Here is a 56,252-nt window from a genome sequence, read left to right on the forward strand (position 1 = left end):
GGCACTGAGAAAATGGCGTCTTCAGCAATCGAAAAAATAGTCGGGATCACCGCAAAGCCCATTGCAATACCAACCACTAAGGCATTGCGCTGATCGAAAGAAACCCCAATATCGTTGGTTAACCACGTACGCATATCTCCGCCAAAAAAGGCACGTTCTATCGGCGCACTGAGCTCTACACATCCCAACACTACCGCCAGCACCACAGGAACAAGCAGCAGCGGATGCCAACCGTCTGGAATCCGGCGACGGAAGGATGACGGCAGTTGTGACCACGACCAGGCAAACACTAAAATACCGATAGGTAGAAAAACAAATAGCGAAAATATCGCCGGTAAATTTTTCTCAATAAACGGTGCAAGCCACAAACCTGCTAGAAAGCCCAAGATAACAGTCGGCAGGGCTTCCATTAATTCGATTAAGGGCTTGGTCTTACGGCGCAGCGCCGGCGCCATAAAGTAGGCTGTATAAATAGCACCACAGATTGCCAGTGGTGCGGCAATCAGCATCGCATAGAATGCGGCTTTTAGGGTGCCGAAGGCCAAGGGTGCAAAACTATATTTTGGTTCAAAATCATTATTGGATGCTGACGACTGCCAAACGTAGTCCGGCTCGGAATAGCTCTCATACCAAACTTTGCTCCACAAGGCAGTCCACGACAATTCAGGGTGTTCATTGTGCAAGGCAAAGCTTGCAAGTTCGCCTTCACTATTTTCCACTAAAATTTTGTCGGCACGCGGCGAAATTGCCATCGCGCGAATTGCTCCAACATCGAGATTCTCGCTCAATAATCGCCGATGCGAGGTGGTGTAAAACAAATCGAGCTTGCCTTGGTCGTCGACGCTGACAAAGCCTTTGCGGCGATGCTCAGTCACCAAGGCGGCACTGCCACCGTCGGGAATATCGAACTGTCGAACCGGCTGCAGTTTATAGCCAGACTCGCGTTCCTTATCTCTTACAACAAACCACTGGCCCACCGAGCCATGGTCGCTAGCAACCAATAAAGAAATACCACCTAATAAAAATCGCGCCTGACTCAGTTTGCCGTTATCAAAAAGATAGCCTCGATCCGTAATCGTCTGCTCTGGCAGATCGATTAAGCGAAAACCACCGTCAGCGGCCAATACATAAAGCCATTGCTGGCCAGGACCAATTAGCACCCGGCTGGGGATAATATCCAAAACAGGTAGTGACACATCTTGTTCACTTAAGGTGACTTCCTCGCTGAGAAAGTCTTCTTCTTTAACCCAACGGCGCCCCAATAATTGGCCATCCGTAACACCAATTATCATTAAAGCGTCATCGTTATCGCTGATGGCAACCTCCTCAAGCGGGCGCCCTTCAGACAATAGAAAGGCCTTATCACCATAAGGGAAACGCAGAATAGGAGTAATAAGACGCTCACCGCCTGGGTAACTTGTTCGGTAGTCATGCTTGGCAATGAGCACTTTGCCGTCGCTCAAACCCAGTGCAAAAATACGACTATCTTCTGACTCCAGTGCAAAACTGAGGATATCCGCCCCTTTCAAGGGCAACTTGGTTTCAGACAGTAAGTTACCATCGCTTAAGCGAAAAAATTCTGCGTCACCGTTACGCCCAAGCCGAAAACTAATTTCGGCTTGCTCTTCCATCGCAAGATACAAGGCAGAGGCGGTGCTATTGGTCTGGAACTGGGTTTCTGACTGAATCGATGCAGGCTGAAACAAGGGCATGATTTCGTAAAGAAGATAGAAAAAGATGAGCAATATTGCGAGCAATACACCGACACCGCCGGCAGTGATGGTTGCGGTAGCTATACCGTCCTTCAGTTGGCGCCACTTGCGGTAGGCGGAAGCGGTAGCTCGTACCTCAGATTGACTCATTTTTTCTAGCTCTCGGGAAACTCACAAACACAATATGGCCATTCTTTCTCATTTTAATGACAGCTGTCACATTCAAAATACGACATCTACACTGGCGGCACCTTAATTACCAACGCAGTTAAGCTATAGCGCGAGCTTAGCCCTAACTTTCTCAGCAACACTGGCTGGCAGGGGAATGTAGCCATCTTTAACAACAACTTCCTGTCCCTGCTTAGATAGCACAAGCTTTACAAATTCACGCTCTAACGGTGCTAGTGGCTGGTTGGGCACTTTGTTCACGTAGACATACAAGAAACGTGACAGCGGATACCTACCCGCCGTCGCATTATCTGCATTAGCTTCTACAAAACCGCTTTTATTATCCTTTGCGAGCGGAATAGCACGTACGCTGGAGGTCTTGTAACCGATGCCAGAATAACCAATACCATTAATTGATGTGGACACAGATTGCACCACAGATGCCGACCCCGGCTGTTCATTCACGCCATTCTTAAAATCACCTTTGCACAGTGCTTTTTCTTTAAAGTACCCGTAAGTACCAGACACCGAGTTACGACCAAACATTTGAATATCGCGCGCTGTCCATGCATCGCGCATTCCCAAACCACCCCAAGTTTCTACGTTATCGGCGTGACCACATTTATGGGTACTAGAAAACACCGCATCCACCTGCGCCATTGTCATTCCGCTAATAGGATTATCTTTATGTACAAAAATAGCCAAGGCATCGATCGCAACCGGTATAGCTGTTGGCTTGTAACCGTATCTAATTTCAAAGGACTCAATTTCCTTGTCTTTCATTTTACGGCTCATCGGCCCGATATTTGAGGTAGCTTCGGTCAAAGCTGGCGGCGCCGTTGACGAACCCGCGGCTTGAATTTGAACATTGACGTTGGGATAAAAGCGCTTGAAATCCTCGCCCCATAAAGTCATCAGGTTTGCCAGCGTATCAGAACCTGCACTAGACAAATTACCTGACACCCCCGAGGCGGCAACATAATCTGGCAGCGCGGCATCAACTTCTGTTAACGCCACTGCAGTCATCGACGTTAACACCACAACGCTGACGGCCAAATATTGTTTAATGTTCACAAACCCACTCCCAAACTAAACAATTACTTCCACGCCGCCACTCTATAGCCCAATTATGACAAGTTTGTGACGATTAAAAGGCAAAAATACACTTTTATTACAAGGAGACTGGCACCGCAGCCGACCTAGGGAAAACACAGCTAAATACACTACCTTTATCTGGTACGCTGCGAATACGTAATTCGGCGCGATGCCTAATTAATACGTGTTTAACAATCGCTAAACCAAGCCCCGTGCCGCCGGTATCTATAGAGCGGCTTTGATCAACACGATAAAAGCGCTCAGTAAGGCGCGGAATATATTGTGGCTCTATACCTATACCAGTGTCTTTCACTTCAAAATAGGCGTGGTCATCATCCTTATACCAACGCAGAGTGATCGTATCGTTTTCCGAGGTATAGCGGGCAGCGTTGACTGCCAAGTTTGAAAACGCACTACGTAATTCGTTAGCATTGCCACTGATTCCAATAGTGTCGTCACACTCAATAACAACTCGACGAGTGCCTTTTGCAGCTAACTCGCACTCCTCTTTAATCATTCCCATTAAAGAGCGGAGTCGAATAACCGTATCGTCACCCGCCTTCGGCAACGCCTCTAGACGCGACAGCAGTAAAAGATCCTGAATCAGCATATGCATGCGCCGAGACTGCTGCAACATCTGGCTTACCGCGCGATCCCAACGCGGGTTGTCGCCACCGTGGTCAGAAAAAGTTTCAAGATAACCGTTTATCACTGTAAGCGGAGTACGCAGTTCGTGGGAAACATTCGCAACAAAATCTTTGCGCATCTGTTCTAACCGCTGGGTTCTTGTCACATCACGGGCAAATAGCAAGCGGTTGCGCTGACCAAAGAAGCTCAAGCTAACGCTAATACTCAAATTACCATTCACCGGCGACGACATTTCTAAAGGCGCTTGATAGTGCTCACCCTCAAAATACCGTAAAAACTCCGGGCTTCTAATCAGATTAATCAGTTGGCGGCCAGTATCATCAGACTTCCGCAAGCCCAGCAGGTCATGGGCAGAATCATTGCACCACTCGATATTACCCAACGAGTCTAGCATCACGACGGCATCTGACATTGAAGCAAATGACGAGTGAAGGTAGTCAATCATCGACTGTAATTTTGCGGTGTTCTGCGTAGCGTCACGCTGCATATCATAAATAACATCAAGAACCTGCCCCCACATACCCATTGCCTCCGGAGGCTCTTTGTCTGCACCGTTGTAGAGCCAGTCTGACAGGTGCTGCAGATTCCTTAACAACCATGCACACGCCAGTAGCGCCGTGACAAATAACGGCCAAATTCCCAAACCATAGATTTCGCATACCCCAGCCACCGCCGTAATAGGTAGACTGATGCGCAATAATTCTGTTTTCCAGTTGTAGTAGCGCATTAATTATTTTCGCTAGGCGCGGACACCGGTGGTAGAAAAGCGGTAACCCGTGCCTCTCACTGTTTGGATCAACAAACCGCAATCGCGCCCATCTGTTTGCAAGGCTTTGCGAAGGCGACGGATGTGCACATCGACGGTACGCTCTTCAACGTAAACGTTGCTCCCCCAAACTTGATCGAGTAATTGCCCGCGGCTATAGGCACGCTCTTGGTGGGTCATAAAAAATTTCAATAATCTGAACTCTGTTGGCCCCATTTCCAACGGCTGAGTGTCGACAAAGACGCGGTGGCTGCTAGGATCCAATTTTAAGCCGCCGACTTCTATCGTCTCTTCCTCTTCACGGCTGGTCGAACGTCGCAATATTGCCTTAATTCTTGCCATCAGCTCCCGCGAGGAAAACGGTTTGGTGATGTAATCATCGGCACCAACATCTAAACCTTGTACCCGATTGTCTTCGTCATCTTTAGCGGTGAGCATAATGACTAATTGATCGCGGGTGAGCTGATCTCTGCGCAAACGGCGCAACAACTCCAAACCACTAGTAACAGGCATCATCCAATCTAGTAGCACTAGATCTGGGCGCTGATCAACGATAATACCGTGCGCATCCTGGGCATTACTTGCCTCCAGGCACTCATAGCCGGCTAGTTCAAGCCCAACACGGATCATTTCCCGAATTGCAGCCTCGTCGTCGACAATCAGTATGGTGGTTGCTGTCATCCGTCTACCCTTTTTTAAAAATATTTGTAAGCAGCATTAAAACGGCATTTAGTGACAATTTTATGACAAACAGCTTTTCTGTGGATTAATCAAACACGACGGTCTTATTACCGAGCACAAGCACACGGTCTTCCAGATGGTTTCTCAGGGCCCGTGCCAACACCGATTTCTCTACGTCTTTGCCCAGTCTAACTAGGTCGTCTTTGCTGTGCCTATGTGACACTCTTATGACATCCTGTTCAATAATCGGGCCTTCATCAAGCTGCTCCGTCACGTAATGACAGGTTGCACCGATGAGCTTCACACCTCGATCAAAAGCCTTCTGATAGGGATTTGCGCCAATGAATGACGGTAAAAAACTGTGATGGATGTTGATCATTCGACCAGTGTACTCACGGCAAAATTCAGGCTGAATGATTTGCATATAGCGCGCTAGTACAACGCAATCAGCCTTATACTCGCCGGTCAGCGCCATGATGCGAGCATGTCCGGGGGCTTTATTATCGGCATCTATGGCTACGTATTCGAAAGGAATGCCATGCCACTCCACCATGCTCCGCAGGTTTTCATGATTAGATATCACACAGGGAATATCGCAATCCAACTCTCCACTGTGCCAGCGGTGTAATATATCGGCAATACAATGAGAGGCATGACTGGCCAAGATCACCACTTTGCGCTTCACCGAAGAATCCACTAATTCCCATTGCATGCCATATTCTGCAGCGATTGGTGCGAAGGCTAAACGACAGGCGTCCACCCCCATACGCAGCGAATCGGCGCGAATCTCGTTACGCATAAAAAACCAGTTATTTTCCGCGTCCGCGTGGTAGTTTGCCTCGGTTAACCAACCATCTTGATCAGCGACAAACTGACTAACTCGTGCAACGATCCCAACCCGGTCTGGGCAGCTAATTACCAAACGATAAGTGTGATCCATGAAACCTGTCTAGTCCTTCTCGTCAAACATAAAAAAACGTTAAGTCGCTGTTATGCCTTGTTCAAAATACCACGCAAAGCCTGCGGTAAATCGGCGGGCAACACCACGGTTTTAGCATTCGTAGAGGTTGATAATTTCACCAGTGCATCCGCGTATTTTTCACCCAAAAGATACAGAACAGGCAAGTCTTTATCACCAACGGCCTCCGAGACCAGGGTTATCGCCGCGCTACTTGCTTTTGCCAATACCACTTGCGCTTGAGCATCGCGACGAGAGGCTTCTAAACGACCATCTGCCTCCAGAATTGCAGCTTGCTTTTCACCCTCGGCTTTAGTCACTGCCGCGCGACGCTGGCGCTCTGCAGCGGCCTGCTCTTCCATTGCAGACTGCATTGTCATGGACGGATTGATATCCTGAATTTCCACGGTTTTAAGGGTGATACCCCAGTCGGCAATATCATCAGAAATTGCCGCTTTTAATTTGGCCTTGATTTGGTCCCTAGATGACAGCGCCGAATCCAATGCCATTTCACCGATAATAGACCGCAAGGCTGTTTGAACCAAATTCTGAATAGCAAAAATATAGTCTTCTACGCCGTAGACCGCCTTCTCAGGGGACACAATATTGATATAAGCCACCGCGTTCGCGATGATGACCGCATTGTCTTCAGTGATCACTTCCTGCGAGGGGATATCAAGCACAATATCTTTGGTGGTGAGTTTGTAAGCGACGGTATCAACATAGGGAATAATAAAATTCAAACCCGGATTTAACGTCACATGGTATTTACCCAAGCGCTGCACAATATGTTTATAACCCTGCGGCACGGTGCACACACCTTTTGCCAAGGTCACCATCGTGAGTATTGCCAACGCCACTACAACTATCAAGCCTTCCATCGCCTATCTCCCCAAATGAAGTATTTTTTCAAACTGATTCTTTTAATGACTGCCCGCGACCACTAGCGAGTTTCACTATAAGCGAGTTACCAGACACATCTTCAACTGCCACCCGGTCACCGACTGAAATTGGATCGCGACAGATGAATTCCCACTCGTCGCTACCCAACATCGGAATAGAAAATCGCAGTGTACCGTGACCAAATTCTGAACCCAGCTTAATCACCATGGCCTCTTGGCCTACGACCTGCTCACGGGACATTCCAGCCAAGCTTTTATTTTTCATTTTCGGATGCACAAATTTGAACCAGATGGCCAAATCAATCACCGACATCACCACCCAAACAAGCAATTGAACACTGAATGGCATATCGATAGCCGCCATTATCAGCCCCACTGCGATAGCGCTGGCGCCAAACCAAATCATCACGAAACTGGGAACAAAAATCTCACTAGCCACCAGTAACATACCAAAAACCATCCAATGCCAGTACGCAATATTGGTATTTAACCACTCCATTTTGTGCCCCTTTGCAAAACGCCCATTAACATGACATCTATTTACCAACCATTTCTTAAATTATTCAAGCACTTACTTCGCGATTTTATATTTTCGTAGAAGACCATTGAAGCCAGCAGGAAGTCACATTATCACGTATAATGCCCACCCATTCAGAATTCTGTGTCAGCACCATGTCATCAGTTATGCAAACTCCAAAAGTCATATTTAGCCACCGCCCCTATTGGGCCGAATGTTTCGGCACCGCTAATTACCTGCCAACCTCTCGGAAAGAGATGGATGCCCTCGGCTGGGATAGTTGCGACATTATTATTGTGACCGGTGATGCCTATGTCGACCACCCCAGTTTCGGCATGGCGGTTATTGGCCGCGTGCTGGAGGCGCAGGGCTTCCGAGTCGGGATTATTTCCCAGCCAGACTGGCAGTCGGCGGAGCCGTTCAAACAACTCGGTGAGCCCAATCTATTTTTCGGCGTTGCGTCTGGCAATATGGACTCGATGATTAACCGCTACACAGCGGATCGGCGCCTGCGCCATGACGATGCCTATTCGCCAGATAACGAAGGTGGTAAAAGACCTGATCGTGCCGTTATCGTCTATTCCCAACGCTGCCGCGAAGCTTATAAAGACACCCCTATTGTTATCGGCTCCATTGAAGCCAGCCTTCGCCGCATAGCACATTACGATTATTGGAGTGATAAAGTACGGCGCTCAGTCCTCCTCGATTCCCGTGCAGACTTGCTGCTATACGGCAATGCTGAACGCGCCATTATCGACGTTGCCCACCGTCTTGGTCGCGGTGACACCATTGACTCTATTACCGACTTGCGCGGCACAGCGTATGTGATCGGCAATATCCCCGGCGGCTGGACGGTCATCGATTCAGCAAGCGTGGATCAGCTAGGTAAAATTGACTCCATCACCAGCCCCTACGTAGATACTAGTGCGACCGAAAGTTGTAAAAAGAATGAAGAAGAGCCCAAGGTTACCGAAGAGGTTCAAACGGTTCGTATTATAGACCCGTTACAAGCGCGCAAAATCGGTACCGACACGGCAAAGACCGTCATCCGTTTACCAGACTATGAGCTTGTTAAAAAAGATCCGGTAAACTATGCGCACGCCGCCCGAGTTCTTCATCTCGAAACTAATCCGGGCAACGCCCGCGCGCTCGTTCAGCGACACGGTGACCAAGAGGTATGGCTCAACCCACCACCTATTCCACTTACCACCGAAGAGCTAGACTGGGTATTTGAATTACCCTACCAGCGCAAGCCGCACCCCGTTTACGGCAAGGCGAAAATCCCTGCCTATGACATGATTCGATTTTCAGTCAATATTATGCGTGGCTGCTTTGGCGGATGTAGCTTCTGTTCAATTACCGAACATGAGGGCCGCATCATTCAAAGCCGCTCACACGAATCGATTGTTAAAGAAGTTGAAAAGATCCGCGATAAAACCCCAGAATTTACTGGCGTTATTTCCGACCTCGGTGGCCCAACGGCTAATATGTGGCGCTTAAATTGTAAAAGCACCGAAATTGAACAACGTTGCCGCAGACTATCTTGCGTCTATCCGGGTATTTGTAAAAGCCTGAACACCGATCAAACACCTTTGATTGATTTATATCGGGATGTGCGCTCTTTAGAGGGCGTCAAAAAAGTGCTAATTGCTTCAGGCCTGCGCTATGACCTAGCCATAGAAACCCCTGAGTACGTAAAAGAGTTAGTGACTCATCACGTAGGTGGCTACCTAAAAATAGCACCAGAACACTCTGAAGAAGGCCCGCTTTCAAAAATGATGAAGCCGGGTATGGGCAGCTACAACACTTTTAAAGCGATGTTCGATAAATATTCGAAACAAGCGGGGAAGGAGCAGTATTTAATTCCATACTTTATTGCAGCCCACCCAGGGACTACCGATAAAGATATGCTTAACCTCGCCATGTGGCTTAAAGGCAACGGTTTCAGGGCCGATCAAGTACAAGCGTTTTATCCCTCGCCAATGGCAAATGCCACCGCCATGTATTACTCCGGCAAAAATCCCCTTAAAAAGGTGTCTCGCAGCAGCGAAGATGTAGTTAGCGCGAAAGGCCTAAAACAGCGCCGTTTGCACAAGGCTTACCTGCGCTATCACGATCCTGAGGGATGGCCTTCGCTTAGAGAGTCACTACTTAGCATGGGTCGCAAAGACCTTATCGGCTACGGTAAAAAGCACTTGGTGCCACCGCGTCAACCAATGAACTGGACGCCGAAAAAAGCTAAGGGACGAAGAATCATGACCCAGCACACCGGCTTACCCCCGCGCACGACAAAATAAAAAAAATCTTTTTTATAAGTGCAGAAGTCTTTCTTTTGTACTTTTGGAGATGTATATAATAACCTTGCTGGCTTGGAATGCAGCTTGGTTTGATGTTTATAGCACTGCGACGTCTATTTTAGCACCTTGTTCTATTTCATAAGTCCCTGCCTATCTCAGCTCAAGCACCAAACAGGCAACTAGTAGGCGAGGAATACACGGCGCCCAGAAGCACCGGAAAAGTAAAATAGTTTAACGAAACTAAAGGCTTTGGCTTTATTGAACAAGACTCCTGCCCAGACGTTTTTGTTCACTTTAGCGCCATTGGCGGTTCAGGCATTAAAACTCCGGCCGAAAGCCAAGCCGTTGAGTTTGAAGTAACTACAGGCCCAAAAGCTCCTCAAGCAAGTGATATGACAATACCTTGACGTAGCCGCGGCGGCCTTCAGCCGCCGCTTTGTTTTTACTTCCCTCAAAGCCCTTATAAACGCCTTTAGGCTAAACACTCCTATCAATAGCCGATTCGCAGCTCAGACTACTGTTTATGCTCGATATACCAGCAATGATGAATAGGTTTCCCGCCCCGCGAAAAATCTTCATCGAGAGACCAGCGCGTTTTATCTTCAATTTTATAGTTCTGGTCCACCGTATCATCTAGGCTAAAGTCACGTTTGTTGGTAGAAAATATTAGCAGGCCATCGGGCGCCAAGCAGCGCATGGCGTCGTCAATTAATTCGCTGTGATCGCGTTGGGCATCCAATACATCGTCCATTCGTTTTGAATTCGAAAATGTGGGCGGGTCTAATAGAATCAGGTCATATTGGTCTTCACACGATTTCAACCATCTCCGACAGTCCGCATGCTCAGTTCTATGCCTATCCTCACTAAGGCCGTTTAATGACAGATTACGCCTTGCCCACTGCAGATAGGTCTTCGACATATCCACCGACGTGGTAAAACGTGCGCCGCCAACCCCAGCCTGCACAGACGCCACGCCGGTATAACTAAACAAATTTAAAAACCGTTTACCCTTTGCGCGAGCCGCAATATCTAAGCGCACTGGTCGGTGATCGAGAAATAAGCCGGTATCGAGATAATCAAAGAGATTGACCAAGACCTTGGCCTGACCTTCTTTTAACTCCATAAAAGAGTTGCGCGGCGACTGCCGCTGATACTGATCTTTGCCACGCTGACGTCTGCGCTCTTTGATGGCGATATTACCAGCAGATACTGAAAACACCTGACTCACTGCCTCAATGACTTCTCGCAACCTACGCTCTGCATCTTCTTCTGAAATAGTCACCGGCGCCATATATTCAGCTATATGAACAGCGCTGCCATAGCAATCCACTGCAACGGAGTACTCCGGCATGTCGGCGTCGTAGACGCGATAACATTCAATATCGTTCTTGTTTCTCCACTTACTCAGGCGCTTCATATTCTTGCGAAGGCGGTTGGCAAACATCTGCCCACCAGCCGTTAGTTGCACATCAGAAACCGCACTTTTATCCTGCTGTTTAGACGCCTGATCACGCTCTATTACCACTGCATCTGCATTGATGTTAAACAACAATAATTTTGCCGGAATGGTGCCATTGAGCAATTGGTATTGCTTATAACTTCTCACCCCCATGCGCTTGCCAAGATCGGGGTTGCCAGTAAAGATGGCCGCCTGCCAGCCCATGAAATGCGCTGTCATCGCCTGACCAAGGTGACGGTATAGATGCAATAACTCTGCCTGCTCACCCAAGCGCTCACCGTAAGGTGGATTGGTAATTAATAAGCCCTCAGGCAATGTTCTATGGGTCGGCATAGTAAGTTGCGCCAGCTCACGCCGCGACACTTTCACAAAGCGCCCCAAGCCGGCATTGTCAATATTCTCCTCGGCTTGGGCAACCACTTTACCGTTGGCATCATAACCGCGAATTTCAGGCCAATCACGGGCCGTAGAGTTAGCGCGCAAAGCCTGCGCCTCCTCTAAAAGCTGGTCCCAGGCATTTTGGTCGTGACCAAGCCAGCCTAAAAAGCCCCAGCGACTGCGGAGTAAACCAGGAGCAATCTGCATGGCCATCATAGCGGCCTCAATAAGCAAAGTTCCCGAGCCACACATGGGGTCAATAAGACCGCCGCCGCGACTTGCCATTCCAGGCCAATCTGCTCGCAGCAATAATGCCGCCGCCAAGTTTTCTTTCAGGGGTGCCATTGCACCACTGGTTCGATAGGCCCGGCGATGTAGACTTTCGCCTGACAAATCAACTGCAATGGTGATGTAGCCTTTACGAAGCCGAACATTGATCCGCACATCGGGGTTGTCTTTATCGATGCTGGGGCGCTGCTCACCCTTGGCCAGAAAATAATCAACTATTGCGTCTTTGCTTTTTAGCGCACCAAAGTGGGTATTGCGAATATCATCAGACTGGCCATTAAAATCAATGGTGATTTTGCTTGTCGCCGAGAAGTGCTCGCTCCACTCTATGGCTTTTACACCGTCATAGATTGCGTCCGCATTCTCGCCGCGATACTCGGTGAGCACGAGCAGAACTCGATTCGCCAAACGTGACCACAGGCAAACTCGATAAGCAGTGGCAACATCTGTCACAAAGCTGATCGAGCCCACCGTCTCGCGTCCAACCTCTGCACCAAGCGCGGCAATTTCTGAAGCCAAGAGTTGCTCTAAGCCCTTAGGGCAGGTGGCAATAAAAGGGTGCTTTTGACTCATAAATTCTCTACCGGGTACTAGTGATGAAAAATTTCAATATAGTTAACAACAAGTTAAATTCTTATACTGCTTACATCTAAAGCCCGCAAAGCTTATAAGTAATAGGTCTTCGACGAAGAGTATGAAAGTTTGCTTACATAAGAATCCTATCGCGGCACAATGCATCGCGATGGTGACAGAAAACCGATTGTTGCGCGAATAAGAGATACCGTAGTGACATGCTGACCTAAATACGTGGAGGCTAACGCCCTATGAGAAGACAGAAACGCGATATGACAGAAAGAGCATTTCAACGTGGCTACCAAGCCGGCATATCCGGCAGGCAAAAAGACAACTGTCCCCATAGTCAGGAGCAACTTAAACAGGAGTGGATGACAGGCTGGCGAGAAGGCCGCACCGATCATTGGGATGGTATCGATACGGCAACCGCTCTTGAGAAGCAGGCGATACACTAAGCAAGTAGTCGAGCATTAACACTACAACAAAAGGCCCTGAGGGCCTTTTCTTCGTTCTGGGCCAACAAGCCACCTCCGCTCACCTGTTTACCGAGTTCTACGACCTCGACCACCTGCGGGCGCATCAGAGACTGGCATTGGCAATCCTGCCATGCCATATACGTCGCCAATGTCTTTGTCATCAAGCTCTATCCACTGCCCCACTTTGACTTTTGACGGGATGAAAACCGTTCCGTAACGTACCCGCTTCAATCGGTTAACTTGGAGTTCCTGCGATTCCCACAGGCGCCGTACCTCGCGGTTGCGGCCTTCCATGATCACCACATAATACCAATGGTTAATGCCTTCGCCGCCGCCATCAACCACGTCGGTAAAACGCGCCAAACCATCTTCCAATTGCACACCTTCTTTTAACCGTTTTATCACATCCTCATTGGCATTACCCATTACGCGGCATAAATATTCACGCTCAATGGTGGTTGAGGGATGCATCAATTTATTTGCCAAATCACCATCGGTTGTGAACAACAACAAACCGGTGGTATTAAAATCTAAGCGTCCTACTGAAATCCAGCGTTCACCTTGCAAGCGCGGTAAACGGTCAAATACCGAACGTCGACCCTCAGGGTCTTTACGACTACATATTTCGCCTTCCGGTTTGTTGTATAGCAAAATACGCGGCTTGGCAGCACCCGCATCTAGGCGTAGAGGCTTGCCGTCAACTTGAATTCTAACCCCGCCAGTGACCCGGTCACCCAGCGTAGCTGCCCTGCCATCGACAAGAACACGCCCTTCGCTAATGACCTTTTCCATTTCTCTACGTGAACCCAAACCTGCACGAGCCAGCACTTTTTGTAACTTTTCATCAGTTTGTATCATTAAAAATTGGTCTCGGGTGGGTATTCTTTATCGTAAACTTCATCGTCAATTACGTCGCTATCAGCGTCGCTCGCTCTTTGAGCTTCAGAATCTGTTTCCGTTTTGATTTCTAAATCTGATTGATCAGTTTGGCTGCCCGCGTCTTCCGCAGTGAACTCACCTGTGTCTAACTCCAACTCGCCGTTAAGATTATCCAGATCAGTAATTTCAGCTAAGCTTGGCAGCTCATCCAAATTACGCAAATTGAAGTAATCTAAAAATTTCCGGGTTGTTGCATACATTGCCGGCCGCCCTGGCACGTCTTTGTGGCCGACAACACGCACCCATTCGCGCTCTAACATTGTTTTAATAATGTGCGAACTCACTGCAACGCCCCGAATATCTTCAATATCACCGCGAGTAATCGGTTGACGATAGGCAATAAGGGCAATAGTTTCTAGCATGGCGCGAGAATAGCGCTGAGGCTTTTCTTCCCATAATCGACCAACCCAAGGAGCCAGGTCTTCACAGACCTGCAAGCGGTAACCGCTGGCGACAACTTTGAGTTCAAAACCGCGGCCTTCGTAGTCTTGCCCTATGGTGTTGAGCGTATCCTGAATATCACCAGTCGTTGGACGCTCTTCAGCGCTAAATAACTCTGCTATGTGCTGCAGCGATAAGGGCCGTCCCACGGCCATCAGCGCAGCTTCGATAATTCGTTTTAATTGCTGTAAATCCGGAGTCATATAACTTTCGCTTTTACGTGAATTGGCGCGAAGGCCTCTGATTGGACAATTTCTACCAAAGACTCTTTAATCAATTCCATTATTGCGAGGAAGGTAACAACAACGCCTAAGCGCCCTTCCTCAGCTTTAAATAGGGTCACAAAAGGCACAAAGCTATCCGATCGCAATATCGCCAAAACCTGTGACATACGTTCACGTGTAGATAGTTTTTCACGCTGTATTTGATGACTTTCAAATAAGTCAGCCCGGCGCAGCACTTCACCTAGCACTAGTAGTAGCTCTTTTAAGTCTACATCAGGCTCGGGCCGCAGTTTGGTCAATGGCGGTGGTTCAATAACCACAGCGTAATTATCCCGGCCCATCCGCGGTAACTGATCGATATTTTCTGCGGCTTGTTTAAAGCGCTCGTATTCCTGTAGGCGACGAATTAACTGCGCGCGAGGATCTTCTTCATCGTCGAGCACGTCTGCGGAGCGTGGCAGCAACATCCGAGACTTTATTTCCGCCAACATGGCAGCCATAAGAAGATACTCTGATGCCAATTCAAACTGCATCGCACTCATCATGTTCACATATTGCATGTACTGCTCAGTGATCTGTGCGACGTTGATTTCGAGAATATCTAGGTTCTGGCGCTTAATAAGATATAAAAGCAGATCGAGGGGCCCTTCAAACGCCTCTAAAAATACTTCCAGAGCCTCTGGTGGGATGTACAAATCTTTAGGGATTTCGGTAAGGGGTTTACCCTGCACAACCGCAAACGGCATTTCGCCCTGCTGTGGTTGCAGACGAATGGCTTTAAGGCTAACAATCTCAATGGCTTGTAGCGCAGCTACCGGCACTGGCTCTAAACGACCCGCCATTATATCAGGCGAGGCCACACCCGGCTCAGCGTTCGGCGCTGTCCCAGGCTGTTCTGCAATGGGCTTTTCTGAAGGTTTATCTTGCACTGTTACTGAGATCTCACGATATCATCTACCAAGGGCGGGATTATACGTTGATCTTGGCGCCGGTCACAGCGAATCCTCAAATTGACTCACATCGCCCAAACCACGACGAATAATAACGGCAACATCGTCGACTAAATCCACAATGGATGTCGCCTCACTGCCGCAATATCCCCCATCAATCACAAGATCGATCAAATTACCGATGCTATCGCGAATGTCATAGGGGTCAGTCATCGGCAAGTCTTCACCGGGAAGAATCAAACTCACACTCATCAAGGGCTCGCCGAGCTCGGCCATGAGGTCCAAACAAATCTGATTTGCAGGCACCCGCAAGCCTACACTTTTCCGCTTTGGGTGGTGGAGGCGCTTGGGGACTTCTGGCGTGGCGCGCAAAATAAAAGTGTAGGGACCAGGGATATGCGCCTTCAACAGGCGAAACGCGCTGTTATCTACCTTGGCGTAGGTACCAAGCTCAGACAAATCGCTGCACATTAAAGTGAAATTATGTTTTTCATCAAGTCTACGTATCGTTCTAATACGCTCAAGCGCTGACTTGTCGCCTAAACGACAGCCCAGCGCGTACGCTGAGTCCGTTGGAAAGACCACCACGCCGCCGGCACGAATAATATCTGCTGCCTGCTTAATTAGTCGGACCTGCGGGTTTTCTGGATGTATTTGAAAAAATTGGCTCACTGCGTCTTCCCTAATAACTATACAAGTGGTTCTGTGCGCTGCCAACGCGCCCAAACTGGCTTACACGGCGCAACAATATTTGAGTTACAGCCAAGTTCAAGCCAGCTAGTAGCTTGGTGAAAGTCACTGCCTGCCGATGCCTCGAATTCATAATCCATACACAGCTGCCGAAGGTAGTTCAAATCACTCGGTGACGGACGACCATTGCAGACCTCCAGCCCCTCGCCGCCAGCCTCTTTAAAATCTGCCAGCATGCGTCGCAACTTTGAATTCGTTAGTTTGTAATGCAGCGGATGCGCCAACACCGCAACGCCACCTGCGGAGGTTATCCACGATACGACGGCGTCCAGTGACGGCCACATTGCCTTAACGTCGCCAACCTTGCCGGCGCCTAGATACTTATCAAAGGCCGCGGCCATGGTGTCAACATACCCCGCCTCAACCATAAAACGGGCAAAATCCGGGCGGCCTATCGCGCGCCCTTCAGCAAGCGCCGAGGCGCCGTCATAAGCGCCATCAAAGCCCAACTTCGCCAGTTTACTACCAATTATTTTCGCCCGCTCGCCGCGCGCCGCGCGCTGATCTGCTAGCTCTGATTTTAACTCGCTACTACTAACATCGATCCCCAGGCCAAGCACATGAATATTAACGCCTGACCAGATGCAAGATAATTCAATACCGGCGATGAGCTGCATGTCACCCGCCACCGCGTCACTGATCGATTGATAGCCATCGATGGTGTCGTGATCAGTCACCGCAAGCATTTTCACTCCGCATTCATGCGCCCGTAAAATCAACTCTTCTGGGCTTAATCTGCCATCGGAGGCAGTGGTATGGGTATGTAAATCGACAATCACGCCAAATCTCCTGTTACGGTCCGCCTACAACAATTTGAGCAGACTCTAGGCTAGTGGTAAAAAATTAAAATGGGTATAGTGGGCGGATTACGTCATCCACCCTTTACCGACAGGAAAACCAATGCCGGAGCAGGCAAATACACCTCGAGCTACGCCCCAACGACACAGTGTTGTCGTCAACCTATTGTTCAACATAATTATTCCAACCCTGATACTCACTAAACTTAGTGGCGAAGCCTATCTAGGGCCCCGCTATAGTATCGTGATTGCCCTCGCCTTCCCATTGGGTTTCGGTATTTATGATTTTGTAAAAACTCGTCGCGCCAATGCTTTTGCTATTCTTGGCTTCATCAGCGTCTTATTAACGGGTGGCATCAGCCTGCTAGAACTAGACGCGGAATATATCGCCATCAAAGAGGCCAGCATACCCGCTATTATTGGCCTTGCGACTTTGGTGTCACTCTACACCCCCTACCCACTGATCAAAACCTTTCTATTTAATGATGAAGTTATATACACCGAGAAGATAAGCGCTGCACTCAAGGAACACAACAACAGCTCCATGTTCGACAACGCACTTCGCAACGCGACCTATTTGGTCGCGTTTTCATTTTTTTTGTCGGCAACGCTCAACTATATATTGGCCAAGGTGCTGTTAGTCAGCCCACCGGGTAGCGCAGAGTACAGCGCAGAGTTAGGCAAAATGACGGGGCTAAGCTTTCCTGTGATTGCCCTACCTTGCACCTTAGTCATGCTCGGTGCGCTGTTCTATTTGGTCAAGCGAATTGAAAAATTGACCGAACTCAGCTTTGACGACATTTTCAGAATACGTTAGGAACCCCTATGTTATACGCAGTAATCAGTGAAGACGTTGCCGACAGTCTTAGTAAGCGCATGGGCGCTCGTGCCGCGCATATTGCTCGACTTGAAGAACTGAAACGTCAAGGCCGCTTGGTACTTGCAGGTCCACACCCAGCTATAGACAGTGAAGATCCGAGTGAAGCCGGCTTTACCGGCAGTTTGATTGTTGCCGAATTTGCCTCACTAAAAGAGGCCCAGCAATGGGCTGACATCGACCCCTATATTGACGCCGGGGTATACGCCAAAGTGACGGTTAAGCCCTTTAAAAAAGTACTGCCGTAACACAGTGAAAATTGAACTACTCTAGCAAGTGCTTTATCCTTGAACGTTAAATATTTAGCCCAGCTTATTAACGTGGAAAATCCAGTGAAGAAATCAATTATATTCGGCTTATCCGCTATTTTGTTTAGTCTGGCCAGTGCATCCATCGCAGAAACCCGTTACATCAGCGACAAAATTCACGTACCGCTTCGCGTGGGTGACGGCTCGAAGTACCGTATTATTCACCGCGGCCTCCCCAGCGGCGAAAAGCTCGAACTGATAAGCAGCAACGAAGACAGCGGTTATTCGAAGGTCCGCACCGACAAGGATGTTGAGGGTTGGCTTCCCAGTCATTATTTACAGTCATCGCCCGCCGCCCGCAGCCAGCTAGAAGCCAGCAACAAACAAATTGGCGAGCTGACGACTGCCACTAAAGATTTACGCGAACAACTGCAAAACACCACCCAAAACAGCCAGGAAACCAATAGCGTCGTTGAGGAACTTCAGCTAGAAAACACCTCGCTGGCTGATGAGTTAGACAATATTAAACGCATTTCAGCCAATAGCATTAAATTAGACGATGACAACCGGCGCCTGCTTGAGTCAAATCAAATGCTTAGCAGCGAAGTAGACGTACTGAAAACCGATAACGCCCGCCTTCGCGAAAACAAAGACAATGAATTCTTCTTAAACGGGGCATTTGCGGTACTTATCGGCGTAATGGTCGCCCTTATTGTGCCTCGCATGATGCCTAAACGACGCTCCGACTGGAATTGATAATGCGATTATTATCCGCACTAACGTTTATCGTATGCAGCCTATTTTCGATGTCGGCTTTCAGTGAAGAAAAGACTGCAAACCCTGTCGTTGTTCTGCAAACGACCAAGGGCGATATCACTATTGAGCTCTACATTGATAAATCGCCCATCACTGTTAATAATTTTTTAGGCTATGTAAAAAGCGGGTTTTATGATGGCACCATATTCCATCGTGTAATTCCCCGCTTTGCGGTTCAAGGCGGCGGGTTTACGGCAGACCTCATAGAAAAGCCCAATGGCGAGAGCATTGCTAACGAATCAAAGTCCAACAGACTTATCAATGATCGCTGGACCGTGGCCATGGCTAGAACCGACGATCCGAACAGCGCCCGCTCTCAGTTCTTTATAAACATGCGCATGAACCTTAATTTAGATGCACGCGCGGGTCGCGATGGCTACGCCGTGTTTGGTGAGGTGATTGACGGCCACAACGTCGTCCGCGACATTGCAATCAGTAAGACCCACTCTGCCGGCGGTATGAGAGACGTTCCCGTGGAAGCGATTGTAATTATTGGTGCAACACTTAAGTAAGCGAAAATATTGCGCCATGGCGCGAGGGGTTATTTTGACAGCGCTAAGTATCAATCTAAATAAAATTGCCTTAATTCGTAATTCTCGAGATACCGAATACCCAAGCGTTGCGCTGCATGCGGCGCGATGCATTGCTGCCGGCGCTAACGGCATCACCGTACACCCGAGGCCAGACCAGCGGCATATTCGCGCAGACGACTGCTACGAGCTCGCCGGCATGCTTAATGTCGAGTTTAATATTGAAGGCAATCCTTTTGCGCCGGCAACAAAAAGTGATCGCAATGGGGTAAGCGACTATCCGGGGTTTATGGAAATTGTCCGCCTTACTAAACCCGCACAATGCACACTAGTGCCCGACACTGATAGCCAACTTACCTCAGACCACGGTTTTGATCTGCGTAAAGACGGCGATCGCATTGCGCCAATCATCGCAGAACTACAGGGGCTAGGGGTTAGAGTTAGCTTATTTATGGACCCCGATCCAGCCCAAATACACCTAGCCAAATCCGTCGGCGCTGACCGAATAGAGCTCTACACAGGGCCCTATGCATCAAACTTTGGCACACCGGAGCAAGAAACTGCGCTAACCCAGTTTATTAGCGCCAGCGAAACTGCCGCCGAACTCGGCCTAGGCCTTAACGCCGGACACGACTTAAATCTGCATAATTTATTTTTGTTCAGGAATAGTGTCCGCAACTTACTTGAGGTATCTATCGGTCACGCATTTATCGTAGACGCCATTGAAATGGGCCTAGAGAACTCCATCAAAGCCTACCTAAAATGCCTGCGCTAAGGCACTCCTGATGACTACAGCTCTTAACTAAATCCGCTCAGCGTGGGACTAAGATCAACGCTGACTGCAATGAAAATCTCAGCTACTGATTGTCGCTAGCAGACGTAGCTCTGCCGACATGAAGCCAATATTAGCCACTAAGCAATATTATTTAATTAATAAACTGGACTATGATTGGCGCATTTACCAGAATTTTAGATCTAAAACGCCTAGAAAAATAAACTAACGCCGCTGATCAATGGCAATTTCGCAAAGAATGACGTGATAAGAGTAGGCTTCAATTCAGAACAAAAAATTCCGAATAAACTACTTATTTAGAAAGGCATCAAAAAATGGGGTGGCCGACGGGGCTTGAACCCGCGACAACAGGAATCACAATCCTGGACTCTACCAACTGAGCTACGGCCACCATTGAGCAATACTGTCCTGTAAGTGGTGCGCCCGACAGGATTCGAACCTGTGACCCACGGCTTAGAAGGCCGTTGCTCTATCCAACTGAGCTACGGGCGCAAAACCGTCCGAACGTCAGGTTACGAAAATGGTCGGGGTAGAGAGATTCGAACTCCCGACATCCTGCTCCCAAAGCAGGCGCGCTACCAGGCTGCGCTATACCCCGTTTTTCGTTTCCCTTATGCCCCGTTACAGGAGCTGCGCATGATACGCAGACCTTTTTATCTCGTCAACGGTTTTAGATAAAATTATTAGATTGATTTGTTGGCCAGTGCTTTATACCCATGCGACAATAACACTCTAATTTAAATCACCTTTTTTTGCGAGAAATACCTGCATGACGGCTTTGATTCTAGACGGCAAAACACTGGCGGCAAGCTGGGAAGAACAACTGGCAAGCCGCGTCACGGCTTTAAAAAATCGCTCAAATGGCCGCGCACCCATTCTAGCCACCATCTTGGTCGGTGACGACCCCGCCTCAGCCACCTACGTCAAAATGAAGGGCAACGCCTGTCGACGCGTAGGCATGGATTCAATGGCGGTAGAGATGCCGGGGTCCACTACCACAGAACAATTGCTAGCAAAAATAGCCGAATTAAATATCGATCCCAATGTTCACGGTATTTTATTGCAACACCCGGTTCCAGCGCAGGTAGATGAACGTGCATGCTTCGACGCCATTGCCCTGCACAAAGATGTAGACGGCGTCACCTGCCTTGGTTTCGGTCGCATGGCCATGGGTGAGGATGCTTACGGCTGCGCAACCCCCAAAGGTATTATGCGCATCCTCGAACACTACAAAATCGCCATAGAAGGCAAACACGCTGTCGTTGTTGGCCGCAGCGCCATTCTTGGCAAGCCCATGGCCATGATGCTACTTGAGGCCAACGCAACCGTCACTATCTGCCATTCACGCACCGCCAACCTGCCAGAGCTTATTAAACAAGCAGACATCTTAGTAGGCGCGGTTGGTAAACCCGAGTTTATCAAAGCAGACTGGATCAAAGATGGCGCCGTAGTAGTCGACGCTGGCTACCATCCAGGCGGTGTTGGCGATATTGAACTCGCCCCGCTCATTGACCGCGTCAGCGCCTATACTCCTGTACCCGGCGGCGTAGGCCCAATGACCATTAATACTCTTATCTTCCAAAGCGTCGATTCTAGCGAAAAAGCCATTGGCTAACACGGATAAGTATTATGGCAAGGGTCAACAAACCACCGAAAACAATTGGCCCTGCGCAAAAGTTTGCGCGGGTATTGTTGAGCGAAGTTATTCAGCTGTACTTTTGGGTAATGAACACTCTGCGCTTTAAAAACCATCTCGATATAGAGCAGCCATGCGTGATGGCGGTTTATCACGACGAGCTCATGCCCATAATTCACTATTTCCGCAACCAAGGCATCACCGCCATTGCCTCGCAAAACCATTTTGGCTACGCCATTGCCAAAATTATGGAACGCTACGATTACGAGGTTGCCCTGGGATCACCTAGTCGCGGTGGCAAAGATGCTTTCTTCCAGCTCTTAAGAGCTGCGCGCAAAGGTAAGACCATCGCCTTTGCGGTAGACGGATCCAGGGGCCCGCGGCACGAAATGAAACAGGGAGCGATGATCCTCGCCAAAAAAACCAAACTGCCACTATATTTAATTCGAGCAAGTTATGACGGCTGGCGCATTGAGAACTCCTGGGATAAATCAAAATTCCCCAAGCCCTTTGCCAATGTAAGTTTTACCTATGAACGCTTTGCCATGGAAGATTATGCTGACGAACCCGATATCGAAGTCGCCCTGCTGGCGGCGCAAAACCAACTCAGTAATTTGCAAATAGACGACTATCAAGCACCGTGAGACCGCCCTTCAGATCACTGCATGGTATTCTTACAGGCTTGTACATATTCTGCATAGCAACATTATCACTACTCCCAGCAGAGCAAGCCGTCGAGCTTAATGTCTGGGACAAGGCCCAGCATTACGCTGCCTACGCCCTGTTTATGCTGTTGGTTTTTCCGGCGGCAAAAACCCATACCGCAAGACTGAAACTCGCGGTGGGCGTTATTGCCTTTAGTGTGCTTATTGAGCTAGCCCAGCACTTCTCGCCGGGAAGGGACGCATCCGCTGAGGATGCTATTGCCAATAGCCTGGGAGTTGTTAGCGGCTATTTATTCGGCTGGCTATTATTAACGCTCTACCGGCTTGGCCACAACCGCGCCAAGCCATAATCGTTTGCCGTCATCATAAAGCCTCGCCATGAGGCTATTCTCGGCGCCAAGTGGTGCCCTCGCGACTGTCTTCCAAAATCACGCCCTGCGCCTTAAGCGCATTGCGAATCTCATCAGCGCGCCCAAATTCGCGATCTTTTTTAGCCTGCACTCGCTCAGCAATCATGGCCTCGATGTCTTCTGCAGCCACCTGATCATCACTGCCCGACTGTAAAAATACGTCCGCCGAAAGCTGCAAAATACCGAGTATGCCGGCCAGCGATTTCAGCGTAAGCGCAAGGTAGGCAACGCGATCATGATTGGCTGCCTCTTTCGCGCTATTTAAATCCCGAACGAGATCGTAGAGCACGGCCAATGCCACCGGCGCATTAAAATCATCGGCCATGGCACCATCAAACCGCTGAACATAGTCATCGCTTTTGTCTAAGGCCGCGTAAGGAATTGCGGCCGCTACTTCAAGGCCTTTAAGCGCATGGTAGAAACGCTCCAAATTCTGCTTGGCAATGACCAAATTGTCTTCTGAATAATTTATGGCGCTGCGATAGTGGCTAGAAATCAAAAAGTAGCGAACCACCTCTGGGTGGTAGCGATCGAGGATTTCACGAATGGTGAAAAAATTGCCCAAAGACTTAGACATTTTCTCATTATCAACACGAACTGCGCCTGCATGCATCCAGGTTTGGGCATAGGTTTTACCTGTTGCCGCCTCAGATTGAGCAATTTCATTTTCATGATGCGGGAAAACCAAATCGGGCCCGCCACCATGAATATCAAAGGTATCACCTAAGCAGCAGGTAGACATTGCAGAGCACTCTATATGCCAACCTGGCCGACCCTTTCCCCAGGGGGAAGGCCAGCTCGCACTATCGTCTTTAACCGCTTTCCAGAGCGCAAAATCTCGCGGGTCATCCTTGGCTTCGTCGACGGCAACACGGGCACCAGAAAGCAATTCATCCGGTTTTTTACCCGACAACTTTCCATAATTTGCAAACGATGTGACCCGATAATAAACGTCGCCATTGACGGCAACATAGGCAAAGCCCTTTTCGATCAGGCATGCGATCATGGCAAGGATATCTTCGATATGCGCAGTCGCCCTGGGCTCCTGATCCGGCGGCATGATATCTAGGCGAGCCGCATCTTCGTGCATCGCCTGAATAAAGCGCTCAGTTAAAGCCTCAAACGGCTCGTTATTTTCATCGGCGCGGCGCAATATTTTGTCGTCAATATCAGTAATATTGCGCACATAATTAACGTCAAAGCCCTTGGCTCGCAAGTAACGCGTAATGACGTCAAACGCCACCAGCACCCGCGCATGGCCGAGATGACAAAAGTCATACACAGTCATGCCGCAGACATACATATTAATTTTGCCATCTTGCAGCGGAATCAATGGCTGCTTGCTGCGACTGAGGGTGTTATAAATCTGAATCGTCATAAAAATCGCTTAAAACTTATTAGTGAGAATGTACTAGTTTAAAACTTGGAGCTTAGACCTGTAGTGTAAAACCAGCAGCTTAAAACCAGCAGCTTAGAAAAACGCGTTTATTGCGTGGCTTAACCGGCCCGGCAATAAACGTCCTTAACGCTATGCATGCACCATAAATCGGCAAGCAGTTTGGGGACCGCAGCACAAACCAAGCCCCGGCCATGTTTTACTGGCCGCCGCCACTCCAGGTATCGCGCAAGGCTATGGTGCGGTTAAACACTGGCGCCGCGGCACTGTGCTCAACTCTGTCGGCAACAAAGTAGCCGGTGCGCTCAAATTGAAACCTAGCCTCGGGGGCCGCGTCGGCTAGCCCTGGCTCGATCCAGCAATTTTCCAGCACGCTCATCGACGTCGGATTTACATGATCGAGAAATTCTTCGCCACCGCGATCTGGCGCTTCATGAGCAAACAAGCGGTCGTATATTCGCACTGTTGCCTGTTTACCGTGGCTGGCAGACACCCAATGAATGACCCCTTTGGGCTTTACGCCATCGGCCGGGTCCGCGCCACAGCTAGTGTCATCATAGCTGCAATGAACTTCAATAATATTTCCAGCGCCGTCCTTTACCACCGATTCTGCCAGTAGCACGTAAGCACTGCGTAAACGTACTTTCTTACCCAAAACTAAACGTTTGAATTTCTTATTGGCCTCTTCACGAAAATCTTCTCGCTCAATATAGACTTCGCGACTAAACGGTAAACTACGCTCGCCGAGATCATCTCGATTTGGGTGACCTGGCGCGCTTAGCCACTCCACTTTATCTTCGGGGTAGTTGCTAATAACCACTTTCAATGGATCGGTCACGCACATTGCGCGTGGCGCATTTTTGTCAAGATCGTCGCGAATAGCATGTTCAAGCATCGCCACATCGACAACGCCCTCGCTACGCGCAACTCCCACCATCTCGCAAAAGTGACGCAGTGACGACGGGGTAAAACCACGACGACGCATGCCCGCAATCGTCGGCATGCGTGGGTCATCCCAACCGTCAACGATCTTTTCATCTACCAGCATCTTCAATTTACGCTTACTGGTGACGGTGTAGTTTACGTTTAGGCGGGCGAATTCGTATTGTTTGGGCTGCGCGGGCACCGGCAAGTTAGCAATAAACCACTCGTATAACGGCCGATGGTCCTCAAACTCAAGCGTACAAATAGAGTGGGTAATGCCCTCAAGGGCGTCAGATTGGCCGTGGGTAAAGTCATAGGTAGGATAAATACACCATTTATCTGCCGTCTGATGGTGGGTAACTTTGCGAATACGGTAAATTATTGGATCACGAAGATTGATATTCGGCGCGGCCATATCAATTTTTGCGCGCAACACCTTGCTGCCCTCATCAAAATCACCGTTGCGCATTCCCTCAAATAAGGACACATTCTCTGCTGCGCCACGATCTCGATAGGGGCTATTTTTACCTGGCTCGGTCAAGCTACCGCGATATTCACGAGCCTCATCCGCGCTAAGATCACAGACATAGGCGTTGCCTGCACGGATTAAATGCAAAGCGTATTCATACAAAGTATCAAAATAGTCAGAGGCATAACGAATTGGCCCAGACCACTCAAACCCCAGCCAGCGTATATCTTCTTGAATAGCATCTATGTACGCCTGCTCTTCCTTAGCGGGATTGGTGTCATCAAAACGCAAATGGCAGTGACCACCAAATTGTTTTGCAAGCCCAAAATTCAAACAAATCGATTTAGCGTGACCGATGTGTAAAAAGCCATTAGGTTCTGGCGGAAAGCGGGTGACAAGCTCACCACTCAAACGACCCGAAGCGATGTCTTCTTTGACGATACCACGAAGAAAATTATTGCCAGGTAGTGCATTGTCAGTCATTGATGAAATTCCAGATGATCAAAAAATAGACTATTTAAAATCAATAGTCGCAGCCACGTATTTTGAACCGGATATTCGCTAGTCGCTTAACGCCGGTTTCGCCCTGCAGCCAAAAGCCGTATTATAGCGACTTTAATTTCCGGTTATAAGCGAGATCAGCGTAAATGATTATCTTCACTACAAATTTCGGCGATATTAAAATTGAGTTGGACTTCGAAAAGGCTCCGAAGACCTGCGAAAACTTCAAACAATATGTAGTCGACGGCTACTATGATGGCACTATTTTCCACCGTGTCATCGACGGCTTTATGGTTCAAGGTGGCGGTTTTGAGCCCGGCATGAAACAAAAAGAGACCCGCGACCAGATTGAAAACGAAGCTGACAATGGCCTTAAAAATGAGCTTGGCACATTGGCCATGGCCCGCACCAGCGATCCGCATTCAGCCAGCGCGCAATTTTTTATCAATATCAAGAACAATGACTTCTTGAATCACAGCAGCAAAACTACGCAAGGCTGGGGCTATGCGGTGTTCGCAAAAGTCGTAGATGGCCTCGATGCTGTCAACGCGATAAAAGCCGTTAAAACCACCAGCGCAGGCGGTCATCAGGACGTACCAGCAGAAGATGTGATCGTCGAAAAAGCAGTGTGGGTAGACTGATATCAGCATGACCACTCTCTTTATTTCAGACTTACATCTGGATGAAACGCGCCCGGATATCACCCGGGCGTTTTTCGATTTCCTTCAAAACAAAGCAATGCAAGCCAAAGCACTTTATATTCTCGGTGATTTCTTTGAAAGTTGGGTCGGTGATGACGACAGCTCAGCTTTAATCACGTCAGTGAAATCCGAGCTCAAGGCTCTCACTGAGCACGGAGTGTTGCTGTATTTTATGCATGGCAATCGAGACTTTTTAGTTGGCAAGGCATTTTGCAAAGAAGTCGACGCCAAACTCCTTGCAGACCCGACTGTTATTTCACTAAGTGGTGAACAAACCTTGTTAATGCATGGCGACAGTTTATGCACTGACGACCAAGAATATATGCAGTTTAGGAAGATGGCGCGCGATCCAGCCTGGCAAAAAGACGCCCTTGGCAAGCCGTTAGAAGAGCGTCGCGCTATTGCTAAACACCTGCGCACGGTAAGCGGCGAGGCAAACAGTAATAAAGCCGAAGACATTATGGACGTTAACGCGACTGCCGTTATCGCCGCGCTTAAAGAACACCACTGCACTCGGCTCATCCATGGCCACACTCATAGGCCTTATCGGCACCAGCTCAGTATCAACGACCAATCGGCCGAACGTATTGTACTCGGTGACTGGGACCGCGCAGCTTGGTATCTAAGCGATGAAAGCAACGAGCTATCATTGAAGTCTACACCGCTTTAAGAATCGCCCCGTTAGGCACCCGATTAAAAGTACAAATGCACCAAATTAGTGCGCGCCCAGGAAGGTAATATGAGCCACTTAATCTGCTGTAATGCAGTGTAAGGGCTATGCTTTAAACCTCGCCAAAACCTGTCCATTACCTTTAAAAATAGCCGCTCCCGGTATACTTGACCGCTAGTAGAACTTACTGCGCCGAAATACCCGCAGAAATCGCGACTTTTTAAAGCTCTACTGCATGTTAAGTCCGTCATTGACTGCAATAAATTTATCTTTGTTAGCACGTACTTAACATATAAAAACGACACTCATTAAATGTCACCACAACGCCTTATAAGGCAAAGAAAGGTGCGGTAATCGCAACGCCAATAGTCCCCAAAACTTGGCCTATATTGTGCTTATATACAAGCCATTACCAAATATGATGATTAAGGATCGAGTTCGTCGATCAAAACAGGGGCTTATAACGGGAAACCTAGCGCCTAAACGCCTAACAAAGCGGTATGCAATTTAATTCTTAAAGAGCATTAGATATTTACAATTTCTAGTGAAGAAGCCAACTTTTGCAACGCAGGAAAAGCTGCTGCTTATAAACGAACCCACTGAGATATAAGAGGTCTTAAAACGCCTCCATTAACAAATTAAACTTATGAACATCAAAGCTGAATCAAATAGCATCGCGAATTTATCGCTCGCCCCGCCAAAGCGGCCAGATCTTTGGCTTTTTTGGCCACCTCTTTAAAGACCATTACCGCGCAGCAGAATACGTAAAGATCTCTGCTATAAGCGCCGCCCCCGAACAGGGCCAAGTCAACACGGGGTCCGCACAAAACATACAACTGAAAGCCACAGGAGTTCAAGATGGCCGCTATCAATAATAAGAACACCTTGAAACCCGAAAAAACTGATATCGTCTTAGGGTTTATTCCCCTTACCGATTGCGCACCCCTAGTAATAGCCCACGAAAAAGGCTACTTCTTTAATGAAGGTTTAAACGTCACGCTATCAAGAGAATCCTCTTGGGCCGGCATACGCGATAAAGTTGGACTAGGTATTCTTGACGGCGCGCAAATGCTCGCCTCCATTCCAGTCGCATCCCGGCTCGGGGTCGGCGGCCCCAAAATCGACATGATCAGTGCGATGGTGCTGGATCTTAACGGTAATGCAATTACCGTTAATAACGACCTCTATGAACACCTGTTTGCGGTAGATCCCCGCAGCGAGTTCAGCCCAGTCATTGCAGCGCAAACGCTTCAATGCGTTATCGAAGAACACAAACGCAGCAAGCGGCCAAGGCTGCGCTTTGGATTAGTTCACCCCTGCTCAACCCAGAACTATGAGCTGAGGTACTGGCTAGCGAGTGCAAACATTGATCCAGACCGTGATATCGAAATTGTGGTTATCCCACCACCAAAAATGGTTAGCGCCATGGCCGACGGCGATATTCACGGCTTTTGTGTTGGCGAACCCTGGAACACCTTAGCTGTACAACAAAAGCTAGGGCATGTGGTCGCTAATAAGTACCAACTGTGGAATAACAGTCCAGAGAAAGTATTTGCTGTCAGCGAAATTTGGGCAAATAAAAATCCAGCAACACACCAAGCCATTTTGAGGGCATTGATCAAAAGCTGTATCTGGCTGGACAAAAAAGAAAATCGTAAGGCCACCGCCAAAATAATTAGTCAGGCATCTTATATAGCACTACCGGAAGAAACCGTTGCGCTATCCCTTATGGGCTTGTCACTTAAGCACTTTGGACAGCCACCAGAAAAGGTGGAGGATTTTCACGTATTCCACCGCTACTCCGCTAATTTCCCATGGCTTAACCACGGCGAGTGGTTTATTTCACAAATGTATCGCTGGGGACAGCTCACAACGCCGATTAATATCGAAGAAACCGTCGCTGCTGTGTATAAGCCTTCTTTGTTTCGTATCGCCGCTGACGCTATCGGACTTGAAAGTCCGAGTATAGATAGAAAAACAGAGGGCAATTTACACCAAAAAAATATGCTAACAAAATCGCAACACATCGGTCCGAATCAATTTTTAGATGGTAAGGTAATCCACGTGGGCGGCATCATTAAGTACCTAGAACAACAAAATCTATCCAAGGCAGATATTCCGGCGTTACGGCTTTTTAACAGTCCAAAAGAGACCAAGTAGTTCAAATGAAAGTATTACTGATAGATATCGACGATAGCCGGGCTAAAAAACTTGAGCCAATTCTGGCTGGAGCGGGTATCGAACTCATTAACCTCAACAATCACTCTACTAACCTCTACCAACTCGTTGGCGAGGAACACCCAGAAATCATTTTAGTAGACACCAACTCACCCAACCGCGACACGCTGGAGCACTTGGCACAACTTAACAAGGGAAGCCCTTGCACGGTCATAGAGCTAGGTAACCAACGCTCAGAAAGTATTAATCGACTTGCCGCAGAAGCGGGCATCAGTATTTACGCGGTAGATGGTATCCCACATAGCTTATTGCAATCGCTAATCGACATTACCTTAAGTTATTTTTATAGCATTGATCATTTAAGCGCAGAAGTGCTCGCCCTCAAACCAGAAGTTGATGCCCGCCAGATGTTAAATAGCGCTAAGAAATTCATTATCGAGACCTATGGTTTAACTGATGAACAGGCCAGCGATCTACTGAGTAAAAATGCCAACCATCAGGGCCAGACTATTAGCGAAGTTTCGCGTCAACTAGTGGATACAGGGTCTTTTATTTAATGATAAACCCACCGCTACCAATCAAAATTCGTGGGATTTATGCCGCTAAAGGGCCGCTGTGAAAGCGAAAAATATCATCCTCGGTTTCGATCAAAAGCTGCTCTTTACGCTTGAAGAGCGCGATGCGAGGCGCGATATCTTCAGTAGCGTAGCGCTCAGCCAAACTCAAATAATCTTTGAAATGCCGGGACTCAGATTTTAATAATGAGGTGTAGAACGCGCCTAATTCGCTATCTAGCAATGGCGCAATACGGGCAAATCGCTCACAAGAACGCGCTTCAATTAAGGCGCCAATAATAAGAATATCGATAAGCTTATGCGGATCACTCGTTCTGGCCTCCGCCCGCAGACTATTGGCATAACGCGCTGACGACAGATACCGATACTCAATACCGCGTTTTTTCATAATCGCCATTACCTGTTCGAAATGACGCAATTCTTCCCGCGCTAACTTAGACATTCGGCTGAGTAACTCTGGCTTATCCACGTAACGAAATATTAAGTTTAGGGCCGTACCCGCCGCTTTTTTTTCACAATTGGCATGATCTATCAGCATTTCCTCTGGGTGAGCAAGCGCAGCATCGACCCAAGCCTGCGGGGTCTCACAGGGTAAAAATGCTAAAATATCACTAATATCTACTGACATGAAAAGTCATCCGGCTAATGAAAAACGAAAAGCAGTATAACAAACTAAGCCCCAGTATCTGAGCCGCTTGTCGTCATAAAGCACATTGCCGTGGGGAGTGGGTGGAAATCAAGCTTCGCTGCGTAAATACATACCAATATAACGCTGGTAATGCGCCTCAGAGAGTAAATAAAACTCTTTGTCGATAATATCCCTGAGCTGTAACAAAGGCAGATCACGATACTGCGCATCGACTACAAATCCAAACTGGGCTGTATCACTAATCTGCCCAGCACCGGCCCTAAGCAGCTGAAATAGCCAAATATAGGGGTTTTTATGAACTGGGTAACGCACTCTTTGAGTTTGGCATTGCCACTGCAATACGTCAGCATCGCAAACCCGCAGTTTATTCGACATCACCTGAATCAGAAAACCATCTAGGCGCTCGTCAATAATCTGCTTTTGCTGATCAGAGTAACTATTCCAGTTAATTACCTCGTGACTGTAGCGTTTACACCCCCTGCACACATCATCGCCCAGAGCGGTAGAGCAGACGCCGGTGCACGGGGTGACAACTCGAGAATTCATAGCGGCCAAACGATACTCCAAAATGCAGATCAAAATCGGGGACTTAAGAATAAGCCACCGCCACAAGGGCTGGCAAGGGTAGTAATTCACTTAACCTCTGTAGGGATTTTCAGTATACTCACAACCCACTATTTCGCATCGATGATGAGCATCGATAACCCCGGCCCCGGCGATCCCGGCGGATACGGGTACCGAAACTGAAAAGAGGAGTTACACTGTGCTAGAAGCATATCGGAAACACGTCGCCGAACGCGCCGCGCAAGGCATTGTTCCCCAGCCACTAAACGCTGAACAAGTTGCAGGTCTGATAGAGCTGCTGAAGACTCCGCCCGCTGGCGAAGATACAGTACTTGTTGACCTGATATCCAACCGTGTACCGCCTGGAGTGGACGAAGCCGCCTATGTCAAAGCCGGATTCCTTGCCGCTGTCGTTAAAGACGAAGCTAGCAGCCCGCTTATAAGCAAAGAACTTGCCGTCAAACTACTGGGCAATATGCACGGTGGCTACAATATTATCACCTTGGTCGACCTCCTAGACCATGCTGACTTAGCAGAACTTGCCGCTACAGAGCTCAAACACACCTTGCTGATGTTTGACGCCTTCCACGATGTGGAAGAAAAAGCCAAAGCCGGTAATGCGCTAGCCAAAGAAGTTATTCAAAGCTGGGCCGACGGCGAGTGGTTTACCAACCGCCCCGAAGTACCAGAAAGCATCGTTAACACCGTATTTAAAGTCACTGGCGAAACCAATACTGATGACTTATCTCCCGCGCCTGATGCGTGGTCACGTCCCGACATCCCATTGCACGCCTTGGCAATGTTTAAAATGGAACGCGATGGTATCAAACCCGATACCCAGGGCAGCGTTGGCCCATTAACCCTGATAGACGAACTCAAGAAGAAAGGTCACCCGATCTCCTTCGTAGGTGATGTTGTCGGCACCGGCTCTTCACGTAAATCTGCCACCAACTCGGTATTGTGGTTTTTCGGCGACGATATGCCCGGTGTTCCCAATAAGCGTTCCGGCGGCGTATGTATCGGCAGTAAAGTCGCTCCAATCTTCTACAACACCATGGAAGATGCTGGCGCACTGGTTTTTGAAGCCCCTGTTGACGATCTGAATATGGGGGATGTGATTGAAATCCGCCCTTATGACGGTATCATCAAAAATGTTGAAACGGGTGAGACCCTAAGCACCTTCCAATTGAAATCACCCGTGTTGTTGGACGAAGTTCGCGCTGGTGGCCGTATCAACCTGATTATCGGGCGCGGCCTGACCTCTAAAGCGCGCGAATCTTTGGGCTTGGATGCGCCCACCCTATTTCGTCTGCCTGCACAGCCCGTCGATACCGGCAAAGGCTACACCCTGGCACAAAAAATGGTGGGTCGCGCCTGTGGTTTACCAGAAGGCCAAGGTATTCGCCCCGGCACGTACTGCGAACCAAGAATGACCACCGTGGGTTCACAGGATACCACTGGTCCGATGACCCGCGACGAACTCAAGGACTTGGCATGCCTCGGTTTCTCTGCCGATCTGACCATGCAGTCTTTCTGTCATACTGCGGCTTACCCCAAGCCAATCGATATCGATACCCAACACAATCTGCCCGACTTTATCATGACCCGTGGCGGTGTCTCACTGCGCCCCGGCGACGGTATCATTCACAGCTGGCTGAACCGTATGCTACTGCCTGACACCGTGGGTACTGGTGGTGATTCACACACCCGCTTCCCGATGGGCATCTCTTTCCCGGCCGGTTCAGGTCTCGTGGCTTTCGCTGCTGCCACAGGTGTTATGCCGCTGGATATGCCTGAATCTGTACTGGTTCGCTTTAAAGGCAAGATGCAGCCTGGTATTACCCTGCGCGACTTGGTTCACGCTATACCTTACCAAGCGATCAAAGAGGGTCACCTAACAGTTGCTAAAAAGGGTAAGAAAAATATCTTTTCTGGCCGTATTCTCGAAATTGAAGGTTTGGCTGGTTTAACTGTTGAACAGGCATTTGAATTATCTGATGCTTCAGCTGAGCGCTCTGCTGCTGGCTGCACCATTAAGCAAAGTATTCCAGAAATTTCCGAGTACCTACGCTCTAATGTCACCCTTCTGCGCTGGATGGTTAGCGAAGGCTACGGTGACAAGCGGACTATTGAGCGCCGCGCCGCCAATATGGAAGCTTGGCTAGCTAATCCAAGCCTGCTCGAAGGCGACGCCGATGCTGACTACACTGCCGTCATCGAAATCGATCTCGACCAACTGAAAGAGCCTGTTGTTTGCTGCCCGAACGATCCAGACGATGCAAGACTGCTGTCTGACGTTGCCGGCGACAAAGTTGATGAAGTCTTTATCGGTAGCTGCATGACCAACATTGGTCACTTCCGCGCCGCTGGTAAACTGCTAGACGCCAACAAAGGGACGCTGAATACCCGTCTGTGGATATCGCCACCGACCAAGATGGATCAGCACACTCTGATGGAAGAAGGCTACTACAACATCTTCGGCGCAGCTGGTGCACGTACCGAAATGCCAGGTTGCTCACTATGCATGGGTAACCAAGCGCGTGTTGCCGACGGCGCTACTGTGCTGTCTACCTCGACTCGCAACTTCCCTAACCGTCTTGGTAATGGCGCTAATGTCTACCTGACCTCTGCTGAATTGGCATCGGTTGGCGCGATCTTGGGCCGCCTGCCAACGCCGGCTGAATATATGGAATATTGCAAAGATTTGGATGCGATGTCTAGCGAGATTTATCGCTATATGAACTTCGATCAGATTGCGTCTTTCCAAAAAGGTGCGGAAGAAGGTAAGCGTATTGCGTCAGTAGAAATTACTGAGGTAACAATGTAAGTTTTTAACTTACTATTGTTAGAGAAAGCCGCCATAAGGCGGCTTTTTTACATCTGCGGTTTAGCTCGCAGTAAGTGCTTAGCAGCATCCCTATTTAAGACGCTTTAAACATTCAAGGACCCATCCTTGCTGAATAAGGCGCAGTAGCGATATCTGTAATCTGGCACTTCGCTAAACGCTGGCAAAGACCAATCTGTAAATATATTTGGCGGCAATGCCTCTTGCGGCACCGGTTTCTCTCGCAGCCGATCAGACCAGCTCATATGAATCTCTTCCATCGCGGTCTCAACTGGAGAATAGCCGTTACGCTGTAAATCTTTTTTAATCGTTGCTTGGTGAAACCCAGACGAGACTATCCAGCCAAGGTTATAGCTGCTCACTCGATCAAATACCTCGGCCTGCATCTCTGCGGTTACATATACGAGCGCATTTAATAGCACCACCACATCGTAACTGCGCTCACTGTCGAAGTTGGCAAAGTCAGCTGCAGGCAAAAATTCAACGTTTTTTTTCACTCTGCTCTCCAGCGATACGGTGCCATCATGCACTGTAAAGTACTGCCGCTCTGCCTCAGTACAGCCCTGCAGGATTTCTTGGGGGAACTGAGCGTGATCAGCATAGGTAACAAAGTCTTGCTGCTTGTCAGTTGCGTAGCATGAAAGACTAAAATGCTCGTTAAAGCCGCCCGCCAAGTACTGAATTAAAAAACTATAGACTTCGGCACCGATGGAGCAGGCATGAAACAATATTGAATAGTGCTTACGCCCTGATATTAGCAATTCATTGAGTAGCGTTTCATTGAGTACCCTATTGCGAAAAAACGCCGTGGTGCCAATGGCATCTCCTACGGTAGGCCGTAATCGAAGCGGTGTCGGTTTTTTAATAGACATAGAATAGTGACTCTAAGCTAGAACTCGATAAACTCTACCTTTGTTAGCCCATCTTAGTAAATACATTTTCGGACGCTGATAAAAGACAAACGCTTTTCACTATTGCGGCGGCGCTTATGCAAAAACGGCTCAGCGCGCACTGCGCTCGTGAGTATGGCTTATTGTGATTGAAGAGCGTGACAGTGAATTTCGCTCGCAAGCCGCCGCGCAAATAGTCGCGATCGGCGGCAGGCGCATAGGTTTTTCAGAGCGAAAAACGCTAGAGTACGAAGTGGATGACCAGCGAGGCCTAGTCCGACATTAAGCCCGAAACCGAGCTTGGAACTAAGCCCTGAGCTCAACCCTAAATAAGCCCTAAATACTATTTACAAACGCTCTACGCGCTCGATTAAAAAGCCTTTGGTGCGTAGCCCGTCACCTCGGAAATACCCATTTCTTTGCCCAGGGTAGTCAATGGATGAACGACAATTAACCCGCGCACTGATTTTTTAAACTTGCCCATGTCGGCTTGTTCAAGTTTACTCAGAGCGCGATGAAATGACAGTGCGTTTAAAGCCTCTCCCTGCGCTGAATTACTGCGACTCTGCATGCCTTTTATGCTGGCAATTTTTTTATTAACCGTCGTCAGTTCACGCTTGAATTGCTTTACCAAGCCTTGATCGTCACGCGCCTTGGCGTCATCTAATTTACGTCGCAGTATATCTAGCTTGTTGTTTAACTGCTGAATATCTTTATTTAAGTTCATTGCTACTCTCATTCGTCATTAACCCAAGACAGTGTTTCTGACTATCATCGGCACGCCTCTATCATGGCGGCAGTATAGCAATATCCGCCAAATAAACGGGCATAAACTCAGCAAGCAAGGGCAGTAAACCGCACTTGTTTGTTGAGTTTCGCTTAAAACCGGCATTCGCCGTTGAAATAACAGCGCGGCGCCACGAAGCAAGCGACGCGCTGTCCTTATATATTGCAGAGTCTCATTTACCTTCCTGAACGGTCGTTTGGGCCTGCGACAAATATTTTGCAATATAGGGTTTTCTTAACACCAAAAACGCTGCGGGCACGAAAAACAAGGACAAGATGGTTGTTAATACGGTGCCACCTGCCAATACAATTGCAAAGGGAGGCCAAAATCCGCCACCGGATAAAATCAAAGGAATAAGCCCCGCTACCGTGGTAAGCGTTGTCGAGCCGATATGTTTAGTGCACACCGATACCACGTCAACAATCTCTGCACTGTCCCCGGTCATCGCCAATGGCGACGCTTTCAATTCAGTCAAAATAACTATCGCCGCGTTTACCGCCAAGCCCATTAAACCCATTAAGCCTATAACGGCAGTGAAACCAAAAGGGTATTGGCCAAGCCACAAACTGAGCATGCCCATACCGGCAGATTGAATCGCCACCGCAAATACCAAACCCGCCAAACGGAAAGAGTCAAATGCCATTACCACGGTCACAATAAGCAACACTAGAATAATACCAACACTGCCCATTAAGTTGCCAACAGCCTCATTACGATTTTCGGATTCCCCGCCAATTTCAAGGGTGTATCCCGTGGGCACATCAAACTCTTCTGCCGCTAATCGCGCCCGTATGCGATCCAGTACTTCAGAGGGAAGCACATCGTCTCTAATAAATATGTCAACCATATTGACGCGTTGACCGTCGCGTCGTGAAATCTGCGCCGGTGCGGGCAGCAACTCTACCGTTGCTAGTGACGACAAGGGTCTTCCCCCCGCTGGTAACACCAGCGGGAACGACATTAAACGATCGATACTGGTGGTTTTTACACCCGCGCCCGAAACCCGCACAGGTAGCTGCTGGGTGCCATCCAACATACTACTCGTGACTACGCCATCGACGCTCGCCGCCAACAAAGATGAAATATCCGTCAAGCCAACCTGACTTCGCTGAGCTTCACTTTCATCAATATCAAACGAGATTTTTGGTACCACTTGTCCGAGGGAGTCTCGCACGTGAACAACGCCGTCGGTTTCCTGCGCGATACGCCGCAACTCGTCCCCCATGGCCTTCAAGCGCGGCAAACTGCTGCCATACAAACGTATTTCAACCGGCGCATTAGAAGGCGGGCCCTGAGCAAGGCGCTGTACGATAATCTGATAGTCGGGGAAGCTCTCATCCAACTCGCGCTGCAGTACAGCAATTAGACGGTTGGCCTCCTTAAAATCCACCATTTTCATCATGGTCTGCGCGTAGTTAGAAGCGCCATCCTTACTACTCATTATATTGTAGTAAAAAGATAGAGCATTGCGGCCAATAAACCAGTGTAGGGACGTAATCTCAGGGTGGCGATTGATCACTTCAGTCACTTGCTCTGTAGCGCGCTTGGTAAGTTCAATACTGCTGCCAGCGGGTAGATAGAGTTCAAGGTTTATCATGTCCCGATCTGAGGGCGGGAAAAACTGCTCAGGCAAAGTTTGACTAGTGACAAAGCCCAATACTGGCAATACGCACGCCGCTAGCATCATCCGGCGCGGGCGGAGTAATACCCATGCTAATAACCGACGAAACCCCCGATTTAGGCGCGGGGCACCAACGCCGTTGGCTTGATTATTGGCTAACCACTTACCAGCGACCGGCGCGATAATGAACAGCGAAATCAGCCATGAGCCAAGGAGTGAAAATATCACTGTAGTGGCTAATGGACCGATAAATTCACCTGCAGGTCCCGGCATAAGCACCACCGGCATGAACGTTAACACCGTGGTCAGTGTAGAGCCGAGCAAGGGAATCCAAAGATGCCGCAGCGCCTTTGACGCAGCCGCTATGGCGGAGAACCCATCGCGGCGATAACGCATTACCGTATCAGTCACCACTATGGCGTTGTCGACCATGATCCCCAGCGCAACGATAAGACCTGTCACCGACATCTGATGAATAGGCAAATCGGTCATGCGCATACAGGCTAAGGAAAATAGCATCGTCAATGGGAGTGATACCGCAACAATCACGGCGGATCGCCAACCTAAAGTAAATAATAAAATGACAAAAATGAAGCCAAAACCGAGCAAGATATTGTTAATTAAATCACCCAAGCGCACATTGTTATAGCGCTCTTGCACAAAGAGTTCATTGAGCTTGATTTCGTCAGGTAGGGTTTGGGCGAAATCAGCGACTTCCGCCTGCAATGCAAGTGTCCAGCGGTCTCCACGCATATGCGGCAGCATTCGCGAACCGATCGCCACAGCGCGCTCACCGCTCACTATCGTCATATCTCGCGGGACATCGGGACCGCCGCGGTAGACCTGTGCAATATCTTGTAATTGCAGCGATCCGCCGTCGGCCAAGGTTAATAAGGGGGTGCGCCGAATGCGTTCAATCGCATCAAAGCCACCAATTAACTCCAGCGAAATGCGCTGTTGATCGTTACTGAGTTCACCCGCGGCGGTTTTAGCGTCGCTGCTAGCCAATAAGGCCGCAATTCTGGGCACATCCAAGCCCACGGCCCCGGCCTTAACAACATCAACTTTAACTTGCACCTCTTCATCTGGCGCCCCCACCACCTCGACAATATCCGTGCCCGCTAAATTTCGCAGTCTATTAGCCAACTCGTCGGCATAGCGTCCCAAACGCAATAAATCAGTGGGACCGCTACCCTGCCAGGTCAATGCGCCAATCCAGGTGAAGGCATAGCCCCGGTCAGTATCTAAGTATGGCTCACCCGCACCAGCCGGGAGGTCCCGCGCAGCTTGCTGAATCTTGTCTCGTAGCTCCGCCCACAGCCGATCATTATCATCGGCCATGACAGCATCTTCCAAGTGCACCGAAATCAACGACATCCCACCACTTGAGTGGGAAGTGATATGCAGCACCTCAGGCACAGTCCGCAAGGTATTCTCTAGGGGTTCAGCAATCAGGCTTTCAACCCGCTCAGCACTGGCGCCAGGGAAGGGCGTGACCAATATAGCGTGACGATTAACAATATGAGGATCTTCAAGCCGCGGTAAACTCGACACGGCGGCAAGACCAGCAACAATTATCAGCGCCGTTAAAAGCGCCACCATGCGTGGGTTAGTCAGAATCTTAGACAGCATATCTAATCACTCACCCGCCAGGCTGACATGCAGCCCCGGCGACAGCCTATGCAGCCCGGCCGTCACCAAGCGATCACCTGTTTGCAGCTCACCTTCGACATAGACGCTACCCTGAAACTGGTAAACCGGCTGAATAGAGCGCTTCCTCACCTGATAAAGATCATCACCCGCGGCCGCGAGATAATACACCGCCCAAGTTCCCCGCACGTCTTCTAATAAGGCCGTCAAGGGAACCCAAAAGCCCTCCACGTGGCGCTCTTCAGGCAAATGCAAATAGGTTGTGTTGCCATCTACCGCCGGCGCTTCGGCGGGTAATTGCACCCGCACCGTCCGAGTCTGGGTTCGCCAATCTAAATTCCGCGTAACAGAGATAACTGATACCGGCCACTCACCAAAATCGCCAGAAATAGCCAAGCCCTGACCATAGACAAGGCTTTTACCTAAACGGTCAGAAATACCAAACACCGCCTCGACATCCCCAGTAGCCACTAACTGCATAAGTGGCTGCCCTGCACTGACTAAAAACCCCTCCTCCAATCCCTGAGTCGACACTTCGCCGCTAAAGGGTGCTGTCATCGTCGATTTTTTATTTCGCAATGCCACGCCTCGCAGGCGAGCATCAACCTGTGACAGCTGCGCCGCCGTGGCACTACGGCGAGACGTTAGCTCATCAAGCTGACCCACCGAAACATAACCGCTCTCACGCAAGTTGCTAAAGCGAATAAGATCTTTATCCAGCTGATCCAGCCGCGCGCTAACTTCTCGCTGCGATGCAATCAGCTCTGAATTTTCAATATATAATGATCGCGTATCAAGACGCGCAAGAATGTCACCCGCCTTCACCTGCTGGCCATCTTCAACTGTGACTTTTGCAACCTTACCATCCAGTTCAAAGCCAATATCAGCCCGCTGACTACCAACAACCCTCCCCGCAAATACACGCTGGGCTTGGTAGGTAGGCAGACGTTCGATGGCAGTGCTACTGACGCTCTGGATACCGACTTCAGACAGCGCAGTGAGTGGCATAAGGCAAGCGGCTATCACGAAGACGGCTTGGGCGACAAATCGTTGCATAAAAAATACTCGGTATACTCTAGATTGCTTCAAATATAGATAAACAATACTGGACTGTCTAGTCTATTTTAGTTAAATTAGTATTACATATCGGCAATATACCGCCCTCGGAACAGTCAAAGGTAAACAGTACCGTGCAGGAAAAACGCGTCAGAATAAAAAGTGAAGAAAAGCGCAAGCAGATCATCGACGCCGCCGGCTCCCTCTTCATAAACAGCGGCTTTGAAAAAGTCAGCATGGAAGAAATCGCCAAATCAGCGGGCGTATCTAAACAAACCGTGTATAGTCACTTCGGCAATAAACAACAGTTATTCACCGCCGCTATAGATGGCAAGTGCGACGAATACGATCTGGCGCCAGGAAAAATAAACCGTTCGATGCACTGCGAAGAGTACTTGGTATCTTTTTGTATGCACCTGTCGGCCCTACTGACTAGCGAAGACGCTATTGGTATGTTTAGAGTCTGCGTCGCCGAAGCTGGAAGATCCGAAGTGAGTGAATTATTTTGGGAGGCGGGACCGGGCAAAATTCGCTCTCAGCTTGCAAACTACCTTGCAGAACAAAATAAGTTAGGCCTCTTAAACATAGTAAATATTGAAACCGCAGCGGCTCAACTTATATCCATGATTGTCTGTGAAACCCAATTTCGCAGCGTACTCGGTTTACAAAAGAACCGATCTGACACCGAACTGAAAGAATACGTCAGCCATTGCGCGCAAATGTTTTATAAAGCTTACCGAAGCTAAAGACTAACACTCTGGGTCTTCTCTTTTAGGAAGCATTTTCGCCGCGACCTCCTTTTGCTGCTCAGCAGTGTTGATCTCAGCCTCTTTACTGATATTCCCAGTCAACTTAATAACGGCTTTTTGTAGAATAATACTGTTAGGGTAAGTCACTGTACTGCCATCATCTCGACGAATTAGAACATGAAACAATGCAATCTCTACAATTCGGCCGGTTATATCGTCATCTTTATCGACCACTTTAATGCGATCGCCAATACGATAAGGAAATGCAAAAAAAATGATTACACCTGCGGTAATATTGCTAAGAATTGACCACTGTGCAACCAAAGCGATACCAAGTACCGCTAAAAATGATGATAGAAATATAAAGACCTGCTGGTAGCCTAAGCCGATTACAAAGCAGACCAATATAAACCCCAACAATAAAAAACCAATATTTACGGCTTTTCTCATGTAACCAAGCCGCAGTGCCGACATGCGATTTTTTTTGGCGAAGGTAACCAGCACACCATTAACAATACGATTCAAATAAAACATCAATGCAACTGAAAAAATGACAATCACAACTTTGGTAATCAATGTGCCAATCCCCTCTTACTCTTTTTTTGGAACCACTTACGCGGGCGCTGATAACGTTTTAAATTTTGTAAATTTTGCTTATAGTTCGGACTTTGCTGCGAATAATAGCTGCACTCAGTGAAGAGCCGCGTTTGCATTTCCAACCACGCAGCCCAACATGGCTGTCCCACTGTAACTCTGCTAAGAAAATCCTCTGGCGTTTCGCCATCTTTACGTTTCAACCCACGCCGTGCCAAGGCTCTACAGCTTCGCAAATAGTAGCGCGCCGCCAGATCCTCGCCCCGCCGACTTGGCAAGCGCAAACTAAAAAATGCAGCGAACGCCAAGGGCAGACCGCCCATTAGCATCACAGCAATTAACATGCGCTGAGGACTGATCTCTCCTAAAACTCCACGCAGAAAACTAGTTTGAGCATCACTGTCAAAATTCAGCACCCAGCGCGCCCACGCGTAATTCATATTATCGACAAAGTAGCGCAGGCGTGTCGCCCATTCAAAGCGGCGAAGCGACATTGGCGACCCATTCAGATACCCGCTTTGACCACTTAATAAGGCTTCCGCACCCAGTCGAATACGTGTTGGAGCAACCGTAGCTGTCGGGTCTACCCGCACCCAGCCACGATCTTCAAACCACACCTCTGCCCACGCGTGTGCATCTGACTGGTGAACCAGTAAATAGTTGTCGCGCTGATTAAATTCACCACCTTGGTAGCCCACAACAATACGCGCAGGCACACCCGCCGCTCGCATTAAATAGACAAAGCTAGCCGCAAAGTGCTCGCAATAGCCTTGTCGAGTTATAAATAAAAACTCATCGACGTTATTTTCTCCAAGTATGGCTGGCGTGAGCGTGTATTCAAAGGGTGTCGTTTCAAAATACCTGATTGCCGCCGCCACTCGTTCACTGGGACTGGAGATTTCTTGCTGCCACTGAGCAGCCAAAGCGCGCGCTTTGGGGTTATTCGAATTACCGCCCAACTGTAAATTTTGACGCTGACTGCCGTCACTGTCCGCTAAGGCCTCAGAAACATAACTCTTCGCCGTATACTCGACTCGCCCGCTGATAGCCCGCTTACTTACCCACTGATGTTGGGCCGTGTAATAGATATCGCTTCTCTTCACTGCTGCTAGCGGCAAAACGTAAAGCCACTCGTGCAGCGCCGACTCTAGGGTAACGGTATACTGAATACTCTCCTGAGTAATGCTGGGAGAGGAAATTTTATTTCGCGCCGGCCAGGCCGTTCGTGTCCAGCGCCGGCCGTCAAATTGATCAAGCACTAAACCCCGCCAGTAGAGTGATTCAGGATTGGGCAGATCCCCCTCAAAGCGCACTCGGAATGCCAAGGCACTCGACTGGTTTAGAGTTGCAATATCACCAAACTCCAGTGAATCGGACATTCCCGTTATGCCTTGGCTACTGGGCAATGGCATGGTCCACAGTGGCCCAATGCGAGGAAAGATGACAAACAACAGCAGCATTAGAGGCAGCGATTGCAGGGCCATCACGCATACAGATCGCAGCAGGGTTGTCGCTGGTGCCTTGTCGCGATTCATCGTCTGCTGCGCAATCAACAGTACCGCTATTTGCAATAAGGTAAATAGCACATCAATAATTTGTTGCGAAAACAATAAACCACAGGCGACAACAAAATAACTGAGCATGAGCACCAACCAATGATCACGATCAGTTTTAAGCTCTAGCAACTTTAAAATAACCGCCAGAACAAGTATCGCGACCATCGCTTCTATGGCAAACAGCGAGCCAAATGACGCATAAACGCCAGCCACCGAGGCAATGGCTAACACGCCCTTTACTGCCACAATTGGAAAAACCCAGCCCACTGTAATAATGCGCCAATACCACCACGCCGACGCAGCCCACACCAAAACAATCCAAAATGGCAACACTGCAATCAAGGGTAGTATCGCTAACAACTGCGCCAGTAATAGCCAGACTACCGCGTAACGATTATCCGCAGCATTCACGACCACCACTCCATATTGGTTGCCGACTTCATGAGTATTGTGCCAGTGCGCGTAAGACCCGCGGCAATTGATCTCCGCCGCTGGCCGCAGCAATGTTGACACCAGGTATCTGCAAACCAAAGGAGAGTCCGCGTGCATTGCAATCCAGCGCCCAAGCACACAGAGTGCTTAATCGATCCTCAGCATCTAAACCGTCGAGCTCATTCCAAGCCAATATTAATTCATCCGCCTGAGATTGCTCAAACTGCTTACTCTGCAGCGCTTGCCCCTTAGCGTAAGCCTTCCAGAAAATACGTCTGGGTGGCTGTCCAGGCTGATAACGTTGAAAACCACTGAACTCGTCACTATCCCGAGCGATATCGGGAATACTACCCTCACCTTCCGCCACACTATTGACCAGAGGTCGCAGCAATTTTGGCTGCGGATAAACTAGGCAGTGCCAGTCTAATTTAGGCGCGCCCCAGCACCGTAATATGCCCAGTGGATAGCGGGTGGTAATCGTCATTCGGCTTGGGCGCAGCGGTCCACGCTTTAGCGTCGGATATTTTAAAACCACATCCGCCCCTCCGGCTTGCGTGGTCAGAGAACAGGACACTGGTGCTTGATCGGTAAATCCTAAATACAAGCGATGGCGATCACGCGCCCCCGCTTCCAGATGTAAATGAAAGGCAGCTGGCTGGCCGGCAAATACCGCTTCCGCCGCGCCGGCTCGTAAAGTAATTCCAGATAAATTCGCGTAAGTATGAAGGATCGCTACTAAGAGAAGGCTAAAGAGCCAAAAAGTAAGCGCAAAAATAAGATTATTTTGATAGTTTATCGCCAGTAACAGGAGTCCCAGCAACATCAATAGATATCCAGCCCCAGCGCGCGATGGAATAATAAAAATACGGCGCTGATTCAGCACCAATTTACTACAGGGAGGACTTCGTTTTTCCAACCAAGTGTCAAAGCGACCACGAATAAAGACTTTAATTTTACCCACAATAGTTACACCACTACCGGCACCTGTAATAGCAAGCGCTTAATTAAGTCCGGACCGTCATCCTGACTATCTGCAGCGGGTTTTAAGCGGTGTGCAGCCACGGGTTCTAGAAGTAGCTGAATATCATCTGGTAAAACATAAGCACGCCCGCCGAGCATTGCCCAAGCTTTAGAGGCCTGGATCAAGGCCAAGGCGGCACGGGTAGAAAGCCCAAATGCATAATGAGAATCCTGACGGGTAAAGGCAATGATCCTTTGCACATAGGACAATACGCTGTCGCGAATTTCAATTTTATCGACCATAGCTTGCAGACCAATAATTTTTTCCGCATTCAACAGGGCGCGCAACTCGGCTATTAATGCCCGCGGATCACCGCCCGCCAGTAATCGACGCTCGGATTGTTCATCGGGATAACCCAATGAAATCCGCATTAAAAATCGGTCTAACTGAGACTCTGGTAACGGAAACGTGCCGGATTGAAACCACGGGTTTTGAGTCGCCATTACAAAGAACGGCTTAGGTAAAGTACGCGTTTCACCCTCCACAGTAACTTGTTTCTCGGCCATCGCCTCAAGTAAGGCACTTTGAGTTTTGGGACTTGCGCGGTTAATTTCATCGACCAATAAGAACTGAGTAAATACTGGCCCAGAATGAAAATGGAATGCATTACTGTTGCGATCAAATATCGACACCCCAAGAATGTCTGAGGGCAATAAGTCACTGGTAAACTGCATGCGCTGATAATCTAAACCAGTGACTTTAGCAAAAGCCTGAGACAGCGTGGTTTTACCCACACCCGGCACATCTTCAATCAGCAGGTGGCCCCGGGCGAGCAAGCAGCACAAGGCTTGTCGAATTTGATGGTCTTTACCCAGTACCACCCGAGAGATTTCTTCAGTGAGCTGCGCAAAAATAGCCACGGCTTACAAAGAGTCCAAACCACGTTGCATATCTTTACGTAAATCTTCGAAGTCTTCTAAGCCGACTGATACCCTAATCAGGTTGTCAGCAATGCCGGTTTCACGGCGCTGCTCAACGGTCAAGCGGCTGTGGGTAGTCGTAGCCGGATGAACGATAGTAGTTTTGGTATCGCCCAAATTAGCGGTAATAGAAACCAAGCGCGTAGCATCAATAAAGCGCCACGCCGCATCTTGATCACTGCCAACCTCAAAGGATAATACGCCGCCAAATGCCTTTTGCTGCGAGGCCGCAAGTGCATGCTGAGGATGATCAGGCAAACCTGAATAGTACACTTTTACTACACCACGCTGATCTTGTAGCCACATCGCCAGCGCCAAAGCATTGCTGCTATGCGCCAGCATTCTCAGCCTCAAGGTTTCTAAACCCTTGAGGAATACCCACGCATTAAAGGGGCTCATACTTGGGCCAGCGGTTCTAATAAAAGCAAGTATCTCATTCATTTGTTCGCGGCGGCCGACAACGGCGCCGCCAACACTGCGACCTTGGCCATCGAGATACTTAGTTGCAGAATGCACTACGATGTCTGCCCCTAAGGCCAGCGGCAGTTGCAAAGCTGGGGTACAAAAACAGTTATCTACAACTAATAGACAGTCATGCTGGTGGGCGATATCGGCCAAGGCCCGAATATCCGCAATTTCCGACAGGGGGTTTGACGGCGTCTCCAGCATCAACATCTTAGTATTAGGGCTAATGGCATCCCGCCACTCTTGCGCGTCAATCGGTGACACAAAGGTGGTGCTAATACCCAGCTTAGCCAAATACTTATTGAGTAAAACGGTAGTCGTACCAAAAACACTTCGCGAGCAAATAATATGGTCGCCAGACTCAAGCAGCGCGATGCAAGTACTTAGGACGGCAGCCATTCCAGATGCAGTGGCAACGCCCATTTCAGCACCTTCGAGGGCAGCAATGCGATCTTCAAAGGTTCTGACCGTGGGATTAGTATAACGGGAGTACACATTACCAGGCTGCTCACCTGAAAAACGCGCCGCCGCTTCTGATGCCGTCGAAAACACATAGCTCGAGGTCATAAAGATAGGCTCAGCGTGTTCCCCTTCAGACGTTCGCACTTGCCCCGCACGCACGGCTTGGGTGTCGAGTTCAGCTTCGGCCAATACCGCTTGCCGCTCGGCCAAATATTCTTGCTCGGTCATGATTATTGCTCTCTCCCATCACTCAACTCAGAACGACATCACCCTATGATACGTCGTTATGCAGCCCAATCAACGCACCTTCACCGACGACGGCATTGCGTTCATTTTGAGAATTATCATTGCGATCTGCCGCCAACTTGTCCAGATAGACTTGATCGACATCACCGGTGACATAGTTGCCGTTAAATACCGAGCACTCGAAATCGGTGATTTTAGGATTACCTTCAGAAGAGCAGCTAATTAAATCTTCAAGATCCTGGTACAACAGCCAGTCGGCACCAATTTCTGTCTGCACTTCTTCTGGGGTGCGGCCGTGAGCAATTAACTCATTAGCAGACGGCATATCTATGCCGTAGACATTCGGATAGCGCACAGGCGGCGCGGCAGACGCGAAGTAGACCTTGCGAGCACCTGCATCACGGGCCATTTCAATAATCTGCTGGCAGGTGGTGCCACGAACAATCGAGTCATCCACCAACATCACGTTTTTGTCTTTAAACTCCAAACCAATCGCATTAAGTTTTTGCTTGACCGATTTTTTACGTTCGCTTTGGCCTGGCATAATAAACGTCCGACCAATGTAGCGATTCTTAACCAAGCCTTCGCGAAATTTAATACCTAACTTTGCGGCCATAGATTGCGCAGCAATACGGCTTGAATCAGGAATAGGGACAATAACGTCGATGTCGTGATCAGGATAATCACGCAGAATTTTTTCAGCTAAACGCTCACCTTGACGCAGACGAGATTTATATACCGAGATCCCATCCATAATAGAATCTGGACGCGCAAAATATACATGCTCGAAAATACAGGGGCGGTAATCACTTACTTCAGCGCAGCGCCGAACGTGGATTTCACCGGTGGTCTGTATATACACTGCCTCACCCGGTGCCACATCACCAATCAATTTATAGCCCAGGGCATCCAGAGCGACACTCTCAGACGCCAACATATACTCTTTGCCCTGCGCCGATTCTCGCTCACCATAGACCAGCGGACGAATACCATTGGGGTCACGAAAGCCAATAACGCCATAATTAGCGATCATCGCCACCACGGCGTAGCCACCTTTACAGCGATAATGGACACCGCTAACAGCAGCAAATACATCGTCGGCGGTAGGTACTAATTTACCCAACTTTTGCAGCTCATGGGCGAAGACATTGAGCAGTACTTCCGAATCAGACTCAGTATTCAAATGTCGTAAATCAGACTGGAAAAGCTCTTTCGACAACTCGGCGGCGTTGGTCAAATTACCATTGTGCGCAAGACTGATACCGTAGGGTGAGTTAACATAAAAAGGTTGTGCTAAGGCTGGACTCGAACTACCCGCGGTGGGATAACGAACATGGCCAATACCGATATTCCCCATTAAGCGCTGCATATGCCGAGTATGGAAAACATCTTTCACCAGACCATTGCCTTTGCGCTGATTTAGCTTGCCGTGCTCAAAAGTCACAATGCCGGCAGCATCCTGACCTCGATGCTGAAGCACCGTTAATGCATCGTACAAATCTTGGTTTACATTAGTCTTTGCGACTATACCTACGATGCCACACATGCACTACTACCTCATTTGGACGAAGATATAAACTAGTTACTCTGGCTCGACAATAAAGACGAGCCCCAGTTAACCACATCATTAAAGCTCTGCTCTGACCAGTCTTTCATCAACAGAAACTCGGGTACCAGTTGGGACTCCTTCCACCACTGATCATTTTCCACTCCCGTCAACAAGGACGGCAGCAAGACTAAGGCGGCCAACACCACGATCAAGCCGCGGGCAGTGCCAAAGATCATACCTAGCAAGCGGTCTGTGCCACTTAGCCCGGTACGTTTTACCATGACGGCAATAATATGGGTTATTAAGCTACCCACCACCAAGACCGTAATAAAAACCAGAATATAGGCAAGAATTTCACGCAGATAGACTTTATCTATTAAGGATTCTAGCAACGCAACGGCTTGTGGGTGAAAGGCTACGGCAATAAAGAATGCGACCGCCCACGTTAATAAGGACAGCGCTTCTTTTACAAAACCGCGAATTAAACTGATAAGCGCAGAGGCTGATATCACCGCCAAAATAGCCCAATCAGCCCAGTTAAACGTGCTTAGCACTGTAAGCGGCTCCGACAGAATTTCGAGATGCGAAGTTTAACAAGCCCAGCGCTGCAGCCCAAGTAAGATTTTGCGTTGAACACCAACTAAGGCTCGAAACGGTTAACAATAGACTTCACCTTAAAGCGCTTATTTATTGCAGCCTGCTGGGAGACAGCCTTTTCATTACTAATCACAGGCCCGACCAACACCCGATACAAAGACTTGGAATTACGCTGAATTTCATCGATAAATGCTTTATATCCAGCACCTTGCAGGGATTTATTCAGGCCCTCTGCATTTGCCTTGCTACCGAACACACCTACCTGCACCACCCAGGCCGGCGGCAATCCATTAGCATCTAATCTCTGAGCGGCCGTGGGTTTAGTAGCCGGCAGTGCTTTTTCCACTTCAAGCGGCTCAAGTTTGGCCACCGGAGCCAATTTCTTCGGGCTGTTTGATGGATCGGGAATATTACCAGCTTCGGCTCTCACCGCTGCGCCTATTACATCCTCATCCTCATCGGCAACCGGCAAATTTGGCTGCTCGGGAACGAGCAAAGTGTCTGCCGACATTATACCCTCTGGCTTCAGCGGCGGTGTATTTATTACCGGGTCAACCAGCGGCGCATCTGGAATTTGAGTCTTGCGGTCCAGCTTGGAGGCCGCCGGCCCAGTAAACAGCAGTGACCAGAGAATAACCCCGCCGCACAGCAACACCAGTGCACCCACTAAGCGCTGTCTCATCATAACTTGGATTCTCCCATTACCGTTGTTTCTATGCCAACTGGGTCAGCGAATACTGTCATGGCTGCCGCCACAGTGAAAAATGATCCAAACACTACTAAACGATCGCCCGCCGACAAGCGTGCCAGTGCGCCATCAACACCTTCGGCAAAAGATGTCGCAACTGATACGTCGATAATCTGCTGCGCTTGCAGCAGATTTTCAAGTGTCACAACTTGAGCTGCACGCTCATTGCCTAACAATGGCGCCAAGCTCCAATGATCAAAACAGGGCTTTAATATGGTAATTATCTCAGCAATTGCTTTATCAGCCATCACCGCAAAAAGACACTCTGTGCGTCCTGCAATGGGCTTGGCATTAAGATGATCGCGCAATATTTGCACCGATGCCGGGTTATGCGCCACATCCAGCACTAACTCTATCCCCCGATACTGACGATGCTGGCAGCGGCCGACAATAATCACTGCGGTCAAGCCTTGCCGTATTGCGGATTCTGACACCGGTAAACCGACGTATTGGAGTGCCTGCAACACGGTTGCCGCGTTATCAACTAGCAGCGGTGGATAGGGTAAATCACGGTAACAAACCTGCTCACCATTGACCGCTCGCCCCTGCCAGTGCCAGCCCCCACTACTGTCGGTGATATTGAAATCGTCGCCCCGACAAACAAGCTCGGCACCAAGTTGAGAACCATAATGTAATAAGGACGCCGGCGGTGCCCCATCGCCAATAATTGCCGGTCGATCCGACCTGAATATACCCGCTTTTTCACGACCTATTGCTTCGCGATCACTCCCCAGCCAGGCCTCGTGATCAATCGCAATTGAACTCACAATGGCGACATCAGCGTCGATAATATTAACCGCGTCTAAGCGCCCGCCCAAACCGACTTCTAAAATCGCAACATCAACTGCTTGCTGCTGAAAGATAAGCAGTGCCGCCAAGGTGCCAAATTCAAAATAGGTCAGCGAGGTTTCGCCGCGCGCATTGTCCACTGCAGCGAAGGCACGGCATAAGGAGTCATCGTCAACGCTATTGTCGGCAACCACAATACGTTCATGATAGTGATTTAAATGGGGAGAAGTAAAAGCGCCCACTCGGTAACCTTGAGCGCCTAATATAGAAGACAGCAGGGCCACACAGGACCCCTTACCGTTGGTACCGGCAACCGTAATTACCGGCATATCCAGAGCGATCTCTAGCTGCTGCGCCACCAGCGCGACACGCTCAAGACCGAGGTCAATGCTGCGGGGGTGTTGCGTTTCCATCCACCGCAACCAATCATCGAGCTGTGTAAACCTCATAGAATCCGTTTAACGCTGATAATGCATCAGGCTTCCAAGTAGCCGCCCTAAGGTGTCACGCATATCTGGACGACGAACAATCATATCGATAGCGCCGTGAGCCAGCAAAAATTCACTGCGCTGAAAGCCCGGCGGCAACTTCTGACGAATGGTTTGCTCAATAATACTGGGACCAGCAAAACCCGCGCGCGCACCCGGTTCAGCAACGTTTATATCACCGAGCAAGGCTAAACTTGCAGACACGCCACCGTAGATAGGATCGGTCATAACTGAAATATACGGCACACCGTTTTGTTTTAACCGCTCTAATACCGCACTGGTCTTCGCCATTTGCATTAGCGAAATAAGCGCTTCTTGCATGCGGGCACCACCAGAGGCAGAAAAGCAAATCAGTGGGCAGCGCTCTTTAAGCGCAACATTGGCGGCTTGGGTGAATTTCTCACCTACAGCAGAGCCCATAGACCCGCCGTGGAAATTGAATTCAAAAGCGACCACAACTACTGGCAATTCTTTGACGTTGCCTTTGTAAGCAATCAAAGCATCCTTTTCACCGGTTGCTTTCTGCGCGGCGGTTAAGCGGTCACGGTATTTCTTTTTGTCTTTAAATTTGAGTCTATCAACAGGCTCAATATGGCTAAGAATCTCTTCGCGCCCCACTTCGTCTAAAAACAAAGCGATGCGACGACGCGCGCCAATACGCATATGGTGGTCACACTTTGGGCACACATCTTGATTACTTTCTAACTCAGGCCGGTAAAGCACGGCTTCGCACTTAACGCACTTTTTCCAAAGACCTTCCGGCACCGACCCCTTTGCACCACGGCGCTCTTCCGAATCAACCCGTCGCACTCCCGAGGGAAGAATCTTATCTACCCAGCTCATAATCCATTCCTGTAGTCATTTTTAGTCTATTTATAATTTATGCACAGTAATATGCTGTGTATTATTTTACCCTATAATCTAGATCATGAGCAGTAGCATCGTATTTATCAGGCGTCTATGGCCGCTCTTATCTCGCCAATCAGCGAGGCCGCCACCGCAGCGCGCTCCGCGTTTGCCAATGAGGCATCGCTAGCAACTAAGCGTTCTATTAAGGCGCTACCGACTACAACACCCTCACATAAAGGCGCCAAGGCAGCCGCAGACACCCCGTCTTTAATACCAAAGCCAACGGTTATCGGAAGACTAGTAAAACGTTTAATACTCGCTAGTTTCTCGGACACCGCCTTGATATCCAAATTACCCGCACCGGTGACCCCATTCAGTGACACACAGTACAAATAACCGCTCGCCAATGAGGCAATTTTTTTAATTCTATCGTCACTGCTCGTTGGTGCTAATAAGAAAATATTGTCGATGCCAGCTGCACGCAGTATCTTGCTTGGCAACTCCGCTTCTTCAGGCGGCATATCAACCGTCAGCAGGCCATCAACACCCGCCGACGCAGCCCGATCCGCAAAAACCTGATAACCCATGCGCTCTATCGGGTTGGCGTAACCCATCAGCACAACAGGGGTTATCTCGTTCTTGGTGCGAAACTCTGTCACCAGCTCGAGCACCATGGTTAGAGTAACCTTGCTAAGCAAAGCGCGCTCGTGCGCAAGCTGAATGACCGGACCTTCTGCCATTGGATCTGAAAATGGCACACCTATTTCAAGAATATCCGCGCCTTGACGCACTAATTCATGCATAAAGGGCACGGTTAAAGCAGGCTCCGGGTCACCGGCAACAATATAAGGCACCAGTGCTTTTCGTCCATCTTCCTCTAGTTTTGCAAATACAGCTGCTAAACGACTCAAAATACTTCCTCGTTATTCAATGCCAATACCGTCGAGGGTGGCGACGGTATGAATGTCTTTATCACCTCGGCCAGATAAGTTGATCACAATAGTTTGTTCGGGGCTCATGGTTTTCGCTAATTTCTCAGCATAGGCCACCGCATGCGCAGATTCCAAGGCAGGCATTATTCCTTCAACTAAGGTTAATTTACGGAACGCTGCCAGCGCCTCATCATCATTGATGGCAACATAATTAACCCGTCCCATATCTTTTAACCAGGAATGCTCTGGACCGACACCGGGATAATCCAAGCCGGCAGACACTGAGTGCGTCTCAGCAATCTGGCCGCCCTCATCCTGCATTAAATACGTGCGATTGCCATGCAAAATACCGGGAATACCGTCGTTTAGGGGTGCCGCATGTTGCCCCGTCTCAACACCATAACCACCGGCTTCAACGCCATACATCGCCACCGATTCATCATCGAGGAAGGGATGGAATAAACCAATGGCATTGGATCCACCGCCTACACAGGCAACCAGGGCGTCAGGCAAGCGACCGTTCTGAGCCAAGCACTGCTGACGCGCCTCGCGCCCAATCACCGACTGAAAATCCCTGACCAACATCGGATAAGGGTGTGGGCCAGCTGCAGTACCAATGATGTAGAAGGTATCATCAACATGGGTAACCCAGTTTCGCATCGCTTCATTCATGGCATCTTTAAGTGTTTTAGAACCAGATTTAACGGAAATAACCTCAGCACCAAGCAATTTCATGCGATAAACATTTAAGGCCTGACGATGAATGTCTTCCTCGCCCATAAACACCTGGCAAGTCATACCTAAACGAGCCGCTACGGTTGCCGATGCAACGCCGTGTTGGCCAGCACCCGTTTCAGCAATAACATGTTTCTTACCCATATATTTAGCTAGCAGGGCCTGACCAACGGTATTGTTTACCTTGTGGGCGCCAGTATGGTTAAGGTCTTCTCGCTTGAGATAGATCTTTGCACCACCGACTTCCTCAGACCAGCGCTTGGCATAATACAGCGGCGACGGACGACCCACATAATGAGCTAAATCGTAATCGAACTCGGCCTGAAACCCCGGGTCTTTGCGTAATCTACGATACGCCGCATCCAACTCATCTAGGGCGAACACCAGCGTTTCTGCAACAAAGCGGCCTCCATAAATACCAAAATGCCCAGCGGCATCAGGAAACCGGCTAAAATCAGCTTTACCTACCTTGCTATTCACTCAATCCTCCCGTCGATCAGCACACCTGATCGCTGTAATAAATTCTGTCATTTTTTGCGCGCATTTAATCCCTGGCGCCAGCTCCACACCACCACTTACATCCAAGGCATAGGGATGACAGGCTGCAATAGCAGCACCGGCATTACTAGGCCTTAAACCGCCGGCAAGCACCACGGAAATATCTAAATTGCTAGGAATGCGCTGCCAGTCAAACGATTCACCCGTGCCGCCTGGTACGCCAGGTTTATAGCTGTCTAGTAGCAAAGCACTTGCCCCGGAGTAGGAACGTAGCGCCGCACTCAAGTCTAGATCATCGCGCATGCGCAATGCTTTCATATACGGCATCGAAAACGATCCGCAAAATTCTGCTTCCTCATCGCCGTGAAACTGGAGAACGTCAAGAGGACACGATGCGAGCACGTTGCGTATTTCTGCAACATCTGCATCAACAAATAACCCGACCTTACTCACAAACGGCGGCAGTATCGACATAATATTTGCAGCTTGCTGAATACTGATGGCACGCGGGCTTTTTGGATAAAACACAAAGCCCAAGGCATCAGCTCCTGAATCAATTGCGGCAAGCGCATCTTCAGCTCGGGTTATGCCACAAATTTTTACGCGGGTACGGAACACTTGGATGTACTACCAGAAAATTAATCGAATGAAATATTAACAAAAAAGTGCATTATCTGTCTGTAGGCGCCGCCGCTAACTAGGAACAAAATCAGGACCTATTGATGACTTTGGCAAATTAAAGTCCGGTGGATAGATCACATCAACCAAATACAGGCCATCGGGCTTCGCGGTAACACCACCTTGATTGCGGTCTCGGCTGGCTAAAACCTGTTGCGTCCACCCTGCTGGCATTTGACCACTACCCACAGCAATAAGAACGCCAGCAATATTTCTCACCATATGGTGTAAAAATGCGTTACCGCCAATATCGAGCACAATATAGCGACCACAGCGAGTTACATTAGCAAAGTGAATATTTCGCTTCGCGCTTTTAGCCTGACAAGAAGATGCCCGGAATGCACTAAAATCCTGCTCACCCAGCAAGACTTGGGCTTCACGGTGCATAAGCTCAGCATCAAGCGGACGATCAACCAAAGTTAAACCATTGGCTAAATGCGCAGAGCGGCGCGCTTGATTAAGGATGATATAGCGGTAACGCCTCGCAGTCGCTGAAAAACGGGCGTGAAAATTAATGGGCACGCATTTAGCCCACTGCACCGCAACATCGCCGGGAAGCTTGGCGTTCACCCCGGCCACCCAGGCCCTTAAAGAACGCGCTACCGGGGCATCAAAATGTACCAACTGATAGGTAGCGTGAACGCCGGCATCGGTACGGCCAGCACAGATAACCGTCACGGGCGTGGCGGCAATCGCTGAAATAGCGTCTTGAAGTGCGTCCTGAACAGTAGCGACCCAAGGCTTAGTTTGACTTTGCCAGCCTCGGTAGGCGCTACCCTGATACTCCAACGCCATGGCTACCCGGCATCCGACCGGCAAGAGATCATCCGCAAATCGGTCGAAACTATCCACATCATTCATAACGCAAATTCAGCCAATACTTATCCAATATTATCTAACAACGTTTGTGCATCGGCTTGCTGCTGAGTATCGCCCTCTTGCCGCACTTCTTCCAACATTTCACGCGCGCCTTCGCTGTCACCCATATCAATATAAGCGCGAGCAAGATCTAACTTTGTGCCGACGGACTCAGAATCAAGCAGTGAATCGAAGCCTTCGGCATCATCCTCTCCGGCATCGAATTCGTCGAACACCAGATCCTCTATGGCAATCGCGTCACCGTCAATATTGACAGTATCGGCATCGACGATCGGAGCTCCGGGAGCCGGTGTTTCGACGACAGGCATTCCGGCAGCAACCTTTTGCTTGTCAGCAGTTGAACCAGAATCCACCTTCATATCGTCGGTAGGAACCGCGCTATCGTCTAATTCCAGATCATCGTCAACAAAGAAGGATTCATCAACATCGACGTCCAGCTCATCCGCAGTAGAGCTGACTTCGCTAGCACTACTGAACTCACTAGGCATATCAAAGTCAGATAACTCAAGATCAAGCTCGTCCGACTCGGTAGCTGCATCAAGCGACAACGCACTTGTATCGAGGGTATCCGAGAGGTCCATATCAAACTCGGAAA

Annotated in this window: 52 protein-coding genes, 3 tRNA genes and 1 pseudogene; 17 read left to right on the top strand and 39 right to left on the bottom strand. The window is 49.1% G+C overall.

All coding sequences use genetic code 11. The features are described from left to right. The 7 genes from ACI955_RS14540 to ACI955_RS14570 form a co-directional block, all read right to left on the bottom strand. Positions 1-1,862: phosphate ABC transporter permease (locus tag ACI955_RS14540; RefSeq protein WP_415244468.1), on the bottom strand; the 1,862-nt coding region annotated here is incomplete at its 3' end. 123 nt (positions 1,863-1,985) lie between these two features. After that, the gene (locus ACI955_RS14545; protein ID WP_415244469.1) at positions 1,986-2,954 is read right to left on the bottom strand and encodes a PstS family phosphate ABC transporter substrate-binding protein; all 969 of its coding nucleotides are present in this window, start codon (positions 2,952-2,954) and stop codon (positions 1,986-1,988) included. A gap of 97 nt (positions 2,955-3,051) precedes the next feature. Then, positions 3,052-4,350 carry a phosphate regulon sensor histidine kinase PhoR gene (gene phoR / locus ACI955_RS14550; protein WP_415244470.1) on the bottom strand — a complete coding sequence of 433 codons (1,299 nt, stop codon included), beginning with the start codon at positions 4,348-4,350 and terminating at the stop codon, positions 3,052-3,054. A gap of 12 nt (positions 4,351-4,362) precedes the next feature. Then, positions 4,363-5,070 carry a phosphate regulon transcriptional regulator PhoB gene (gene phoB, locus ACI955_RS14555; protein ID WP_415244471.1) on the bottom strand — a complete coding sequence of 236 codons (708 nt, stop codon included), beginning with the start codon at positions 5,068-5,070 and terminating at the stop codon, positions 4,363-4,365. An 85-nt stretch (positions 5,071-5,155) separates the two neighbouring features. Next, positions 5,156-6,010 carry a formyltetrahydrofolate deformylase gene (gene purU, locus ACI955_RS14560; protein ID WP_415244472.1) on the bottom strand — a complete coding sequence of 285 codons (855 nt, stop codon included), beginning with the start codon at positions 6,008-6,010 and terminating at the stop codon, positions 5,156-5,158. A gap of 50 nt (positions 6,011-6,060) precedes the next feature. After that, entirely contained in the window at positions 6,061-6,909 is an 849-nt protein-coding gene (locus ACI955_RS14565) for an SPFH domain-containing protein (protein ID WP_415244473.1), read from the bottom strand. A gap of 28 nt (positions 6,910-6,937) precedes the next feature. Next, the gene (locus ACI955_RS14570) at positions 6,938-7,429 is read right to left on the bottom strand and encodes an NfeD family protein (protein WP_415244474.1); all 492 of its coding nucleotides are present in this window, start codon (positions 7,427-7,429) and stop codon (positions 6,938-6,940) included. A 173-nt stretch (positions 7,430-7,602) separates the two neighbouring features. Here ACI955_RS14570 and ACI955_RS14575 point away from each other — a divergent pair, with 173 nt between their 5' ends. Continuing rightward, positions 7,603-9,744: a YgiQ family radical SAM protein gene (locus ACI955_RS14575; protein ID WP_415244475.1), complete on the top strand. Its 2,142-nt coding sequence runs from the start codon at positions 7,603-7,605 to the stop codon at positions 9,742-9,744. Positions 9,745-9,974: 230 nt separating this feature from the next. Next, a pseudogene (locus ACI955_RS14580) lies at positions 9,975-10,151 on the top strand (cold-shock protein); the annotation flags it as partial. Between the two features lie 107 nt (positions 10,152-10,258). On the opposite strand, the gene rlmKL reads toward ACI955_RS14580, so the two are convergent. Beyond that, positions 10,259-12,442, bottom strand: coding sequence for a bifunctional 23S rRNA (guanine(2069)-N(7))-methyltransferase RlmK/23S rRNA (guanine(2445)-N(2))-methyltransferase RlmL (gene rlmKL / locus ACI955_RS14585; protein ID WP_415244476.1), 2,184 nt, complete (start codon positions 12,440-12,442; stop codon positions 10,259-10,261). A 251-nt stretch (positions 12,443-12,693) separates the two neighbouring features. On the opposite strand from rlmKL, the gene rmf reads away from it, so the two are divergent. Further along, a complete protein-coding gene (gene rmf / locus ACI955_RS14590) occupies positions 12,694-12,897 on the top strand; it encodes a ribosome modulation factor (protein WP_415244477.1) in 204 nt (67 codons plus the stop codon). 87 nt (positions 12,898-12,984) lie between these two features. On the opposite strand, the gene rluB is transcribed toward rmf, so the two are convergent. The 5 genes from rluB to ACI955_RS14615 form a co-directional block, all read right to left on the bottom strand. Further along, entirely contained in the window at positions 12,985-13,776 is a 792-nt protein-coding gene (gene rluB, locus ACI955_RS14595) for a 23S rRNA pseudouridine(2605) synthase RluB (protein ID WP_415244478.1), read from the bottom strand. Continuing rightward, positions 13,776-14,501: an SMC-Scp complex subunit ScpB gene (scpB, locus tag ACI955_RS14600; RefSeq protein WP_415244479.1), complete on the bottom strand. Its 726-nt coding sequence runs from the start codon at positions 14,499-14,501 to the stop codon at positions 13,776-13,778. Before scpB ends, rluB begins: the two co-directional genes overlap by 1 nt. Next, positions 14,498-15,364 carry a segregation and condensation protein A gene (locus ACI955_RS14605; RefSeq protein WP_415244517.1) on the bottom strand — a complete coding sequence of 289 codons (867 nt, stop codon included), beginning with the start codon at positions 15,362-15,364 and terminating at the stop codon, positions 14,498-14,500. The genes scpB and ACI955_RS14605 overlap by 4 nt, the downstream gene beginning before the upstream one ends. A gap of 150 nt (positions 15,365-15,514) precedes the next feature. Continuing rightward, positions 15,515-16,144, bottom strand: a complete 630-nt coding sequence (locus ACI955_RS14610; protein WP_415244480.1) for an L-threonylcarbamoyladenylate synthase — start codon at positions 16,142-16,144, stop codon at positions 15,515-15,517. A 17-nt stretch (positions 16,145-16,161) separates the two neighbouring features. Next, positions 16,162-17,001: a PHP domain-containing protein gene (locus ACI955_RS14615; RefSeq protein WP_415244481.1), complete on the bottom strand. Its 840-nt coding sequence runs from the start codon at positions 16,999-17,001 to the stop codon at positions 16,162-16,164. 121 nt (positions 17,002-17,122) lie between these two features. Here ACI955_RS14615 and ACI955_RS14620 point away from each other — a divergent pair, with 121 nt between their 5' ends. The 5 genes from ACI955_RS14620 (at position 17,123) to ACI955_RS14640 (ending at position 20,265) form a co-directional block, all read left to right on the top strand. Then, entirely contained in the window at positions 17,123-17,836 is a 714-nt protein-coding gene (locus ACI955_RS14620) for a VC0807 family protein (RefSeq protein WP_415244482.1), read from the top strand. An 8-nt stretch (positions 17,837-17,844) separates the two neighbouring features. After that, on the top strand, positions 17,845-18,144 hold the full coding sequence (locus tag ACI955_RS14625) for a YciI family protein (RefSeq protein ID WP_415244483.1): 300 nt from the start codon (positions 17,845-17,847) through the stop codon (positions 18,142-18,144). A gap of 84 nt (positions 18,145-18,228) precedes the next feature. Then, positions 18,229-18,900, top strand: coding sequence for a TIGR04211 family SH3 domain-containing protein (locus ACI955_RS14630; RefSeq protein WP_415244484.1), 672 nt, complete (start codon positions 18,229-18,231; stop codon positions 18,898-18,900). 2 nt (positions 18,901-18,902) lie between these two features. Then, positions 18,903-19,472: a peptidylprolyl isomerase gene (locus ACI955_RS14635; RefSeq protein WP_415244485.1), complete on the top strand. Its 570-nt coding sequence runs from the start codon at positions 18,903-18,905 to the stop codon at positions 19,470-19,472. A 34-nt stretch (positions 19,473-19,506) separates the two neighbouring features. Next, entirely contained in the window at positions 19,507-20,265 is a 759-nt protein-coding gene (locus tag ACI955_RS14640; RefSeq protein ID WP_415244486.1) for a pyridoxine 5'-phosphate synthase, read from the top strand. A 333-nt stretch (positions 20,266-20,598) separates the two neighbouring features. On the opposite strand, the gene ACI955_RS14645 is transcribed toward ACI955_RS14640, so the two are convergent. The 3 genes from ACI955_RS14645 to ACI955_RS14655 form a co-directional block, all read right to left on the bottom strand. After that, positions 20,599-20,674 (bottom strand) — tRNA-His (locus ACI955_RS14645). A gap of 24 nt (positions 20,675-20,698) precedes the next feature. Beyond that, positions 20,699-20,775, bottom strand: a tRNA-Arg gene (locus ACI955_RS14650). A gap of 29 nt (positions 20,776-20,804) precedes the next feature. After that, positions 20,805-20,881 (bottom strand) — tRNA-Pro (locus tag ACI955_RS14655). A 171-nt stretch (positions 20,882-21,052) separates the two neighbouring features. Between ACI955_RS14655 and folD the strand changes: the two genes are divergently transcribed. The 3 genes from folD to ACI955_RS14670 are packed head-to-tail and all read left to right on the top strand — an operon-like array spanning position 21,053 to position 22,934. Continuing rightward, a complete protein-coding gene (gene folD, locus ACI955_RS14660; RefSeq protein ID WP_415244487.1) occupies positions 21,053-21,898 on the top strand; it encodes a bifunctional methylenetetrahydrofolate dehydrogenase/methenyltetrahydrofolate cyclohydrolase FolD in 846 nt (281 codons plus the stop codon). A gap of 14 nt (positions 21,899-21,912) precedes the next feature. Continuing rightward, positions 21,913-22,563 (top strand): lysophospholipid acyltransferase family protein, encoded by a 651-nt coding sequence (locus tag ACI955_RS14665; protein WP_415244488.1) that lies wholly within the window; start codon positions 21,913-21,915, stop codon positions 22,561-22,563. Then, positions 22,560-22,934: a VanZ family protein gene (locus ACI955_RS14670; protein WP_415244489.1), complete on the top strand. Its 375-nt coding sequence runs from the start codon at positions 22,560-22,562 to the stop codon at positions 22,932-22,934. The genes ACI955_RS14665 and ACI955_RS14670 overlap by 4 nt, the downstream gene beginning before the upstream one ends. Positions 22,935-22,968: 34 nt before the next feature. On the opposite strand, the gene cysS is transcribed toward ACI955_RS14670, so the two are convergent. After that, positions 22,969-24,372 (bottom strand): cysteine--tRNA ligase, encoded by a 1,404-nt coding sequence (cysS, locus tag ACI955_RS14675; RefSeq protein WP_415244490.1) that lies wholly within the window; start codon positions 24,370-24,372, stop codon positions 22,969-22,971. Between the two features lie 217 nt (positions 24,373-24,589). After that, on the bottom strand, positions 24,590-26,266 hold the full coding sequence (locus ACI955_RS14680) for a glutamine--tRNA ligase/YqeY domain fusion protein (RefSeq protein ID WP_415244491.1): 1,677 nt from the start codon (positions 26,264-26,266) through the stop codon (positions 24,590-24,592). Positions 26,267-26,430: 164 nt separating this feature from the next. Between ACI955_RS14680 and ACI955_RS14685 the strand changes: the two genes are divergently transcribed. The 4 genes from ACI955_RS14685 (at position 26,431) to ACI955_RS14700 (ending at position 30,390) form a co-directional block, all read left to right on the top strand. Then, complete coding sequence (locus ACI955_RS14685; RefSeq protein ID WP_415244492.1) at positions 26,431-26,925, top strand: peptidylprolyl isomerase; 495 nt, start codon at positions 26,431-26,433, stop codon at positions 26,923-26,925. A gap of 7 nt (positions 26,926-26,932) precedes the next feature. Beyond that, positions 26,933-27,655 (top strand): UDP-2,3-diacylglucosamine diphosphatase, encoded by a 723-nt coding sequence (locus tag ACI955_RS14690; RefSeq protein ID WP_415244493.1) that lies wholly within the window; start codon positions 26,933-26,935, stop codon positions 27,653-27,655. 858 nt (positions 27,656-28,513) lie between these two features. Further along, positions 28,514-29,815 carry a CmpA/NrtA family ABC transporter substrate-binding protein gene (locus ACI955_RS14695; RefSeq protein ID WP_415244494.1) on the top strand — a complete coding sequence of 434 codons (1,302 nt, stop codon included), beginning with the start codon at positions 28,514-28,516 and terminating at the stop codon, positions 29,813-29,815. 5 nt (positions 29,816-29,820) lie between these two features. Beyond that, positions 29,821-30,390 carry an ANTAR domain-containing response regulator gene (locus ACI955_RS14700; protein WP_415244495.1) on the top strand — a complete coding sequence of 190 codons (570 nt, stop codon included), beginning with the start codon at positions 29,821-29,823 and terminating at the stop codon, positions 30,388-30,390. Between the two features lie 37 nt (positions 30,391-30,427). On the opposite strand, the gene ACI955_RS14705 is transcribed toward ACI955_RS14700, so the two are convergent. Both ACI955_RS14705 and ACI955_RS14710 read right to left on the bottom strand, forming a co-directional pair. Beyond that, a complete protein-coding gene (locus ACI955_RS14705; RefSeq protein ID WP_415244496.1) occupies positions 30,428-31,036 on the bottom strand; it encodes a tRNA-(ms[2]io[6]A)-hydroxylase in 609 nt (202 codons plus the stop codon). Between the two features lie 108 nt (positions 31,037-31,144). Beyond that, positions 31,145-31,603 carry a DUF1289 domain-containing protein gene (locus ACI955_RS14710; protein ID WP_415244497.1) on the bottom strand — a complete coding sequence of 153 codons (459 nt, stop codon included), beginning with the start codon at positions 31,601-31,603 and terminating at the stop codon, positions 31,145-31,147. A 217-nt stretch (positions 31,604-31,820) separates the two neighbouring features. On the opposite strand from ACI955_RS14710, the gene acnB reads away from it, so the two are divergent. Further along, positions 31,821-34,448: a bifunctional aconitate hydratase 2/2-methylisocitrate dehydratase gene (gene acnB, locus ACI955_RS14715; protein WP_415244498.1), complete on the top strand. Its 2,628-nt coding sequence runs from the start codon at positions 31,821-31,823 to the stop codon at positions 34,446-34,448. 104 nt (positions 34,449-34,552) lie between these two features. Here acnB and ACI955_RS14720 read toward each other — a convergent pair whose 3' ends face one another. The 4 genes from ACI955_RS14720 to ACI955_RS14735 all read right to left on the bottom strand — a co-directional run bounded on the left by ACI955_RS14720 (position 34,553) and on the right by ACI955_RS14735 (position 40,470). Beyond that, a complete protein-coding gene (locus ACI955_RS14720; protein ID WP_415244499.1) occupies positions 34,553-35,338 on the bottom strand; it encodes a CheR family methyltransferase in 786 nt (261 codons plus the stop codon). A 388-nt stretch (positions 35,339-35,726) separates the two neighbouring features. Then, the gene (locus ACI955_RS14725) at positions 35,727-36,083 is read right to left on the bottom strand and encodes a YibL family ribosome-associated protein (protein ID WP_415244500.1); all 357 of its coding nucleotides are present in this window, start codon (positions 36,081-36,083) and stop codon (positions 35,727-35,729) included. Positions 36,084-36,315: 232 nt separating this feature from the next. After that, positions 36,316-39,396: an efflux RND transporter permease subunit gene (locus ACI955_RS14730; protein WP_415244501.1), complete on the bottom strand. Its 3,081-nt coding sequence runs from the start codon at positions 39,394-39,396 to the stop codon at positions 36,316-36,318. A 6-nt stretch (positions 39,397-39,402) separates the two neighbouring features. Further along, positions 39,403-40,470, bottom strand: a complete 1,068-nt coding sequence (locus tag ACI955_RS14735; RefSeq protein WP_415244502.1) for an efflux RND transporter periplasmic adaptor subunit — start codon at positions 40,468-40,470, stop codon at positions 39,403-39,405. Between the two features lie 134 nt (positions 40,471-40,604). Between ACI955_RS14735 and ACI955_RS14740 the strand changes: the two genes are divergently transcribed. Further along, positions 40,605-41,216 (top strand): TetR/AcrR family transcriptional regulator, encoded by a 612-nt coding sequence (locus ACI955_RS14740; protein ID WP_415244503.1) that lies wholly within the window; start codon positions 40,605-40,607, stop codon positions 41,214-41,216. A 3-nt stretch (positions 41,217-41,219) separates the two neighbouring features. Here ACI955_RS14740 and ACI955_RS14745 read toward each other — a convergent pair whose 3' ends face one another. The 15 genes from ACI955_RS14745 to ACI955_RS14815 all read right to left on the bottom strand — a co-directional run. Beyond that, positions 41,220-41,792: a mechanosensitive ion channel family protein gene (locus ACI955_RS14745; protein ID WP_415244518.1), complete on the bottom strand. Its 573-nt coding sequence runs from the start codon at positions 41,790-41,792 to the stop codon at positions 41,220-41,222. Then, a complete protein-coding gene (locus ACI955_RS14750; protein ID WP_415244504.1) occupies positions 41,792-43,882 on the bottom strand; it encodes a transglutaminase TgpA family protein in 2,091 nt (696 codons plus the stop codon). Before ACI955_RS14750 ends, ACI955_RS14745 begins: the two co-directional genes overlap by 1 nt. After that, positions 43,809-44,762, bottom strand: coding sequence for a DUF58 domain-containing protein (locus tag ACI955_RS14755; protein ID WP_415244505.1), 954 nt, complete (start codon positions 44,760-44,762; stop codon positions 43,809-43,811). The genes ACI955_RS14750 and ACI955_RS14755 overlap by 74 nt, the downstream gene beginning before the upstream one ends. A gap of 5 nt (positions 44,763-44,767) precedes the next feature. After that, positions 44,768-45,682: an AAA family ATPase gene (locus ACI955_RS14760; protein ID WP_415244506.1), complete on the bottom strand. Its 915-nt coding sequence runs from the start codon at positions 45,680-45,682 to the stop codon at positions 44,768-44,770. A 3-nt stretch (positions 45,683-45,685) separates the two neighbouring features. Beyond that, a complete protein-coding gene (locus ACI955_RS14765; protein WP_415244507.1) occupies positions 45,686-46,897 on the bottom strand; it encodes an O-succinylhomoserine sulfhydrylase in 1,212 nt (403 codons plus the stop codon). Between the two features lie 43 nt (positions 46,898-46,940). Continuing rightward, positions 46,941-48,461 carry an amidophosphoribosyltransferase gene (gene purF, locus ACI955_RS14770; RefSeq protein WP_415244508.1) on the bottom strand — a complete coding sequence of 507 codons (1,521 nt, stop codon included), beginning with the start codon at positions 48,459-48,461 and terminating at the stop codon, positions 46,941-46,943. Between the two features lie 32 nt (positions 48,462-48,493). After that, positions 48,494-49,018, bottom strand: a complete 525-nt coding sequence (locus ACI955_RS14775) for a CvpA family protein (protein WP_368375818.1) — start codon at positions 49,016-49,018, stop codon at positions 48,494-48,496. An 86-nt stretch (positions 49,019-49,104) separates the two neighbouring features. After that, positions 49,105-49,746, bottom strand: coding sequence for an SPOR domain-containing protein (locus tag ACI955_RS14780; RefSeq protein ID WP_415244509.1), 642 nt, complete (start codon positions 49,744-49,746; stop codon positions 49,105-49,107). After that, positions 49,743-51,047, bottom strand: a complete 1,305-nt coding sequence (gene folC, locus ACI955_RS14785) for a bifunctional tetrahydrofolate synthase/dihydrofolate synthase (RefSeq protein ID WP_415244510.1) — start codon at positions 51,045-51,047, stop codon at positions 49,743-49,745. The genes ACI955_RS14780 and folC overlap by 4 nt, the downstream gene beginning before the upstream one ends. Positions 51,048-51,056: 9 nt before the next feature. Then, on the bottom strand, positions 51,057-51,929 hold the full coding sequence (gene accD, locus ACI955_RS14790) for an acetyl-CoA carboxylase, carboxyltransferase subunit beta (RefSeq protein WP_415244511.1): 873 nt from the start codon (positions 51,927-51,929) through the stop codon (positions 51,057-51,059). A gap of 107 nt (positions 51,930-52,036) precedes the next feature. Then, a complete protein-coding gene (trpA, locus tag ACI955_RS14795; RefSeq protein ID WP_415244512.1) occupies positions 52,037-52,846 on the bottom strand; it encodes a tryptophan synthase subunit alpha in 810 nt (269 codons plus the stop codon). Positions 52,847-52,858: 12 nt separating this feature from the next. Further along, a complete protein-coding gene (gene trpB / locus ACI955_RS14800; RefSeq protein WP_415244513.1) occupies positions 52,859-54,082 on the bottom strand; it encodes a tryptophan synthase subunit beta in 1,224 nt (407 codons plus the stop codon). Beyond that, positions 54,083-54,718, bottom strand: coding sequence for a phosphoribosylanthranilate isomerase (locus ACI955_RS14805; protein WP_415244514.1), 636 nt, complete (start codon positions 54,716-54,718; stop codon positions 54,083-54,085). It abuts the gene before it with no gap. Between the two features lie 75 nt (positions 54,719-54,793). Next, a complete protein-coding gene (truA, locus tag ACI955_RS14810) occupies positions 54,794-55,639 on the bottom strand; it encodes a tRNA pseudouridine(38-40) synthase TruA (protein ID WP_415244515.1) in 846 nt (281 codons plus the stop codon). Between the two features lie 20 nt (positions 55,640-55,659). Further along, positions 55,660-56,252: FimV/HubP family polar landmark protein (locus ACI955_RS14815; RefSeq protein ID WP_415244516.1), on the bottom strand; the 593-nt coding region annotated here is incomplete at its 5' end.

The sequence above is a fragment of the Zhongshania sp. genome (assembly GCF_047636175.1).
Classification (GTDB): Bacteria; Pseudomonadota; Gammaproteobacteria; order Pseudomonadales; family Spongiibacteraceae; genus Spongiibacter.

What these genes read in the sequence shown, in the direction of transcription:
- truA (WP_415244515.1), bottom strand. Translation starts at nt 55,639, where the DNA reads ATGAATGATGTGGATAGTTTCGACCGATTTGCGGATGATCTCTTGCCG.
- folC (WP_415244510.1), bottom strand. Translation starts at nt 51,047, where the DNA reads ATGAGGTTTACACAGCTCGATGATTGGTTGCGGTGGATGGAAACGCAA.
- purU (WP_415244472.1), bottom strand. Translation starts at nt 6,010, where the DNA reads ATGGATCACACTTATCGTTTGGTAATTAGCTGCCCAGACCGGGTTGGG.
- ACI955_RS14620 (WP_415244482.1), top strand. Translation starts at nt 17,123, where the DNA reads ATGCCGGAGCAGGCAAATACACCTCGAGCTACGCCCCAACGACACAGT.
- rmf (WP_415244477.1), top strand. Translation starts at nt 12,694, where the DNA reads ATGAGAAGACAGAAACGCGATATGACAGAAAGAGCATTTCAACGTGGC.
- ACI955_RS14780 (WP_415244509.1), bottom strand. Translation starts at nt 49,746, where the DNA reads ATGATGAGACAGCGCTTAGTGGGTGCACTGGTGTTGCTGTGCGGCGGG.
- ACI955_RS14690 (WP_415244493.1), top strand. Translation starts at nt 26,933, where the DNA reads ATGACCACTCTCTTTATTTCAGACTTACATCTGGATGAAACGCGCCCG.
- cysS (WP_415244490.1), bottom strand. Translation starts at nt 24,372, where the DNA reads ATGACGATTCAGATTTATAACACCCTCAGTCGCAGCAAGCAGCCATTG.
- phoB (WP_415244471.1), bottom strand. Translation starts at nt 5,070, where the DNA reads ATGACAGCAACCACCATACTGATTGTCGACGACGAGGCTGCAATTCGG.
- ACI955_RS14570 (WP_415244474.1), bottom strand. Translation starts at nt 7,429, where the DNA reads ATGGAGTGGTTAAATACCAATATTGCGTACTGGCATTGGATGGTTTTT.
- ACI955_RS14700 (WP_415244495.1), top strand. Translation starts at nt 29,821, where the DNA reads ATGAAAGTATTACTGATAGATATCGACGATAGCCGGGCTAAAAAACTT.
- rluB (WP_415244478.1), bottom strand. Translation starts at nt 13,776, where the DNA reads ATGATACAAACTGATGAAAAGTTACAAAAAGTGCTGGCTCGTGCAGGT.
- rlmKL (WP_415244476.1), bottom strand. Translation starts at nt 12,442, where the DNA reads ATGAGTCAAAAGCACCCTTTTATTGCCACCTGCCCTAAGGGCTTAGAG.
- ACI955_RS14680 (WP_415244491.1), bottom strand. Translation starts at nt 26,266, where the DNA reads ATGACTGACAATGCACTACCTGGCAATAATTTTCTTCGTGGTATCGTC.
- ACI955_RS14765 (WP_415244507.1), bottom strand. Translation starts at nt 46,897, where the DNA reads ATGACCGAGCAAGAATATTTGGCCGAGCGGCAAGCGGTATTGGCCGAA.
- ACI955_RS14705 (WP_415244496.1), bottom strand. Translation starts at nt 31,036, where the DNA reads ATGTCAGTAGATATTAGTGATATTTTAGCATTTTTACCCTGTGAGACC.
- scpB (WP_415244479.1), bottom strand. Translation starts at nt 14,501, where the DNA reads ATGACTCCGGATTTACAGCAATTAAAACGAATTATCGAAGCTGCGCTG.
- phoR (WP_415244470.1), bottom strand. Translation starts at nt 4,350, where the DNA reads ATGCGCTACTACAACTGGAAAACAGAATTATTGCGCATCAGTCTACCT.
- ACI955_RS14735 (WP_415244502.1), bottom strand. Translation starts at nt 40,470, where the DNA reads ATGCAACGATTTGTCGCCCAAGCCGTCTTCGTGATAGCCGCTTGCCTT.
- ACI955_RS14730 (WP_415244501.1), bottom strand. Translation starts at nt 39,396, where the DNA reads ATGCTGTCTAAGATTCTGACTAACCCACGCATGGTGGCGCTTTTAACG.
- ACI955_RS14565 (WP_415244473.1), bottom strand. Translation starts at nt 6,909, where the DNA reads ATGGAAGGCTTGATAGTTGTAGTGGCGTTGGCAATACTCACGATGGTG.
- ACI955_RS14575 (WP_415244475.1), top strand. Translation starts at nt 7,603, where the DNA reads ATGTCATCAGTTATGCAAACTCCAAAAGTCATATTTAGCCACCGCCCC.
- accD (WP_415244511.1), bottom strand. Translation starts at nt 51,929, where the DNA reads ATGAGCTGGGTAGATAAGATTCTTCCCTCGGGAGTGCGACGGGTTGAT.
- ACI955_RS14725 (WP_415244500.1), bottom strand. Translation starts at nt 36,083, where the DNA reads ATGAACTTAAATAAAGATATTCAGCAGTTAAACAACAAGCTAGATATA.
- folD (WP_415244487.1), top strand. Translation starts at nt 21,053, where the DNA reads ATGACGGCTTTGATTCTAGACGGCAAAACACTGGCGGCAAGCTGGGAA.
- ACI955_RS14710 (WP_415244497.1), bottom strand. Translation starts at nt 31,603, where the DNA reads ATGAATTCTCGAGTTGTCACCCCGTGCACCGGCGTCTGCTCTACCGCT.
- ACI955_RS14720 (WP_415244499.1), bottom strand. Translation starts at nt 35,338, where the DNA reads ATGTCTATTAAAAAACCGACACCGCTTCGATTACGGCCTACCGTAGGA.
- ACI955_RS14695 (WP_415244494.1), top strand. Translation starts at nt 28,514, where the DNA reads ATGGCCGCTATCAATAATAAGAACACCTTGAAACCCGAAAAAACTGAT.
- ACI955_RS14635 (WP_415244485.1), top strand. Translation starts at nt 18,903, where the DNA reads ATGCGATTATTATCCGCACTAACGTTTATCGTATGCAGCCTATTTTCG.
- ACI955_RS14625 (WP_415244483.1), top strand. Translation starts at nt 17,845, where the DNA reads ATGTTATACGCAGTAATCAGTGAAGACGTTGCCGACAGTCTTAGTAAG.
- ACI955_RS14665 (WP_415244488.1), top strand. Translation starts at nt 21,913, where the DNA reads ATGGCAAGGGTCAACAAACCACCGAAAACAATTGGCCCTGCGCAAAAG.
- ACI955_RS14605 (WP_415244517.1), bottom strand. Translation starts at nt 15,364, where the DNA reads ATGGCGGGTCGTTTAGAGCCAGTGCCGGTAGCTGCGCTACAAGCCATT.
- purF (WP_415244508.1), bottom strand. Translation starts at nt 48,461, where the DNA reads ATGTGTGGCATCGTAGGTATAGTCGCAAAGACTAATGTAAACCAAGAT.
- ACI955_RS14685 (WP_415244492.1), top strand. Translation starts at nt 26,431, where the DNA reads ATGATTATCTTCACTACAAATTTCGGCGATATTAAAATTGAGTTGGAC.